Source organism: Micromonospora sp. C31 (assembly GCF_018070575.1).
Lineage (GTDB): Bacteria > Actinomycetota > Actinomycetes > Mycobacteriales > Micromonosporaceae > Micromonospora.
This window is the reverse complement of the sequence record NZ_JAGPXN010000013.1, coordinates 57,672-114,571: the sequence shown is the minus strand read 5'-3', so window position 1 is coordinate 114,571 and position 56,900 is coordinate 57,672. Positions and strand designations below refer to the sequence as shown.

Here is a 56,900-nt window from a genome sequence, read left to right as displayed (position 1 = left end):
CCCGTCTTCCCCGGCGTCGCCACCGGCACCGAGATCCAGATGGCCCTCGACGCCGGGCTCGACACGGTCAAGTTCTTCCCCGCCGAGCAGCTCGGCGGCGTCGCGATGATCAGGGCGCTCGCCGCTCCGTTCCGCTCGGTGCGGTTCATCCCGACCGGCGGGGTCGACACCGGCAACCTCGCGGACTACCTTGCCCTGCCCGCCGTGCTGGCGGTCGGCGGCACCTGGATGGTCGCCCCCGACCTGATCGCCGCCGGACGGTGGGACGAGGTCGCCGCCCGCACCGCCGCGGCAGTCGAAGCCGCCCGACCCACCACGGAGGCCTGAGTCATGCTGTCGATCCGTCCGGCCGGCGAGTGCCGCTACGACCTGGTCTCCCTGGGCGAGATCATGCTGCGGCTCGACCCGGGCGAGGGCCGGGTGCGCACCGCCCGCACCTTCCGCGCCTGGGAGGGCGGCGGCGAGTACAACGTGGCACGCGGGCTGCGCCGCTGCTTCGGGCTGCGGACCGCCGTGGTCACCGCGTTCGCCGACAACGAGGTGGGCCGGTTGCTGGAGGACCTCGTGCTCCAGGGCGGAGTCGACACGTCCCTGGTCACCTGGCTGCCCTACGACGGGGTCGGCCGCGCCGTGCGCAACGGCCTCAACTTCACCGAGCGCGGCTTCGGCGTGCGGGGCGCGGTCGGCACGTCCGACCGCGGCCACAGCGCCGCCAGCCAGCTCCGGGCCGACCAGGTCGACTGGGACCACCTGTTCGGCACGCTGGGGGTGCGGTGGCTGCACACCGGCGGCATCTACGCCGCCCTGTCCGAGACCACCCCGGAGACGATGGAGGCGGCGATGGCCGCCGCCGCCCGGCACGGCACCGTCGTCTCGTACGACCTCAACTACCGGCCCAGCCTGTGGAAGGCGGTCGGCGGGCAGGACCGCGCGCGGGAGGTCAACCGCCGGCTCGCCCGCTACGTCGACGTGATGATCGGCAACGAGGAGGACTTCACCGCCTCGCTGGGCTTCGAGGTGCCCGACACCGACGCCTCCCTGTCCGAGCTGGAGGTGGCCAACTTCCAGCGGATGATCGAGGCGGCCACCAGCGAGTACGACAACTTCAAGGTCGTCGCCACCACCCTGCGTACGGTGCGCACCGCCACCGTCAACGACTGGGGCGCGATCGCCTGGGCCGACGGGAAGTTCGTCGAGGCGACCCACCGGCCCCGCCTGGAGATCATGGACCGGGTCGGCGGCGGCGACAGCTTCGCCTCCGGCCTGATCTACGGCCTGCTGGAGAAGGGCGACCTGGGCACGGCCGTCGAGTACGGCGCGGCGCACGGCGCGTTGGCGATGACCACGCCGGGCGACACCTCGATGGCCAGCCTCCGGGAGGTGGAGGCGCTCGTGCGGGGCACCGGCGCGCGCGTGCGGCGCTGACCCGCCGGGGCTGCGCCGCACCCGGGAGGCCGGCCGGGGCCGGTCGACGGCCCGACAGCCGCGGGACGGCCAGCTCCGGCGGCACAGCCGTCACCGGCCGGCCGGCCCGCTCACTCCCCGGTGAAGTGCGGCTCGCGCCGGTCGAGGAAGGCCCGGACCGCCTCCTCGTGGTCGCGGGTCTGGTGCGCCAGCGCCTGCATCGCGGCGGAGAGCTCCAGGATGCTGTCGAGGCTCTGGTGCTGGGACTCGCGCAGCAGCTTCTTGGCCATCCGTACGGCGTGCGGCGGGTTCGCGGCCACCCGGTCGGCCAGCCGGCGCGCCTCGGTGAGCAGTTCGTCGTGCGGCACGACCCGGGAGACCAGCCCCCACTCGAGGGCGGTCGCGGCGTCGACGCGGTCACCGGTCAGCGCCATCTCGGCGGCCCGGGCCGCCCCGACGGCCCGGGGCAGCAGCCAGGCGCCGCCGTCGCCGGGGATGATGCCGAGCTTGACGAAGCTCTCCGCGAAGAACGCCCGCTCCGAGGCGATCCGCAGGTCGCACATGAGCGCCAGGTCGCAGCCGGCGCCGACCGCCGCCCCGTTGACCGCCGCGATCAGCGGCACGTCGCACGCGTACATCGCCCGGGGGATCCGCTGGATGCCGCGGCGGTAGCCGTCGCGCAGCTCGTGCGGTGCGCCGCCGAAGAGGCCGACCCGCTCCGCCATGTCCTTGACGTTGCCGCCGGCGGAGAAGGCGCTGCCGGCGCCGGTGAGGATGACCGCCCGCACCGTCCGGTCGGCGTTGACCGCGTCGACCCGGGCGACCAACGCGTCGATCACGTCGTCGCCGGAGATGGGGTTGCGGGCCTCCGGCAGGTTGATCGTCCACGTCTGGACGGGGCCGTCCCGCTCGACGAGAACCGGGTCGTCCACGCGCGTCTCCTCGCTGTGCCGCTGATCTGGCTGCCCCCGAAACCAACCACACGCCCGTCGGCCCGGCAAGGCGGGGGCGCGTGCCGCCCGACCGTGCGGGACCTGGTACGCGTCGCCGGGCTGCCCCACCGCGTGATCCGGGGCTCGGGTGCCCGGACCTCTCCGCCCCGGGGCCGTCGGGCTCGGTCGGGTCAGCGCCGGGCCCGACGGTGCCCCTACGATGCGACGTATGGCGCTGCTGCACCGGGCGAGGATGCACCCCACGAAGTTCGCACTGCTGGCGGCGTGGCTGCCCGGCCGGCCGTGGTACCAGGGCCCGGCCAGCGGCGACGTCGAGCGCGTGGCGGCCTACCGGTTCGACGATCCGGCCGGTGCCGTCGGCGTCGAGACGCTGCTCGTCCGGGCCGGCGACGGGCCGATCCACCAGGTTCCCCTGACCTACCGCGGCGCACCCCTCGACGGTGGCGACGAGTGGCTCGTCGGCACCACCGAACACTCCGTGCTCGGTCGCCGCTGGGTCTACGACGCCTGTGCCGACCCCGTCTACGCCGCGACGCTGGCCGCTGCCGTGTTCGCCGACGCCGGGCAGGCGGAGGAGTTCTTCGAGACCGACGGCCGGCGGGAGTACCGCGAGCTGTCGATGGCCATCGCCGGCAGCGGCACCCGGGGTGCCGAGGTCCCGCCCGTCGGCGCCGTACGCAGCGTGCTGGACGACGACCTCACCGTCATCGTCACCGACGCCGTGGAGCTGGCAGTCGTCCGCCGCCTCGACGGCGGCACCGCGTCGGAGGGCGCCGTGCTGACCGGCACGTTCAGCGGCCAGTCGAGCCCGCTGCCGCTGGCGTACGCCCGCCGGCGCTGAGCCGAACCGCGCGGACCCGGGCGGGGGGCACCTCGCCGAGACCGCCCAGCACGCCGGGGGGCGGCGCGCGGCCGGTCCCGGAGCGGGGGGACCGGCCGCGACGTGGGGCGGGGGCGGATCAGCCCCAGATGGCGGTCGCCCACTCCGGGTGGTCGACGAACGGGTTCCGGTTGCCCTGCCAGCGCTCGTAGATCCGCTGGTTGCGGCGCTTCTCGAAGGCGTCCGGCGGATCGGCCTGGTTCCACTGGAGCAGCACCGACATCCGGCCGTGGTACGGCGCGGTGCCGTTGTTGACCGACTGGTTCAGCTCCAGGTCGGGCCAGCCGTCGGTGCCCTCGTACCGGATCGCCATATACATGATCATGCGTGCCACGTCGCCCTTGACCGCGTTGCGCGGCTCCCACGAGTCGGCGTCGGTGTAGCAGCCCGGCGCCTCGCCGACGGGGCTGCCGCCGTTGTCGAAGTCCTTGCTGCCGCGCGTCGAGTTCACCGAGGCGTCGGTCGGCCGTAGGTGGTGGACGTCGGTGCCCGGGCCGGTCGAGGTGCCGAAGTCGCCGTGCGACTTGGCCCAGACGTGCTCGCGGTTCCAGTCGTTGACGCCGCCGCCGTTGCTGGTCTTGCTCTGCGACCGCCCGGTGTAGAGCAGGATGACGTTGCTGCTGTTCGCCGGGTCCTGGTCAGTGTCCCGCAGCGCCTCCCACACCTGGTCGTAGGAGAGCTTCGTCTGCACCTTGATGATCGAGTGCAGCGAGCTGCGCAGCGCGGTGCCGGACTTGCCGACCGCGTTGGCGTAGTAGGTCGAGTCGTATCCGCCGCCGGGGGCGGTGGGGGTCGGACCCGGCGTCGGCGACTGGCTCGGCGAGGGAGCGGTGCCGCCGAGGGTCATCGCCGTCGGGTTCTTCAGGCCGCCGTGGCTGAAGTAGGCGGTGAGCGCCCCGGTGGCGGTGATCCGCTGGCCCCGCAGGCCCGGGTTGGTGAGCAGCCCGAACGTGCTGCGGTAGGCGGCGGTGACCTGGACGTAGAGCATCCGGCTCGGGCCGGTCTCGGCCGCCGTGTCGGCGATCGCGATCGCGGTGTCCGAGGTGAAGCCGGACCTGAGCACCGTCGTGCTGCTGGTCGGCTGGCCGATGACGTAGCCGGTCACGGCGGCCGTCCGACCGTCCTGCGCGGCGAGCGCCTGGGTCACGGTCAGGGTGGTGGCGGCCGACGCCGCCGCCGTCACCGCCACGGGCGCCACCAGCGCGACGGCGAGCGCGAACGCCGTCGCCAGCCTTCTGGGCCCTGAGCGGGCACTGCTCCTCATATTCATGAGCAGCGATGCTAGCGGTGCGGGGGTGAACGCCGGGAGATCGGGAGCGCAACTTTTCACCCACGCCCGGGGCAGGCCGCCGTGGCGACGCGCCGGGCGGTGCCGGACCGGGACGGTGCGGCATTCCGCCGGGGGTAGGCTGACCTGCGTGGATCACGAAGACCGCATCGCCCTCTTCCTCGACTACGAGAACCTCGCGCTGGGGGCCCGCGACCACCTCGGCGGCGCGGCCTTCGACTTCCGTCCCATCGCCGACGCCCTCGCCGAGCGCGGCCGGGTGGTGGTGCGTCGGGCGTACGCGGACTGGTCCTACTTCGACGAGGACCGGCGGATGCTCACCCGCTCGCACGTCGAGCTCATCGAGATTCCGCAGCGGATGGGTGCCTCCCGCAAGAACGCCGCCGACATCAAGATGGCCGTGGACGCGGTGGAGTTGGCCTTCGAGCGCGGCTACATCTCGACCTTCGTCATCTGCACCGGCGACAGCGACTTCACCCCGCTGGTCCACAAGCTCCGTGAGCTCAACAAGCGCGTGATCGGCGTGGGCGTGGAGAATTCGACCTCGGCGCTGCTGCCGCCCGCGTGCGACGAGTTCCTCTACTACGACCGGTTGGAGGGCGTCGACATCCCTCCCGCCCGGGTCCGGCGGGGCCGCCCGGCCCGCCTGCCCAACCCCGACGTGCCGCGGGTGGAGCAGGAGCCCGAGCCGCAGCCGGCGGCCGAGGAGGCCGCCCGGGACGTCGACACGCTCGCCGTGTTCGTGGCCCAGACCGTCGCCGGCCTCCAGGGCAGTTCGAGCGGCGAGGTGACGGCCTCGACGCTGAAGCGCACCCTGCTGCGCAAGGACCCGACGTTCAGCGAGTCCGACTACGGGTTCCGCACCTTCGGGGAGCTGATGCGCCACCTCGCCCAGCACAACGTGGTCGAGCTGGCGGAGGGGCCCGCCAAGGGCGACCCCGAGGTGTCCCTGCCCGAGCACGGCGACCGTGAGGTGGCGTTCGGGCTGCTCGGCTCGGTGGTGGCGGACCTCGCCGGCGACGAGGGCGCGGTGGCGCTCTCCGGCCTCAAGAACCAGCTGCGCCGGGCGCGGCCCGACTTCAGCGAGAAGAAGCTGGGTTACCGCAGCTTCCTCCAGTTCTGCAAGGCGGCGGCCACCAGTGGCGTGGTCGAGCTGAGGTGGAGCTCCGAGGCCGACGACTACCTCCTCACCCCGCCGGCCGTCTGACCCGTCCTCCCGGCCGTCGGCGTCGGGGCGGACGTCGCGCGGAAACTGATCCACTTCGGACGTTTAGAAGCGCTGCCGAGCGGAGAAGTGCGCCTCGCGCGGGCAGAGCCGCCCGCCGGGTCCGGAAGGAACGTCATGACACGGATGGTGCGTACGGCTGCGCTGGTCGGGGTGCTCGCCCTGGCGGTCAGCGGGTGTGGGGGCGTCGGCGGAGACGGCGACGAGGGCGGCGGTACCGCGACCGAGGGCACGCTGTCCACGATGGGTTTCGGGCTGTCGGACGAGATCGCGACCACGCGCGTCGACGCGTTCAGGCGCGACAACCCCGGCGTCGACCTGAAGATCACCGAGGGTGGGTTCGACGAGCAGCAGTTCCTCTCCGCCGTCGCCTCCGGCAACCCGCCGGACCTGGTGTACATGGACCGCAAGCTGATCGGCACCTACGCCAGACGTGGCTCCATCCAGCCGCTGACCGACTGCGTCGACAAGCAGGACATCGACATGGGGCAGTACCGGCCGGCCGCGAAGGAACAGGTCACCCTCGACGGCGCCGTCTACGGCGTCCCCGAGTTCTCCAGCGTCCGGGTGGTGTACCTCAACGAGGCGCTGCTGCGGCAGGAGGGCCTGACCCCCGCCGACGTCGACCTCGCGGACTGGGCCGGGCTGCCCGCGCTCAACGCCAGGCTGGCCACCGTCTCCGGCGGCCGGCTCTCCCGCATCGGCATCGACCCGAAGATCCCCGAGTTCCTGCCCATGTGGGCCAAGGCCAACGGCGTCGACATGCTCTCCGCCGACGGTACGAAGGCCAACCTCGACGACCCGAGGCTGGTCGAGGCGCTCACCACGGGGATCAAGCTGATCCAGGACCAGGCCGGCTGGGGCAGGTTCAAGTCCTTCCGCGACACGTTCGACTTCTTCGGCGCGCAGAACCCGCTCGCCAAGAACCAGATCGTCGCCTGGCCGATGGAGGAGTGGTTCCTCAACCAGGCCGCCAAGAACACCCCGAAGGCCGAACTGGTGGTCAGGCCGTTCGTCGACCGGCAGGGCAGGCCGGTGACCCTCTCCTCCGGGCTGGCCTGGGTGGTTCCCAAGGGCGCGAAGAACCCGGACGCCGCGTGCGCGTTCATGAAGAAGGTCACCGCCACCGACACCTGGGTCGCCGCCGCCAAGGCCCGCGCCGACGCGCGCAGGGCCGCCGGCCAGCCGTTCACCGGCGTCTACACGGGCAACGTCACCGCCGACCAGCGGATCTTCGACGAGCTCTACCAGCCCACCGGCAACAGGCGCTTCGACGACGCCGTGGCCACCATCCGCTCCGTGCAGGACGCCGCGTTCGCGATGCCGGCCTCGCCCGCCGGCGCCGAGTTCGACAAGGCGTGGACGGACGCGGTCAACCGGGTCCTCTCCGGCCAGGCACAGCCGGCGGAGGCGCTCGCCCGCGCCCAGCAGGAGGCGACCGCCGCCCTCGACAAGGCGTCGAAGTAGGCCTCGGGGGATGGCCACCACCACCGTCCCCGCTCCAGCCGGCCGGCGGCGTCGTACGCCGCTGGCCCGGCGGGAGGCGCGCTGGGCGTACCTCTTCCTGGCGCCGTGGATCGTCGGGTTCCTGGTCTTCAACGCCGGGCCGATGATCGCCAGCGCCTGGCTCAGCCTCACGGAGTACGACGCGATCAACGCCCCCCGCTACACCGGCCTGGACAACTACCGGGAGCTGATGGCCGACCCGATGGTGGCGCGCAGCCTGGGCAACACCGTCTACTACACCGTCCTGCACGTGCCGCTGGTGATGGCCATCTCGCTGGGGCTGGCGCTGCTGCTCAAGCGGGTGGGGCGGTTGCAGGGCTTCTTCCGTACCGTCTTCTACCTGCCGGTGATGACCCCGGCGGTGGCCGTGGGCATCCTGTTCCTGCTCCTGCTCAACACCCAGGACGGATTGCTCAACCGCGGCCTCGCCCTGGTCGGGATCGAGGGTCCGAGCTGGACCACCGACCCGGACTGGGTGATGCCCGGCATCGTCCTGATGGGCCTGTGGAGCCTCGGCTCCACCGTGATCATCTACCTGGCCGCGTTGCAGAACGTGCCGCGCGACCTGTACGAGGCGGCGAGCATCGACGGCGCCGGCGGCTGGGCGCGGTTCCGGCACGTGACGCTGCCGATGATCTCGGGCGCGCTGTTCTTCACGCTGATCGTCAACACCATCTCGTCGCTGCAGATGTTCACCGAGGTCTACACCATGTATTTCGGCAACCGGCAGACGCAGGGGGCGTTCAACAGCGACGCGGCGTCGTTCTATGTGATCCACCTGTTCCAGGAGGCGTTCCAGTTCCTGCACATGGGCTTCGCCTCCGCGATGGCCTGGCTGCTTTTCGTGATCATCCTGATCATCACGCTGGTGCAGGTGAAGCTCGGCAACCGGTTCGTGTACTACGAGGGGGACCAGCCGTGACGGGAGACAGCAGCCGGCGGGCCGAGGGGGACCGGTCGTGACGGCCACGGTCGAGCGGGCCGTCGCCGCCCCCGTACCCGCGACCGCGCCGGGCGGCGCCGACCGCCGGACGGCGGTTGAGCAGAGCAGGCGCCCGCTCTGGCAGCGGGTGCTGTTCGTGGTCGCCCTCGTCGGCGTCGCCGTGGTGTTCATGCTGCCGTTCGTCTGGCTGATCGGTGCCTCGCTGCGACCCCGCGAGTACGTCTTCTCCGGCGGGTTCCTGCCCACCCCGTTCGCGCCGGAGAACTACGCCGACGCGTGGCAGGCGGTGCCGATGGTCACCTGGCTGCTCAACAGCGTGGTGGTCGGCACGGCGGCGGCGCTCGCGGTGACGCTGTCCAGCGCATGGGTGGCGTTCGGCTTCGCGTACTTCCGGTTCCCGGGGCGCGACCTGCTGTTCGGCCTGGTGCTCGCGACGATGATGCTGCCGTTCGCGGTGACCATGATCCCGACGTACCTGATCTGGACGGAACTGCGGCTGACCGGCACCCAGGTGCCGCTGTGGGCGGGCAACCTGTTCGGCTCGGCGTTCTACATCTTCCTGCTGCGGCAGTTCCTGCTCTCGCTGCCCCGGGAGTACTTCGAGGCGGCCCGGGTCGACGGGGCGAGCTACCCGCAGCTGTTCTGGAAGCTGGCCTTCCCGCTGATCCGTCCCGCCCTGCTGGTGGCGTTCGTCTTCGAGTTCAAGGCGAGCTGGACCGACCTGATGAAGCCGCTGATCTACCTGCGCGACGAGGAGCTGTACACCCTTCCGCGCGGGCTCAAGGTGGTGCTGGACCGCTTCGGCTACGGCGGCGAGCAGCAGTGGGAGGTCGTGCTCGCGGGCAGCGTCATCGCGACCGTGCCGATGCTGGTGCTGTTCTTCCTCGCCCAGCGGCACTTCGTCGAGGGCATCGCCACCTCCGGCCGCAAGGGCTGAATCCGCCGTGCCCGGCCCGGCCCGTCGCGCGGGCCGGACCGGGCACGTGGTCGGCTCAGGGGATGGTCAGGCCGTACGCGGCCAGGATCTCGGTGATCGGCTGGTAGTAGGTGGTGCCGCCGGTGGTGCAGTTGCCACTGCCACCGGAGAGGATGCCGAGGACGACGCCGGTGCCGGGGACGTAGAGCGGCCCGCCGCTGTCGCCCGGCTCGGCGCAGATGTTGGTCCTGATCAGGCCGAATACGGCGCCGCCGGCGAAGTTCACGGTCACGTTGAGGCCGGTGACCGTGCCGCAGCGCACCCCGGTCGTGGAACCGCTGCGACAGACCGTCTGGCCGATGTGGGCGTTGCCGGCGCCGTTGATGGTGAGCAGGCCGGGGTAGGTGTACACGGCGCTGGGATGGGCGACCCGGCTCGTGTAGCGGACCAGCCCGTAGTCGTTGCCGGGGAAGCTGCTGCCCGCCCGGGTGCCGAGGACGATGGTCCGCCCGCTGTCGGCGTACCACGTGGCGGCTGCGGCGGTGCAGTGGCCGGCGGTGACGAAGTAGTAGGTTCTGCCGCTGCGGACGTTGGCGCCGAGGGAACACCGCGCGCCGCCGCCGTAGATCGGCTGCCCGCCGGCGATGAGCAGGCGCAGCTCACCCGGCTCGTGCCGGAGCACCGCGCCGGCCCGGGCGGCGGTCGCCCGCAGCGCGGCCACGTCACGGGCGGAGACGGTGTCGTCGACGGTCAGGGTCATCCGGCCGGTGGCGGGGTCGAGGCCCCAGGCGGTGCCGGCGGTACGGACCTGTGCCAGCGTGGCCGCCGCGTGGGCGGCATCGGCGTGGGCGGTGGCGGCGTGGGCGGTGGCGGCGTGGACGGGCGCCGGCAGGCCGAGCAGCAGCGCGGCGAGCAGGAGCAGAGCGGGCGGGAGACGACGCATCGAACCTCCATGGATTCGTCTCTGTCGATTCCCTACAGGATCCACCCCCGGGCATGACGCGGACAAGCGGCCGGTCGGTCCGGCCCGTGCGGGTGCCACCGACGGCGACGGCGTCGGCGGCATCGGGGCAACCCGGCTACGGCAGCGGGTGGGAGATGCCCCGGGCATGGTCGGTGAGGGCCGCGCCGACCACGGTCGCCTCCAGCGGCAGCACCTCCAGGCAGCGGCGTACGGCGGCGGCCATCAGGGCGTTCGGCACCCGCATCGACAGCGTGCAGTGCGGCACCCAACGCCCCGGCTGGTAGTGCTCGACCAGCGGAACGCCCGCCTCGGCCAGCCGGCCGTGCACCCGCGCGTGGTGCGCCAGCAGTTCGACGGTGGGGGTCGGGCCCAGCCACAGCACCCGGCCGACGAACTGCCCGGCGTGCGCGAAACTCAGCCGCAGCGGCGCGGCCACCACCGTCCCGCGCAGCGCCGCCGCGACCCGCTCCGGATCGAAGCGGGGCGCGACGGCGAGCGAGACGTGCGGCCGGTGGCGCTGCTCCAGCAGCGACCGCATGCTCTGCACGCCCTCGGACTCCAGCGCGTCCCAGAGCACCCGGATCCGCCGGGTGGCGTCGGTGTCCAGGTAGAGCTCCAGCGCCGCGACCACATGATCACTCTAGGGGCGCGGTGGTCACGGCACGACGACGGCCCGGCCCTCCAGCGTGCCGTCGGCCATCTTCCGGTACGCGACGACCGCCTCGTCCAGCGAGAAGGTGCTGGCCTTCGGCTTCACCAGACCCCGGGCGCCCAGTTCGAGCACCTCGATGAGTTCCGGCCGGCTGCCCCAGTACGTGGTCTGGATGCTCACCTCGTACGGCACCGAGAAGAAGCTCACCGGCAGGGTGCCGCCGCCGATGCCGACGATGGTGAGGTCGCCGAGGGTGCGGACGGCGGCGGCACCGAGCGCGAGGGTGGCGTCGGCGCCGACGAAGTCCAGGACCACGTCGGCGCCCCGGCCGCCGGTGGCCTGGCGGATCTCCTCGGCGGTGCCCTCGCCGGAGAGCATCGTGAGGTCGGCGCCGCACTCCTCGCCGAGCTTCAGCGCCTCCTCGCGGGTGTCCACCGCGATCACCCGGGCCGCCGTGGTGGCCTTGAGGATCTGTACGCCGACATGCCCGAGCCCGCCCACGCCGATCACCACGGCGGTGCTGGTCGGGCCGAGCTTCGCTGAGGAACGGCGGATCGCGTGGTACGGGGTGAGCCCCGCGTCGGTCAGCGGCGCGGCCAGCACCGGGTCGAGCCCGTCGGGCAGCGGCACGACCTGCCGGGCCTGCGGCACCAGCATGTGGTCGGCCATGCCGCCGTCCAGGCCGAGGCCACCGCCCCCGCCGGGCACCGGCGCCTCGGCGACGTTCTCGCAGTACGGGTCGACGCCCACCCGGCAGCGGGCACAGGTGCCGCAGCCCCATGGCCCGTACACGGCCACCGGCTGGCCCACCGTCAACCCGGTCACCCCGTCGCCGAGCGCGTGCACCCAGCCGGCGTTCTCGTGGCCGAGGGTGAACGGCGGGTTCCAGGGCACCGCGCCTGCCTCGAAGTCGTGCATCAGGTGCAGGTCGGAGTGGCACGCTCCGGCACCGCCGATCTTCACCACCACCTGACCCGGGCCGGGGGCCGGCTCGTCGACCTCGACCAGTTCGGGCTCCGACTTCCAGCCCGGCAACCGCAGTGCACGCATGGGACGCCTCCTGTTCTCCCGCTTCCGGTCCGACTTCCGGCTGCCCGTTCAGCGGTCGACCAAACGGCTCCCTGCGGCGGGCCGGTTCACCCCGTGCGGGTGAGCGGCGCCCCGGCGGCCCGGGCCCCGGTCGCCACGCGTCGAGCCGCGGACTCGGCGGGGCGAAGCTGCCAGCCACCCCGCGCCGAGGTCACCCGGGCGACGGCACGCGGCCGACGACGGGCTCGGGGCGGGCCGTTCGCGCGACCGCCTCCGACGGCGACACCGTGGGCGGCCCCGACCGCCGGCCGGTCGGCTCCGTACCCGGGCGGTTCGTCGGCTCGGCTGCCGGGCGGGCCGTGGGGTCGGCTCCCGGGCGGGCCGTGGGGCCGGCTCCCGGGCGGGCCGTCGGCTCCGCGCCCGGGCGGGTCGTCGGGTCGACTCCGGGTCGCCCGGTCGGTTCCGCTCCCGGCGGGCCGGACGGGTCGACGCCGGGCCGGCCGGACCGGCTGCCCCGCGGCGCGGGGCTCGGCGGCGCGTCGGCCAGCACCCGCTCGCAGTAGCCGGCCACCTCCCCGCGGCCACCGGCGGCGTGGACCAGGTCGGCGAAGGCGGCGGCGTCGAGCGAACCGCCGGCTGCGTCGGCCCGGTACGCCCGGCAGGACTCCCGCACGGCCGCGTCCGGTTCCGGTCCGCCGTCCACCCCGCGCGTCGGGGCGGAGGGCGGGTCGGGAATCGCCGTGGGGGAGGCGTCCCTGCCGGGGGCAGGCGCGGGAGCGGCGCTGGTGGGTGCCGGAGCCCGCAGCGGGTGGGGCAGCGACCCCCCGGTGGCGGCGAGGGCCACCCCGCCGGTCAGCGCGAGAGCGGCACCGGCCAGCGCGGCGCGGACGCCGAACCCCGCGAGGGCGCGGCGGCGCGGCTCCGGCAGACCCTGAGGGCTCCCCGCCCGGGCCAGCCGGTAGGCCCGTACGGCGGCCTCCTCCCCGGCCAGCTCGCGGGCGTGGGGCGCGGCGCGGACCGCGGTCAGCAGCGACGCGACGGGACGCGGCCCGTCCTGCGGGTCGAGGACCGGACCGCCGAGCAGCCGCTCGACGGTTTCCTGGTCCATCCGGTGTGCTTTCATCTCGTGTCCCTCAGCGCCACGGGCCGCCGGGTCGTCACACGGGGCGCAGTGTGACCTTCGACAAACGCGGAATGTGACCTTCGACAAACGCGGGGGTGGGGACCGGGTCGCGGCTCAGCCCATCGTCTTGGCGCCGTCGATCGCCTCGCGCAGGATGTCGGCGTGCCCGGCGTGCTGGGACGTCTCGGCGACGAGGTGCAGCAGGACGCGGCGGGTCGACCAGCTCGCGCCGGGCTCGAACCAGGGGGCCTGCGGCAGCGGGTGGGTGGCGTCCAGGTCGACGGTGCCGACCAGTTCGTCGGTCGCGGCGGCCACCCGGGCGTAGTCGGCGAGCAGCCCCTCCAGCGTCTCGCCCGCGTGCATGCGGAACTGGCCCGCCCAGTCGAGCGGCTCGCTGGTCATCGCCTCGGCGCCGCCGACGACGAACCGCATCCACCGCTGCTCCACCTGCGTGACGTGCTTGATCAGGCCACCGGGACACAGCTCGCTGACGGTGCTGCGGGCGGCGGCCTGCTCGTCGGTCAGCCCCGCGACGGTCTGCCGCAGGAAACCTCGATGCAGGCGCAGCGCCTCCACCAGGTCGGCTCGCTCGCCGGTCAACTGATCGGTCGTGGTCATCGCCACGCTCCCTTCTGGGCTCCTTCGGACGCGGCCCAGGGTAGAGCCGCCCACCGACAGCGAACCGGGTCCCGAACGCCGGGTTTCCGCCACCGGTTGCCGTTCCGTCCCGTCCGGGGTGCACTGATCACATGGGTGTGATCAAGGTTGGCACGTCGTCCTGGGCGGACCAGACGCTGCTGCGCTCGGGCTGGTATCCCCGCGCGGCCAACACCCCGGCCGGCCGCCTCGACTTCTACGCCGGGCGCTTCCCGCTGGTCGAGGTGGACACCTCCTACTACGCGGTCCCCGCGCCGGAGACGACGCAGGGCTGGGTCGACGCCACGCCCGAGGGCTTCACCTTCGACGTCAAGGCGTTCAGCCTCTTCACCGGCCACCCGACCCCGGTGACGGCGCTGCCCCGCGACCTGCGCCCGGCCGGCGGCCCGAGCCGGGTCCGCCGCCGGGACCTCCCGGCGGCCGCGTACGACGAGTTGTGGAACCGGTTCCGGGCGGCGCTGGACCCGATCGCGGCGGCCGACCGGCTCGGCGCGGTCCTGCTCCAGTTCCCGCCGTGGCTGGCCCGGGGGGCCGCCGCCGAGCGGCGCATCGCCGAACTGGCGGAGCGGTGCCGGCCCTGGCGGGTCGCCGTCGAGCTGCGCCACGGGTCCTGGTTCGAGGGCCCGGCGGCACCGGACACGCTCGCGTCCCTGCGGGAGCGTGGGCTGTCGTTCGTCTGCGTCGACATGCCGCAGGGGCACCCCTCCTCGGTGCCGCCCATCCTGTTCGCCACGGCGGAGCTGGCGGTCGTGCGGTTCCACGGGCACAGCACCGCCTGGGAGACCGGCGACAAGCAGGAGAAGTTCCGCTACGCGTACGGCGACGAGGAACTCCGTCGCTGGTCGGAGCTGCTCATCGAGCTGGCCGGGCAGGCGGGGGAGCTGCACGCCCTGTTCAACAACTGCTGCTCCGGCCAGGCCCAACGTGACGCCGCGCGGCTCGCCGGGCTGCTGGGCGTGCAGCCGGCGGGGCGGGGCCGCCCGGCGCGGGCGGGGGCCGGTACGCGCTCCTGACCACGCCGCGCCACGTGCCGCCCGGCACGGATCGCCCGGCCGCGAGTCCCGCCCGGCCGGCCGCCACCGGACGGGGATCGTCGGCGGGAGGTTTTCCCACCGGCCGGCCGGGTACCGGCGGGGCGAGAGCGACGGAAGGAGACGCAGTGATGGGTGAGCGGCGGCCGGAGCACACCGGGGACGCGACGCCGGACGTACCGCAGGACGCGGCGGCGCGCGAGACCCGGCAGGCGCAGGAGGCCCACGGCGGGAGCATGGCGCCCGGTCTGGTGGACGACACCGGTCACCCGGTGGCGGCCGACCCCGCCGAGACCGCCGGGGAGGACACCGCCGGCGGTTGACCCCTCCCGGTGCACGCCGACCGCCGGTGCCGGCGGTCGGCGTTATTGCGTCGACCGGGCCGCCGGCTCAGGGCATGATCGCGCGATGGCGGCAACCTCCCGTGCGCTCCTGCGCTGGCAGTTCGACCTGACCTGGTCGTTGTTCGAATACCACCTCGAACGCATCGAGGCGGCGGACTTCCTCTGGGCACCGACGGCGCACTGCTGGACGATGCGTCCCGGCGCCACCGGCGGGTGGACCCCCGACTGGGCCGACACCGAACCCGACCCCGTGCCGGTCCCGACGATCGGCTGGCTGTCGTGGCACATCGGCTGGTGGTGGACGGTGGCCATGGACCATCTCGGTGGACGCCCACCCCGGCAACGCACCGACGTCGGATGGCCGGGCCCGGGCGAGCCGACGACCGCCTGGCTGCGGGGCCTGCGCGCCGAGTGGCTCGGCCAACTCGACCGCCTCACCGACGCCGACCTCGACGGCATCGCGTCGTTCCCCTGGCAGGACGACGGCGGGCACACGGTGGCGCACATGCTCGCCTGGGTCAACACGGAGCTGATGAAGAACGCGGCCGAGATCGGTCAACTCCGGCTGCTGCGCGTCGCGGGACGCGGCTGACAGCCGGCGCACGCGACGGGCGACCCGGTCGAACCCGTCAGGTCACGAGCGTCGGCCCCGGGCCCGCGGCGTCTTCTCCGGTCCGCGGCCCGGCGTCGGCGTGCCCCCGCCCGCCGGAATTCCGGCGGGCGGCGGCACGCGGAGCGGCGCCCCGCCGCCGAGGAGTCGGCGGGACGCCCTCGGCGACACCCCGGTCAGCAGCGGCCGGACTTCGCCATCCGCTTCTGCCTGGTCGCGTTCATGGCCATGAGCGCGCCCATCCCCTTCGGCGCCTTGCGCATCCCGCCGACCCGCCCGAGCATCCCCCGGAACACCTCGCCGGGCTTCTGCTGCTCGCCCATGTAGGCGGTCATCACGATGAGCGCCCCGGTCAGCGCCGGGATCGCCCACTGCAGCGCCCGCATCTGTCGCTGACAGGACGCCACGTTCGACGGCGTGTGCGAGTTCGGCTCGGTGACCCCCTCGACCGCCGGCCCGCCGGCCTTCTCCAGCTTCATGCCGAGCAGCCGGCTGTAGCCGGTCACGGCCAACGCGCCGACCGTCAACGCCGTCTTCAGCGTGCTGGCCCGGCCTACCCCCGACTGGGCGACCACCCGGGGGCTCTCCGTCACCAGTTCCCCGACGGCCCCCGCCAGGTGGGCGCCGATCGCCGCGGCGTTCACCGGGGTCCACCGGGCCCAGCCGGCCGAGGCCATCGGCAACCGCTGGGTCGAGTCGTTCATCTGTGCCGCCGCGCCGTTGACGCCGAACGCTCCCATCAGGGAGCCTCCGAACCAGGCCGCCAGGCCCAGATCGTGCATCGAGCGCAGTGCGGTGTGCCGTTCGGACATCTGATCCCCTTCCACCGTGTCGGGCGGTGCGGCATACCCGCCGCCCGGTCGGCTAATCCCGCCCGTCACCTGCTGATATGCCCCGGCGGCGCAGATACCGGGCCGGGTCGTCAGCGGCTGGCCCGACGACCCGGCCCGGCCGGGAGGAGTCGGCGGGGCCGCTGGCGGGTAGATCGTCGGACGACCGACGTGAGGGGGAGCCGATGTCGCAGCCTGAGGAGAGCAGGGAGAAGACCGCGTCGACCGACGCCGTGCTGATGCATCCGGACAACGATCCGAGCAAGACCACGGCCCAGGTGCCACCGCCGGCCGAGCGGGGCGAGACCCGCGTGGAGCGCGACGGCGAGATGGTGCCCGTCGACACCGACGAGTGAGGGCCCGGTCCCGGGCGGCGGGAGGGTCGCCCGGGACGGGGCGTACGGGCAGTCGGCGAGGTCGGGAGCGAGGGTGCTGCTAGGCCGCGTTCCCGCCGCCGACGTGGCCACCACCCTCGTGATCGGCGACGTCACGTCACCGGGCAGGACCGCGCCGTTCCGGCGTTCAGCGGGCCGGCAGGTCCGCCGCGAAGCGGGCCACCCGGGCCGCCAGCGGCCCGCTCGCGCGTACCCAGGTGAAGTGGTCCATCCGGGCGCCCGCCTGCGCCGCCGTGTAGTGCTCGCGGGCGACGGGCGCGGCGGTCAGCTTCGCGCACAGGTGGTCGACCGTGGGGTGCGGGGTGTACTGGTCGTCGTCGACGCTGACCGCGAGGACGGGGGTGCGCAGCGCCCGCACCGCCGCCTCGGCGTCCACCCCGTCCAGGTGTGGGAAGCGCCCGGTCCGCGCCGTGTACGCCCAGTCCCGGATGACGCCGCGGGCCTGCCGGCCGCCGAAACCCCAACCCGGCCAGACGCCGAGCAGCCGGGCGGTCGCCGCGATCCCCTGGGTGTACGGCAGGACGCCGTACCCGCGCAGGCCCGGGAAGCTGCGCCACCACGGCACGCCGACGGCGACCAGCGCCAGCCCGTCGACGTCGCGGTCGCCGTGCACGGCGAGATGCAGCAGGGCCGCCTGCCCGCCCATTGAGTGCCCCAGCAGCAGCGTCCTGCGCCCGTCCCGCCGGGCCTTGAGAGCTCCCAGCGCGGCGCCCACGTCGGCGGCCAGTTCCGGGTAGCCGTATCGGCAGGCGCGGCTCGGCCTGGGCGTGCTCTGCCCGGTGCCGCGCAGGTCGGCCACCGCCACGGCCAGGCCCGCGGCCCGCAGCGCGGCGGCGAACGGGCGGTAGTAGCGCGCCCGGACGCCCATGGCGGGCGTGATCAGCACCAGCGGGGCGTCGGCGACGCCGTCCGGATCGGGATACACCTGTAGCCCGAGGCGGGCCCCGTCGACCTCGACGAACTCCTGCCGGTATTCCCCCGTCGCGTTCACCGCCCCAGGCTACGGCCCGAAGCTACCGACGGGTAACCGTGGGGTGGTGGGCGTCACGTGTCCCGGCGGCCGTCGCGCGTGCCGCCGTGGCGTCCGCGTCACGCCACCGCCGGAGCGGGCCGGGCGACGGTGCTGACCGTGGCGTACACCGCGCTCAACTGCTCGGCGCAGCGCTTCCACGAGTACCGGTTGCGGATGCGGTCCAGCGCCGCCGTCCCGTACGCGAAGCGACGGACCTTGTCGCCGAGCAGCCGGCGGACCGCGGAGCCGAGGGCCCGGGGATCCCGGGGTGGCACGAGCTCGCCGGTCAGACCGTCGACCACGCTGTCGGCGATCCCGCCGACGTTCGTGCCGACGACCGGCACCCCGCACGCCATGCCCTCCAGCGCGGTGAGCCCGAACGGCTCGTGCCAGGGGGCCGCCACCAGCAGGTCCGCCGAGCGGTACCACGGGGCCAGTTCCTCCCGGGGCAGCCCACCCAGCAGCTTCACCCGGTCGGCGACCCCGCAGGAATCGGCGAGCGCGCGGAGCCGGCGGGCGAAGCCGTCCGCGGGGAGCAGCTTCGCCGGCGGGCCGCCGACCACCACGCACTCGGCGTCCGGCACGGCCGGCAGGGCGCGTACGACGTCCTGGATGCCCTTGTGCTCGACCAACCGGCCCACGGTGATGATCCGGGGGCGGGTCGGGTCGCGTGGGGCGACGGGCCCGTCGGGACGGAACAGCTCCTGGTCGACCCCGGCGGGGACCAGCGTCATCCGGGACCGGGGCACACCGAGGCGGACCAGTTCGCCGACCTCGTCCTGGCACTGCACGACGACCCGGTCCGCGGCCCGGCCCAGCGCCCGCTCGTAGCCCACCCGGCCCGGTGGACTGGTGTCCCGGGCGCCCGGCAACCGTCGCTTCACGGAGCCGAGGCTGTGGTAGGTCAGCACCACCGGCACCCCGGTGCGCCGGCCGGCGTGCAGGGTGGCCAGCCCGCTCATCCAGAAGTGGGCGTGCGCCACGTCCGGCACCCAGTCGCCGTCGCGCCACTGACCGGCCAGCCAGCGACCGAACTCGCCCATGTGCGGCAGCAACTCGTCCCTCGGCACCCGCAGCGCCGGCCCCGCCGGCACGAGGCACACCTGGTAGCCGTCGGAGGTGAGCACGGAGTCGGGCGGGGCGCTGGAGTCGCGGCGGGTGTAGACGCGGACGTCGTGCCCCTCGTCGACCAGGGCGGTCGCGAGTTCCGCCACGTGCGTGTGCTGACCGCCGGACTCCCCCGCCTCCCCGACGGCGAGCGGACTGGCGTGCTCCGAGATCATCGCGATACGCATGTGCTTCCTCCATCGGCCGGCCCGTCGGCGGGGACCCGGTCGAGCCCCGGGGCGTCTCCTCGCCGCCTGGCGGACCCCGCCGCAGGAGTCCCTACCCTCGCCCTCCCCTCCTAACCGCCGCCTGCCCGGCTCGTCCGGACGGGCAGTGGTCGGATGCTCTTCGTCCAGACCTGGCGGCTCACGGCCGACCGCAGAGCCGGACGGGCGGTGGGGCGAACCGCCCCACCGCCCGTGACCGCCCGAGTGCGGTCCGTCAGGACCGGTCGTCGTGGAGCATGCCCGGCCCGAAGACCTCGTAGGCGATCCGCTCCACCGGCACCCCCCGGCGCAGCAGGCCGCCCCGGACGGTGTTCATGAACGGCAGCGGCCCGCAGAGGTGCACGTGGGCGTCGGGGGAGAGCGGGATCAGCGCCGGGTCGACCCGGCCGGCGATGACCTCGGCGGTCACCCCGGCCACCTCGCCGTCGGTGAGGTCCTCGTACCAGAGCGCGGTGCGCAGGTTGGGCAGCGCGGCGTGCAGGCGCGGCAGTTCGCCCCGGAACGCGTGCGCCGCGCCGGCCCGGTCGGCGTGCACCAGCACCACCGGGCGCTGCGGCGCGGTGGCGGCCAGGTGCTCCAGCGCGGCCATCGCCGGGGTCAGGCCGATGCCCGCGCTGACCAGCAGCAGCGGTCCCTCCCCGGCCACCGCGCTGACCTCGCCGAACGCGGGGCTGAGCCGCAGGGTGTCGCCGACGCCGACGTGCTCGTGCAGGAAGCTGGAGACCATGCCGTCGGGGGCGTCGCCGGTGCCGCGTACGCGCTTGACGGTGATCCGCCAGTGGTCCGCGCCGGGGCAGCCGGAGAGGCTGTACTGACGGATCTGCTGACCGCGTCCGCCGTCCAGGTCGACGGCGACCGAGGTGTACTGCCCCGGGACGAAGGTGGGTACGGGGCCGCCGTCGGCCGGGACCAGGCTGAACGACACGACGTCCAGTGCCTCGGTGGTCCGGGCGGTGACCCGCCAGTCCCGCCAGACGGGGGAGTTCTCCGCCACGCCGGCCTCGGTGTACAGACGGGCCTCCCGGGCGATCAGCTCGCAGGCCAGCAGCCAGTAGACCTCGTCCCAGGCCGCCGCGACCTCGGCGGTGACGGCCTCGCCGAGCACCTCGCCGACGGCGGCGAGCAGGTGCCGGCCGACGATCGTGTACTGGGTGGCGGTGATGCCCAGCGAGGCGTGCTTGTGCGCGATGCGGTCCAGGATCGGTCCCCACGGCGCGCTGCTGCCGCCGGTCAGGTGCTCCGCGTACGCGACCACGGCGGCCGCGAGCGCGGCCTTCTGGGTGCCCGTGGCCTGGTTGCTGCGGTTGAAGATGTCGAGCAGTTCGGGGTGCGCGTCGAACATCCGCTGGTAGAACCGGCCGGTGATCGCCTCGCCGTGCGCCTGCACGGCGGGCAGGGTCGCCGTCACCACTGCTGCTGAGGACTCCGAGAGCACGACTGTCTCCTTATGGGCTGAACCGCTCGGGCCCCGACAGCAGAACAGGTATCGCAGATACCTCTTCAGGGCCGAAAGTCCCGGGTCGCGGGTCGTCCGGATCACATCCCGGGCCCGGTCGGCCGTGGTGGGGGCTCGACGGCGGTGGCTAGGGTCGGGACGTGAAGCTCAACCGGTCCACCGACATGGCGCTGCGCATCGCCATGCTCGCCGCCGCGAACCCGCGACGGATGACCGTGGACGAGCTCTCCGACCAGCTCGACCTGCCCCGCAACCACGTCGCCAAGGTGGTGCAGCGGTTGCAGCGGCTCGGGGTGCTGGTCACCATCCGGGGCCGCTCCGGCGGGGTGGCCTTCGCCGAGGGCGGCGGGGACGCCACGGTCGGGCACGTGGTGCGGGCCTTCGAGGGCGACGACGAGGTGGTGTCGTGCGACGAGCCGGCCTGCTCGCTGCGCGCGGCCTGCCGGCTACGCGGTGAACTGCGCCGGGCCCGCGACGCCTTCCTCGCCGTGCTGGACGGCGTGACCCTCGGCGGGCTCGTCGACGGGCCGACGGGGCCGGTGCTGCTCGCCCTCGGCCTGCCCCACCCCCGGCCGGCGCCCGACGCGTCGCCGTCGGGGGAGCCGCCGTCGTCGGGCGCGTCGCCGTCGGGTGTGCCGGGCCCGCCGCGGCCTGCCGCGCCGCCGTCGGCCGTCGGCCGGCTGGCCCGGCCCGGTCCGGTCTGAGGAGTGACGATGTCCCGTGGTGTGGTCTCCCACCCGGTGTTCGCCCGGGTGTTCGAGCGGGCGAGCGTGGCGATGGACCGCGCCGGCGCGGCCGTCCACCGGCGGCGGCTCGTCGCCGGCCTCGCCGGCCGGGTGGTCGAGGTCGGCGCCGGCAACGGCCGCACCTTCGCGCACTACCCGGGCACCGTCACGCGGGTGCTGGCGGTGGAACCGGAACCCCGGCTCCGGGCGGCGGCGCGGGCGGCGGCGTCCGCAGCGCCCGTACCCGTGGAGGTGGTCGACGGCCTCGCCGAGGCGCTGCCGGCGCCCGACGGCGACGCCGACGCGGTGGTGCTGTCCCTGGTGCTCTGCTCGGTGGCCGACCCGGCCGCCGCGTTGCGCGAGGCCCGCCGGGTGCTGCGGCCCGGCGGGCAGGTGCGCTTCTTCGAGCACGTACGCGCGCAGACCCCCGGCCTGCGCCGCGTGCAGCGGCTGGTCGACGCGACCGTCTGGCCGCTGCTCTGCGGTGGCTGCCACACGGGCCGCGACACGGTGGCCGCGATCCGGGCCGCGGGCTTCACCGTCACCGAGCTGGACGCGTTCCGCTTCCCCGACAGCCGGCTCCCGGCCCCGGCCGCCCCGCACGTGCTCGGCGCGGCCAGCCGCGACTGACCCCGCCCCGGCCCCGCGACGGACGGAACCCCGTGCCGGGTGGCACGGGGTTCCGGGACGCGGTCGCGGTCAGGAGACCGTGATGGAGCCGTTCCCGGCGCGGACGCAGGCCACGGAACGCGCACCGGTGGTGGCCGCGCCCGTCAGGCACTGCCCGAGCACCTGGTGGCCGGCGGCGTTCGGGTGCCACGACTCCTGGCAGGTCTGGAAGTAGCTCACGCAGGTGTTCGCGATCCGCTGGATGGCGAGCTTGTCCTTGCCCGAGAGGCTGGTGACGAAGACGCCGTTCGGCGGGCTGTCCTGGAGCCGGATCGGGGTGGCCAGGGTGCCGGCCGGGCTGGTGCCGGATTCGCAGAGCCGGGCGCCGTCGAAGGCGCGCTGCACGTTGAGGTAGACCAGGTCCGCGCCGGGGAACTCGGCCGCCAGGGTGTCCCTGGTGGACTTCACCATCGTGCCCAGCCCCTGGGAGAAGCGGTGCCCCGGCAGCAGGCTGGCCCGGTGGATCGGGCAGCCGGCCGCGTACCGCTCGGCGCCCAGCGCGCGGAACTTGTCCCGGGTGTCGCTGCGGTTGTCCTCCTCGTGGAAGCGCGCCTCCAGGTCGACCGGCAGCGGGTTGGTGTAGTCCTGCAGGACGATGCGGTGCTGGCCGTCGGCGTCGATCTCCCGCAGCGTGGTGAGGAGCTGGCGTACGGCCGAGGTGGTCTCCGCGGTCGCGGCGCTCCACTGGGCGGCGGTGGCCAGGTCGGCGTCGGTGCACGGCTTCTGCTCCACCGGCCCGCCCAGGTAGGCCCAGAACTCCCACCAGCCGGTCCAGGCGTCGGCGATGAACCGGTTGGCGCACTTCTCCGCGACGCTGCCGAAGGTGAACGAGCTGTTGTTCGAGCCGAGCCCGAGCAGCACCAGGTCGATGTCGTGGGTCCGGCCGACCGCGCGGAGCTGGTCGAGCTGCGCGGCCACCTGGCGGCCGTTGGTCCGGGCCGAGGAGGCGGCGGCGATGTCGTGCGGCTGGCCGCCGGAGCAGGCGAGGTTGAACCGGTCCTGGATGCCCGGCAGGCTGGCCCGGTGCAGCGAGGCGTTCGCCGAGCGGTGGCAGAAGAACGCGTTGCTGTTCGCCGCGGTCCAACCCGGGAAGCCCTGGGCGACCCCGTTGGCGTCGGCCACCGGGGTGTACGCCCCGGCGCCCTCGCCGCTGATGAAGCTGTCGCCGAGCGCCACCGCGGCGGTGGGTAGGGCTGCCGAGGCCGGGGCGGAGAGCCCGACGGCGGTCGACAGCGTGGCGGTGGCGACGGCGAGCGCCGTCGCGAGTGCGGTACGACGGAACCTGGACATGGCGTCCCCCATCTGTCCATCGAAATATGAAAGATCCTCTGAGAGCGAGATCACATCATCCCGACGGGACGGACGTCAATGACCCGTAACAGAATCTTTCGACGGAGGACACGCCCGGGTGGGGCGTGGGCGGCCCGACCGCCGCCGTCCGGACGAGGTCCGGCCACGAGCCGAACGATCGGAACCACCGGGTTGCCCGTGCCGGGTGCCGGCCCCGACGTCGGGCGGCTCTGGCGCACGCGCCACCGCCACGACCGGGCGCCCGGCCCGGGAAGGCCGGCCACGGCACGGTTGTTGTCCAGGTGGACCCACCCGCCGCCGGCTCGCTCGCGAACCGGTCACGGTGGTGCCGAAAGGCCGGAACCGGACGGTACGCGCGCCCGCGCCGCCCGGGCCCGCCCCGCGAGGAGGCGCGTGCCTCGCTGCGGGGCGCCGTCGTCCTGTCGCATCTCCCGGTTAGGCTCGCTGCGGCGCGCCGGCCGACCCACGACGTCGGACGCGGCACCACCTCGCCGAGACCTGGGAGTACGACCAGTTGACCGCAGAGCCTGAGACCCTGTACGGGGCCGACGACCTCACCCACCTCGAGGGGCTGGACGCCGTCCGCAAGCGGCCCGGCATGTACATCGGCTCCACCGACAGCCGTGGCGTGGGTCACCTCGTCAACGAGATCCTCGACAACTCCACGGACGAGGGCGTCGCCGGCCACGCCACGAAGGTGGAGGTGACGCTGCACGCCGACGGCTCGGTCCAGGTCGACGACGACGGGCGGGGCATCCCCACCGACGTGCACGCCAAGTCCGGCATCTCCGGCGTCGAGCTGGTGCTCACCCGGCTGCACGCGGGCGGCAAGTTCGGCGGCTCCGGCTACAAGACCTCCGGCGGCCTGCACGGCGTGGGCGCCTCGGCGGTCAACGCGCTGTCCCGCCGGTTCGACGTCACGGTCCGTCGGGGCGGCAAGGTCCACGCGATGTCCTTCCGGCACGGCGTGCCGGGGATCTTCGACGGCGACGGGTCCGACGCCGCGTTCACCCCGGGCCCCGGGCTCCAGATCGTCGGCGCGATGAAGCGCGGCCAGCGCACCGGCACCTCGATCCGCTGGTGGCACGACGCGCGCTACTTCGAGACCGGCGCCACCCTGGACGCCGACGCCGTGCGGACGAAGCTGCGCAACACGGCGTTCCTGGTGCCGGGCGTCAACTACACGCTGCGCGACCACACCGGCGAGGAGCCGACCGAGGAGAGCTTCCACTACCCCAACGGCCTGACCGACATGGTGGAGTTCCTCGCCCCGGCCGGCGACCGGCCCGTCTCCGGCATGCTGATGGTCACCGGCGAGGGCACCTACCGGGAGAACGCCGCCGACGCCAACGGGGTCATGCGGTCCAACGTGCAGCGTCGGGCCGAGGTCGAGGTGGCCCTCCGCTGGGGCACCGGCTACGAGCGCACCGTCGAGTGCTTCACCAACACCATCCGCAACGCGCACGGCGGCACCCACCGCAAGGGCTTCGAGCGGGGCCTGGCGCGTACCCTCGCCGATGCCGTCCGCAACACCCGTGGCCTGCTGAAGGCCAAGGAGGACCCGCCCACCCTGGACGACGTCCTGGAGGGCATGACCGCCGTCGTGCACGTCCGGATCCCGGAGCCGCAGTTCACCTCGCAGACCAAGGACGAGCTCTCCACCGCCGGCATCACCAAGGTGATCCAGACGCTGGTGGAGCAGCACCTGAAGGCCTGGCTGGAGGACCGCAGGACCAAGGCCGAGGCGCGTACGGTCCTGCAGAAGATCGTCGACGCGGCCCGGGTGCGGCTGACCCAGAAGCAGCAGAAGGACGCCGCCCGGCGCAAGACCGCCCTGGAGGGCGCGTCGATGCCGCCCAAGCTGGTCGACTGCCGGGCGGCCGGCATCGAGCGCAGCGAGCTGTTCATCGTGGAGGGCGACAGCGCCCTCGGGACAGGGCGACTTGCCCGATCTGCCGAATATCAGGCGCTTCTTCCGATTCGCGGCAAGATCCTGAACGTGCAGAAGGCCAACCTCCAGCAGGTGCTGGACAACGCCGAGTGCGCCGCCATCGTGCAGGTGCTCGGCGCCGGCTCCGGCCGCACGTTCGACCTCTCCGCGATGCGCTACGGCCGAGTGCTGATCATGGCGGACGCCGACGTGGACGGCGCGCACATCCGCACCCTGCTGATCACGCTCTTCGCCCGCTACATGCGGCCGCTGATCGAGGCTGGCCGGCTCTACGCGGCCATGCCGCCCCTGCACAAGATCACCACCAGGGGGCGCAACCCGCAGACGATCTACACCTACACGCAGGCGGAGATGGAGGCGACGGTCCGCAAGCTGGAGAAGGCCGGCAAGCAGATCGTCACCCCGATCCCGCGGTTCAAGGGTCTGGGCGAGATGGACGCCGACGAGTTGTGGGAGACCACGATGAACCCGGCCACCCGGGCGGTCCGCCGGATCACCCTCGACGACGTCGACGCCGCCGAGCGGATCCTCGAACTGCTGATGGGGGAGAAGGTCGAGCCGCGCCGCAACTGGCTGATCGACTCCGCCGACCGGGTCGACCGCGAGGCGATCGACGCATGAGCACCGCCCGCCGAGAGGGAAGCTGAACGATGGCACGCCGTAAGGACGACCGCGCCAAGGTGGACCTGTCCGCCTTCGACCAGGCCGGCGCGCGGGTCTTCGACAACCCGCTGGTCACCGAGGTCTCCGACTCCTACCTGGAGTACGCCTTCTCGGTGATCCACTCCCGGGCGCTGCCCGACGCCCGCGACGGCCTCAAGCCGGTGCACCGGCGCATCCTCTGGTCGATGTACGAGCAGGGGCACCGCCCCGACCGGGGGCACGTGAAGTCCGCCCGCATCGTCGGCGACGTGATGGGCAAGTACCATCCGCACGGCGACACCGCGATCTACGACGCGATGGTCCGCCTGGCCCAGGGCTTCTCCCTGAACGCCCCCCTCATCGACGGGCATGGAAATTTTGGCAGCCCGGACGATGGACCGGCGGCCTCGAGATACACCGAGGCCCGGATGTCGCGGGAGGCGATGCTGCTGGTCGGCGAGCTGGGCGAGGACACGGTCGACGTCGAGCCCAACTACGACGGCTCGCTGACCCAGCCCACCGTGCTGCCCGCCGCGTTCCCCAACCTGCTGGTCAACGGCGCGTCGGGGATCGCGGTCGGCATGGCGACCAACATGATCCCGCACAACCTCGGCGAGGTCGTCTCCGCCGCCCGCTGGCTGATCAACCACCCGGACGCCACGCTCGACAGGCTCATGGAGTTCGTCCCCGGTCCGGATCTGCCCACCGGCGGCCTGCTGCTGGGGCTCGACGAGGTGCGGCGCGCCTACGAGACCGGGCGTGGGGTCGTCCGCATGCGGGGCAAGGTCGAGATCGGCCCGCTGGAGGGCAGCCGGGGCCGGCAGGCGATCACCGTCGTGGAGCTGCCGTACGGCATCGGCGCGGAGAAGGTCATCGCGGCCATCACCAACGAGGTCAACAAGACCAAGCGGCTCACCGGCATCGCCGACGTCAAGGACCTCACCGACCGGGAGAGCGGCACCCGCCTGGTGATCGAGTGCAAGGTCGGGGTCAACCCGCAGGCGCTGCTCGCCGACCTCTACCGGCTCACCCCGTTGGAGCAGTCGTTCGGCGTCAACAACCTGGTGCTGGTCGACGGGCAGCCGCAGACCCTCGGGCTGAAGGCGCTGCTGGAGGTCTTCCTGGCCCACCGCTACGAGGTCGTGACCCGGCGCAGCGCCTACCGTCGCCGCAAGCGCGAGGAGCGGCTGCACCTGGTCGACGGCCTGCTGATCGCCCTGCTCGACATCGACAAGGTGGTCAAGCTGATCCGGGGCAGCGACGACGCGCAGGCCGCCAAGGACGGCCTGATGCGCCAGTTCGGCCTGTCGGACATCCAGGCCACCTACATCCTGGACACTCCGCTGCGCCGGTTGACCAAGTACGACCGGATCGAGCTGGCGGCCGAGCAGGAGAAGCTCCGCAAGGAGATCGCCGAGCTCTCCACGATCCTCGACGACCCGAAGGTGCTGAAGAAGGTCGTCTCCGACGAGCTGGCGGCGGTGGTCAAGCAGTTCGGTGCGCCGCGGCGCACGACGCTGGTCGACGGGGACCTCAAGGAGGTGCTGGCCGCGTCCGTGCCGGCCGGTCCGCTGGAGGTCGCCGACGATCCCTGCCAGGTGATCCTCTCCGCGACCGGGTTGGTCGCCCGGACGGCGGCCGAGTCGGAGGAGGCGTCCGAGGGGCGCCGGCGGCACGGCCGGGTCAAGCACGACGCCGTACGCGCCGTGGTGCACTCCACCGCCCGGGGCCGGGTGCTGCTGGTGACCAGCGCCGGCCGGGCGTTCAAGGTCGACGTGCTGCCGCTGCCGGTCCTGCCCGAACAGGCGGGGACGGTGTCGCTGCGCGGCGGGATGGCCGCCGCCGAGGTGGTGCCGCTGGAACCGGGGGAGACCGTGGTCGGGCTGGCGCCCCTCGGTGCGACGGCCGAGGGCTCCCCGGGCCTGGCCCTGGGCACCCGGCAGGGCGTGGTCAAGGTCTGCGCGCCGGAGTGGCCCGTGCGCTCCGACGAGTTCGAGGTAATCGCTCTGCGCGACGGCGACGAGGTGGTCGGGGCGGCCTGGCTCACCGACGGCGCGGAGAACCTCACCTTCGTCACCTCGGAGGCGTCGCTGCTGCGCTTCGCCGCCGGACTGGTCCGCCCACAGGGGATCAAGGGCGGCGGCATGTCGGGCGTCAACCTGCCCGCCGGTGCCCGGGTGGTGTTCTTCGGCGCGGTGCGCACCGACGACCCGGGCCACGGCGAGCCGATGGTGGTCACCTCCACGGGCGCCACGGTCAAGGTCACGCCGTTCGAGGCGTACCCGGCGAAGGGGCGGGCGACCGGCGGGGTGCGCGCCCATCGCTTCCTCAAGGGTGAGACCGACGTGGCCGTCGCCTGGGTCGGGCCGCGGCCGGTGGGCGCCACCGGCACCGGCGAGCCGGTGGAACTGCCGGCGGCGGACCCGCGCCGGGACGGATCCGGCTTCGCCGTGATGCTGGGCCCCACCGTCGTCGGCCACCAGATCGAACGCGACTGACCCATCGACAGGAAGGGCCGGTTGCACACGCAGCCGGCCCTTCCTGTTTTCCGCCCCGGTCCTCCTGCCCTGCCGGCCTCGGCCCCGCCCGGCCCGCCTGGCCCGGCTCCCGCCGCGGTCGATCATGAGGTTGACTGGCCGGAACCGGACATATTGCACCGCTAGCCTCATGACCGACGCTGCCGAGGGCGAGGGCCGGCGAGGGCCGGAGGCGGGAGCCGAGGAGGCCGAGGGGCGGGGAGGCGGGGACGGGGCCGGTCAGCGGGTGGGGTCGGGGGCAGGGTCCGGGTCGGGGGTGTGGCGCGGGGTGGGGGTGGTGCCGCGCAGGCGGGCCACCAGACGCATGCCGTGGTAGACGGCGAGGGCGGCGGCGGTGCCCAGGGCGATGCCGTTGAACGAGAGGTCGCCCGCGGTGAGGGTGTAGTTGGCCGCGCCGACGATCACCGCGACGGCGGCGGTCATCAGGTTCACCGGGTCGTGGAAGTCCACCCGGTTGTCGATCCAGATGCGTGCGCCGAGGACGGCGATCAGGCCGTACAGGGCGGTGGTGGCGCCGCCGAGCACGCCGGCCGGCACGGTGAGGATCAGCGCGCCGAACTTCGGGCTCAGCCCCAGCAGCACCGCCGTCAGGCCGGCCACCCAGTACGCGGCGGTGGAATAGACGCGGGTCGCCGCCATCACGCCGATGTTCTCCGCGTAGGTGGTGGTGCCGGATCCACCGCCGGAACCGGCGAGCACCGTGGCCAACCCGTCGCCCATGAACGCCCGGCCCATGTCCCGGTCCAGGTTCCGGCCGGTCATCGCGGCGACCGCCTTGACGTGCCCGGCGTTCTCGGCGATCAGCACCAGGATCACCGGGATCACCAGCACGACCGCCCGCAGGCTGAAGCTCGGCGTGTGGAACTGCGGCAGGCCGATCCAGGCGGCGTCGCGCAGCCCGTCCACCGCCTTCGGATCCAGGTCGCCGAGCGCGGCGGCGAGGGCCCAGCCGACCCCCACCCCCAGCAGGATGGACAGTCGGGCCAGGAAGCCCCGGAACGCCACCGTGGCGAGCAGGATGGCGGCCAGGGTCACCACCGCGATCAGCGGCTGCGCCTGCACCCCGGTGCCGCTGCCGTCGCCGTCCCAGGCCACCGGGGCGAGGTTCAGGCCGATCAGCGCGACGATCGCCCCGGTGACCACGGGCGGCATCAGCGCGTCGATCCAACGCGACCCGGCGAGCTGGACGACGAGCCCGACGACGGCCAGCGCCGCGCCGGCGACGACGATGCCGCCGAGCGCCGGGCCGATGTCCCCGCCGGCCTTGGCCGCCAGCACCGGTGCGATGAAGGCGAAGGACGAGCCGAGGTACGAGGGCAGCCGGTTGCCGGTGATCAGCAGGAACAACAAGGTGCCGAGCCCGGAGAAGAAGAGCGTGGTCGCCGGCGGGAAACCGGTGATCAGCGGCACCGTGAACGTGGCGCCGAACATCGCCACGACGTGCTGCACGCCGACGCCGAGGGTGCGCGGCCAGGAGAGGCGTTCGCCGGGGTGGACGACGTCACCGGGGCGGACGGAGCGGCCGTCGCCGTGGACCGCCCACGCGGACCAACGGGAACGCGGCTCGGTGGAGGACTGGGTCATGGCACGCCCTTCGCGTCGTCGAGGTGACGGGGGCGCAGGTGAAACCCAGGAGTCGTTTCTAGCAGAGGCCCGGCACGGCCCGGCCGGCGGCCCGCTCGGAGCCGCTGCGGCCTCGCGATCGGCCACCGCCCCTGCGGGCGGGTCAGGCGACGCCGGCGGGGCGGAACTGGACGCTGACCCGGGGCCCGACGGGGCGGCTCGTCTTGGGCACGGCGTGCTCCCAGGTGCGCTGGCAGGAGCCCCCCATCACCACGAGGTCGCCGTGGCCGAGCGGGAAGCGCAGACTGTCGCCGCCTCCGCGGGGCCGCAGCAGCAGCGGGCGGGGCGAGCCGAACGAGACGATGGCGACCAGGGTGTCGGTGTGCGCGGAGCGGCCCTGCGTGTCGCCGTGCCAGGCGACGCTGTCCCGGCCGGAGCGGTAGAGGCACATGCCGGCGGTGACGAAGGGCTCGCCGAGCTCCGGGGCGTAGTGTCGGGTCAGGGCGGCGCGCGCCTCGGTGAGCAGCGGATGCGGCAGCGGGCGGTGCCCGGCGTACCAGCAGAGCAGCCGGGGCACGTCGACCTCGGCGTCGTACATCGTGCGGCGCTCGGCCCGCCAGGGTACGTCGCGCAGCAGGACGTCGAAGACCTCGTCGGAGCCGGTGACCCAGCCGGGCAGATGGTCGACCCACGCGTCGTGGCTGAGCGGGTGCCGGCGCAGCCGGCCGGCCAGCGGGCTGAGCGACGGCCCGGCGGCGGTGAGGTCGAGCATCGACGGCTGGTAGGCGGCCCCGGTCATCGGCCCAGCGTACCCGCCATGTTGGCACAGGTGTACGGACGCGGGGCGGTCGCCCACCGCCTCAGCGGTTCAGTATCCGGCGCACCCGGCCGCCGATGACCTGCTTGACCCGGGTCTGGAGGCGTTGCCCGCGCAGGGCCTCCGCCTCCTTGCGCAGCTCGACGTTGCGGTCGCGCAGCCACTGGACCCGTTCCCGCAACGCGTCGGGGGCGGTCGCGGCGACGGGGCGTACGGCGGGCGGGAAGGCGGTGGAGCGCACCTGCGCGTCGAACCGGGCCGCGCTGTCGCCGTCGGCGAAGGAGTTGCCCAGGTCGTGCCTGGCGAGGAAGGCGAGCATCGTGTCGTAGCGCGACTTGTGGCCCTCGTTCAGCGCCGTGTAGTCCGCCTCCTCGTAGAGTTGGGCGGCGTCGACGTCGACCGGCACGTCCTTCATCACCCGGTGCGGGATGTCGAAGTACCGGGCGAGTTCCAGGGTCCGCGAGTCGTGGGCGAAGAGGTAGCCGGGCGTGCCGGCGACCAGCGCGGTGATGGTGCCGTGGATCCGGGTGCCGAACGCGAACTCGAACCCGGCGAGGTAGTCCATCCAGGTCCAGGGATCGACGAACATTCGCACCTTGTCCTCGGTGAACAGCGGGTGCGAGGTGTGGATCGGGATCTTGCTGGACCTGCCCCGGTCCCCGGGGGCGTCGCCGTAGAGCAGCGTGCCGAGCGTCTTGAGGTCCTGCGGCAGGTAGCGCAGGTTCGGGTACCGGGCGTGGTGCCGGGCGATGATCTCCGCCATCGACGTGACGTACGGCGAGACGGTGAGCGCGAGCCGGTCCTCCGGCGCCAGCGCCGCCTTGCGCTTCTCCACCCGCAGGCCGTCGCCGTGCAGGAACATCGACGGACAGCCGATCACGTCGACGGCCGAGAAGCCCAGGGTGCGCAGGTAGTCGTGGGTGATCTCGCCCCGGACGCCGATGCTGTGCGAGCGGTCGAGGACCGCCCGTACGAAGCGGGTCACGACGTCGTCGATCGGGCGCAGGTACTCCCGGTCGCCGTGGATGTCGGTCTGCACGCCCACCCCGAGCACCACCACCGGGATCTTGAGCTGCTCGATGAGCTTCGTCATGGCCTCGACGCGGTGGGCGTAGCTGCGTCGGAAGGCGTTGGCGAGCGGTACGACGTAGACGTCGTAGCGCTCGTTGATCATGTCCGCCTCGCGCGGGTCGATCCTGAACTCGGTCGAGGTGATCTCGGCGGTGGCGGTGCGCAACAGCTTGTGGGCGGCGTGGCTGAAGACGAGATTGCCGTTGTTGTCGCCGATCCAGTTCCGTTCGTGCGTCTCCTCCGGCGAGTAGACGTCGAAGGGGCCCTTCTTCGCCCGCATCAGGATCCGCTGGTGCATCCGCCCCGCCTCTCGTGGCCTCCAGGTCCCGGAATACTAGCCATCGATCGGCCCGGCCCCGAACGGTTGTCGCCGCCGTCACGGATCGGGACACGCCGGTCACGCAGGGGCGGGCGGAGCGGGCGCCGCCCGACGGGACAGAACGGACACTCGCGGACGGGACGGAACAGAGTCTCAGGGCCGGCGGGTAGGGTGCCGGCGGGCGGCGCCGACCGGGTGGGCCGCCACCGGGCCCCCTCGGGGCGCCCGACGACGGGGCCGAGGAGGAGACGTACGTGCTGGTGACCCTGCGGATCGTCGGGATGCCGGCGTGACGGGTGCCGCGACCGACGCGCCGGCCGCCCGAACCGCCTCCACGGCCAGCCGCCTGCCGTCGCTGACCGGGTTGCGCTGGGTCGCCGCCCTGCTCGTCTTCGGGTTCCACGCCGCGACGATGGGCATCATCGCCGAGCCCGGCCACAAGGCCGTCGTGGACTGGGCCTTCGCCCTCGGCCTGTCCGGCGTGCAGTTCTTCTTCATCCTCAGCGGCTTCGTGCTGGTCTGGTCGGCCCGGCCCAGCGACACCCGTCGGGCGTTCTGGCGCCGTCGGGTGGCCAAGATCTGGCCGAGCCACGTGGTGCTGTGGGTGGCGGCCCTGGCGGTCGCGGCCTGGTTCGCGGACCCGGTGGACCGGTTCGTCGCGGTGGAGAACCTGTTCCTCCTCCAGGCGTGGGACCCCCGGCCGGGCCACTTCTACAGCGTCAACACGGTCAGCTGGTCGCTGTCCTGCGAGTTCTTCTTCTATCTCTGCCTGCCGTTGGCGCTGCCGTTCATCCGCCGGGCCCGGCCGTGGGCGCTGTGGGCGGTCGTGGTCGCGGTGCCGCTGCTGATCCTGGCGCTCTGGCCGGCGCAGGCCCTGGTGCCGGAGGAGAGCCGCTGGTGGTTCACCCAGATCTTCCCGCCCGTGCGGTCGCTGGAGTTCTGGATGGGCGTGGCCGCCGCCGAGCTGATGCGGCGCGGCCGGTGGCGCGGCCCGAACCTGCTGGTGGCCAGCCTGCTCTTCGTGGCGACCTGGGTGCTCGCCGCGCAGTGGGTCCGCGCCGAGTTGTGGGCGGCGCTGCTCTCGGTGGCGTACATCCTGGTGATCGCCGCGGCGGCGGACGCCGACGTGCGCGGGCGGCGCTCGCCGTGGCGGTCGCGTCCGATGCTCTGGCTCGGGGAGGTCTCCTTCGCCTTCTACCTGGTGCACGTCCTGGTGATGATCACCGTGCTGCGGCTGACCGGCGACTGGGGGGTCGGCTTCCCCGGCTGGTGGGGGCTGGCGGTCGTGCTCGGCTTCCTGCTGGTGAACCTGGCCCTGGCCGGCCTGCTGCACCGCTTCGTCGAGACGCCGATGATGCGGCTGCTCACTCCGCGCGGGCCGGCCCGGGCGACGCGGCGGGGCGGGGACGCCGCCGGCGCCACCGGGCCGTCGGCGGCACCGGGGAAGGGGGCCGGCGCCGTACCACGCCCCCGAACCGGCGACCGAGCGGCGGACGACCGGCCGGCGTACGTCGACTCGCGCTGACGCCCCCGACTGCGGGCACGGACCCACGCCACCGGTCGGCGTGGCCATCCGAGGCGGAGCGCGCCCGCCAGCGGGCCGCCGAACGGGAACGGACGGCGTGGCGCGACGCCGAGCGGGCCGCCGAGGCGGCGCGGGCGCTGGCCGTCGAGGCGTACGCCGCGACGGCCCGGCTCCGGCCGGCCCGGCTTCCCGCGCCGCGGGCGGCGACCGTCGCGGGTCGTCCCGCGCCCGCCGCGCGCCGGCGGCCCGCCCGGGTGGGCTGACCGCCGCCCACCTGCCGGAAAGTCCCGCCCGTTGCGGTGACACCGCTCACCACGGCGGCCAACCGGCCATCCGGCGCGACGGGGCGGATAAGCGCCGGCGTTTCGGCGCCGATGTCCGCCACTCGTCCCGTTGTCTCCCGAAGGCGCTCGCACGAACGGTCGTCCCATTGAGTCACATCAGTGCCTAGCTGCCCGCAAAAATTGTCGCCCGGTAGGGGTTTAGGCAGGTGGGGCGGGGTTGGCAGGGCGTGGACCGGCCAGTAATGTCGGCGCGTCCGGTGCGGTAACCGATCGCCAGAGGCGACGCCGCACTGACCCGCCTAATCGTGAACGACGAGCCGGGGACCCAGTGCTTCATGGGGTGAATCCGTGGGCCGTAGGCCCGTGGTAGGGCGTTCTTCCCGCCCGAATCCGTCAGCTAACCCGGTCGGCGGCGTCGGAAGGAGTTCCATCCTCGTGCAGCACCCACCCACCTCCCGGTTGTTCCGCCGTCTCCACGGCACCGCGGTGCCCGCGCTCGCCCCTGCACAGGTCGCGAGCTGACCGACCCGGTCACCGCCCGTCGCCCGGCATCCCGGGCGCATTTCCTGAGTGGCCCACCACCCGCACGGACGCCCGTCCGCGCGGTCGGTCCGCCCTGCCCTCGGACCGCCGGCCGCTCACCCCCGAGCCCGTGGAGGAAACCGTGAAGCACCACCTCAAGCGACAGCTCCGTCGCCTCACCTCCGAGCGTCCCTACCAGTTGGCCGTCGCGTCGGCCGTGGCGCTCGTGCTGGCGTCGGGCACGGGCGCGGCGCTGGCCGGAGCCGACGAGGCTCCCGCCGCCGCACCGGCCCCGGTCGCCGCGACCGAGCTGCGCGACGACACCGCGGCCTCGCGCGGCGGGGCCCGGATCGCGCCGGCCCCGTCCAGCGCCGCCCCGGCCGCCACCAGCGCCGCCCCCTCGGCCAACGCCACCAGCACCGCGAGCAGCACCGCCCCGGACCCGGACCTGACCCGCAAGCCGGAGCCACCGAAGCCCCCGCCCGCCAAGAGCCTGGACTACGACTACCAGGCCCAGACGACCTTCTACAACTGCGGCCCGGCGGCCGTCCGGCACGCCCTCAGCGCCGCCGGCATCGCGCGCAGCCAGGACGCCCTCGGCACCCAGCTGGGCACCGACCAACTGGGTACCGACTCGGCCCAGGACACCACCCGCGTGCTCAACGCGACGGTCGAGGGTGACCCGTACCGGACCCGGACGATCCCCGGTGGCGCGGCCACCCCGGCAGAGATGGACCGGCTCCAGGCCGACGTCGTCGCGGCCGTCGGTGACGGGCGGGGCGTCGTGGTGAACGTCGCCGGCAGCGCCACGGACACCACCGGCGGCTGGCACTCGTTCCCCGGCGGCCACTACGTCGCCGTGGTCGGCTACCGGGACGAGGGACGGCTGGTGAAGATCGTCGACTCGGCGGATCCGGCGACCGCGTCGTACTGGATGAGCACCATCGCCCTGGCGAACTGGGCCGCCACCCGCGGCTACTCCGCCTGAGCGACGCCGTCGGGCGTCGGCTCCCCACCCGGGGCCGGCGCCCGCTGTCGTGTCCGGGGCACGGCCCTCGCCCGGGGCCCCGGTGGGTGACACACTGCGCGGCATGGTCGATGGTTCGGGTGCGCGGGACGGCCGGCGGGTGCTCCTGCTGCTGCACGGCATGGGTGCGACCGGCGACGTGTGGCTGCCCTGGGCGCCGCTGCTGGAGCGTCGCTGGGCGGGGCGGTGGCTGGCCCCGGACCTCGCCGGCCACGGCTGGTCGCCGCCGCTGCCGGAGTACTCGTTCGCGGGGCTGGCCGCGCGGGTCGCCGCCGGGTCGGCGGCGGGGGACCGGCTCGTGGTGCTGGGGCACTCCCTCGGCGGGGTGGTCGGGCTGGCGCTGGCCGCCCGCAGCGCCGGGCTGCCGGTCGACGCCGTGGTCGGGGTCGGCATCAAGGCGGTCTGGTCGCCGGCGGAGCTGGCGAAGGCAGATGAGTTGGCGGCCCGGCCGGTGACCTGGTTCGCGAGCCGGGACGAGGCGGCGCGCCGCTACCTGCGGGTGGCCGGCCTGACCGGGCTCTTCGCCCCGGACCATCCCGTCGTGACGGCCGGGCTGCGGCAGGTCGACGGCCGCTGGCGGTTGGCGATGGACCCCGCCGCGTTCGGCGTGGGCGAGCCGGACCTGCCCGCCCTGCTGGCGGCGACCGACGCACCGGTGCTGCTGGCCCGTGGCGAGCACGACCCCATGGTCACCGACGCCCAGCTCAAGGAGTTGGGCGTGCCGGTCGCCACCCTGCAAGGCCTCGGGCACAACGCCCACGTCGAGGCCCCCGAGGCGGTCCTGGACCTCGTCGACCCCTACCGCTGATTCCCGGTCCGTACGCGGCACGCGACGGGGGCCGGGTGGGGGTCGGCCCACCCGGCCCGTCGCCGTGTCAGTAGGTGCAGCCGGTGGCGGGCAGGGAGGACGGGGCGGGAACCGAGCTGCCGTCGTAGAGGGCCAGCAGCATCTGCTGCGGGCAGCGGTTGCCGCCGTTGACCCGGATCTCCAGGTGCAGGTGCGGCCCGGTGCTGTTGCCGGTGTTGCCGGTGTAGCCGATGATCTGTCCGGCGCTGACCCGGGCCCCGGAGGAGACCGACCGGGACGACAGGTGGCAGTACTGGTAGTAGGCGCCGTCGTCGCCGCTGATGCCGATGCCGTAGCCACAGCCGCCGCCGACGTGGGTGACGGTGCCGGCGGTGATGGCGTACGTGGTCACGCCGGTCCACGTGGGCAGATCGATCGCCGGGTAGCTGTGGTGCGGGTCGTCGTACTCGCTGCGGGGCAGGACGGACCTGCCGATGACCAGGCTGTAGTTGCCACCGCCCCCACCACCGCCGATCAGCCACTGCCAGGTGGTCGCGCCGACGGTGGTGCCGCCGGTGAGGCCCCGGCCGGACTTGAAGCTGTTCACGGCGTTGGTGGTGGCGGCGCCCCAGGCGCCGTCGACGGTGAGGCCGTAGCCGTACTTGTTGAGCGCGGTCTGCAACGCCCGCACGGCGTTGTTGTTGGCGCCGACGTCCAGGGTGACCACCAGCTTGCCCCAGGTCAGCGGGCCGACCATACCGTCGGCGGCCAGCCCGTTCGCGGACTGGAAGGAACTTACCGCCGAGGCCGTGCCGGAGCCGTAGTACCCGTCCACGCTCAGCGTCCGTCCGTGGTGGCGGAGCAGGAACTGGGCGGAGGTGACATTGGCGCCTGAGGTGCCGGTGCTCAGGGTGGGCCAGGCGGGGGTGGCGGCCTGGGCGGCGGTCGGACCGACCAGCACGGCGACGGCGGTGAGCGCCGCCGCGCCGAGCCAGGTGAGCATCAGGCGGACTCTTCCGGGCATGCACACTCCTTGGGGACGAGGGGGTGCGAGCGGCGGTCGGGGCGTGCCGCGTCGTCGGCGCCCGGGCGTACGGCGGGTGGGTCCGCCGGTCATCCGTGCACCCGCCGCCAGTATGGTGATGAAGATAAATATTTACAACACCGCCTACGTGTAAAAGACATCCTCGCCTGAGGGGGCGGGAGCGGGACGTGCGCTGACCGGCCCGGGTGCGACGGTGTCCGTCAGGGGGTGGGGGAGAGCGACCCGGCGTCGGGCTCGACCGCAGGCCTCCGGTCGGCGTCGCCACGCGGGGTCGGCGCCTTCCACTCCCCGTCGAGCTCCCGCCTCGCCGCCTCCAGGAACGCGTCGGCGTACGCCTCGGCGGGGAAGTCGCCCAGGTAGCGGCTGCGGGTGACCCAGCGCGCCGAGGCCAGCGGATCGGTGTCCAGCAGCGCGGTCAGCACGTCGTCCACGTTGGACATGTCACGCCGCAGCACGTAGCCCGATCCGGCGAGGGGGAACTGCTCGGCGAACCGGTCGCCGGAGCCCACCATGTCGGTCACCGCGTACGGCTTGCCGGAGTAGAGGTAGTCGGAGATCACCCCGGACACGTCGGAGACCAGCGCGTCCGAGCGGTTCACGCACTCGGTCAGGGTCAGCGCCCGGCTGGCGGCGCCGAAGACGTGCTGGCGGCCGCTGCGGGCCCGGTCCGCGGCCAGCAGTTCGGTGAGCCGGCCCAGCTGCCGGGCGGAGGCCGGATTCTGCGAGGTGTACGGGTGGGCCCGCAGGATCACCGTCGCGCCCCGGTCGAGCAGCCGGCGCAGCAGGGTCTCGGCCACCGGCAGGGAGCAGTAGTTCGCGTCGGCGTTGTGCCCGGTCCAGGTCGGCGTGTAGAGCACGGTCGGGTCGGTTCGGCCGGGCACCGGCTCCGGGCGTACCTCGATCGACTCGACCTGCGGGCGGCCGACCACGACGAACTTCTCCGCCGGGATGTCCACCCCGGCGCGGGCGTAGCGGTCGACGGCGGCCTGGCCGGCGACGAAGATCCGGTCGAAGATCGCCGAGACGGGGTTGGCGCTGGGGGCCTTGTCGCTGTCGCCGTGGTGCAGCTGGACGTGGGTCAGCCGGGTGAAGCGGATGCAGTGGCTGTTCTTCGCGCCGTGGTTGACGTAGAAGGCCACCCGCAGGCTGGGCACCAACGCCTCGTCCATCGCCCTGGTGGTGGGGCAGTAGACCACGGGCGCGCTGGTGGCCGCCGCGATCAACGGCAGGAACTCCGGCTCGCGCACCATCACCAGGAACGGCCGGCCGATCCGCTCCAGGTACGGCAGCCACATGGTGACCTGGTACTCCGAGCCGGGCGGCGCGGAGAAGTGCAGCAGGAACTCGGGCTCGTGCCGGCGCAGCGCGCGGGACACCGCAGAGCCGCCGGCCCCCGGGCGGAACCGGCGCCGGGCCAGGTCCAGCCCGACCGCCCCGGCGCCGGCGGCCACCAGGGCGACGGCCGCCAGCGCGACGCCGGCCGGCAGGCCCGCGACGGCCGCCAGCGCCAGCAGGGCCAGCAGCCCCGACAGCGCGTCGCCGAGGCGGGCGGTGACCAGCGGCGTCCAGGAGCGCACCGGCAGGTTCGCGGCGCGCACCTCCAGGCCGCCGGCGTCGGAGAGCGGATTGACCAGCAGCACCAGCCCCAGCAGGAGCAGCGCGGTCGCGGCCAGCGCGGGATCGAACCCGGCGTCGAGGCGGCGGGCGTAGCCGACCAGGATCGCCGCCGCGACCAGCGCGGTCTCCGCCGCGTTGTCGGCGCCCGGCCGCACCCGGCGCTCCCAGGTGGCCGCCGCGAGGGCGGCCACGGCCAGCCCCAGCCCCCAGCCGGTCGCGCCGGTCAGCGCGACGACGAGGAACGCCAGCACCGCCAGGCCGGTGGCCAGCGCGCGGGCGAGCAGCTTCCGAACCAGGTCACCACGCATGTCGGCTCCGTTTCCCGCCGTGGCCCGAGATCCGCCGTCAGCCGGCGTCGGTGAGGCTGGCGTCCCGCTCGACCCGCGCGGGCCCGGGCTGGGCCGGCACCTCGCCCGGCGCGCGACGCACGTCGATGACCTGACCGGTCAGGTCCGAGATCAGCACGTCCAGCGACGACCGGGCGACGGTCTCGGCGGCGAGCAGGGTGTGCTCCGGCTCCTCGCCGAACGCCTTGGTGCGCATCGGGGTCGCGGTCCGCTCGGGGTTGACGCAGTTGACCCGTACGCCGAACTCCGCCCACTCGTCCGACAGCGCCTGGGTGAGGTTGACCAGGGCCGCCTTGGTGGAGGAGTAGAGCGCGTAGCGGGCCCGGCCCCGGGTGTAGGAGCTGGAGGTGTAGAGCAGCAGCTGGCCCTTGGTCTGCTGGAGGTAGGGCAGCGACTGGCGGGCGACGATGACCGGCCCCACGAAGTTGACCTGGAGCACCCGGTCCATGGTGTCCTGGTCCATCTCGGCGAGGGCGCCCTTCTCCAGGATGCCGGCGGTGACCACCACGTGGTCGATCCGACCGGTGGCCTCGAAGGCGGTCTTCAGCGCCGCCTCGACGTCCTCGGCGCGTTCGACGTGGGTGCCGGTGCTGGAGCGGCTGAACGGGAAGACCTGCGCGCCGTAGCGGCGGGCCAGCTCGGCGAGGTCGTGGCCGATGCCGTAGCTGCCGCCGAAGACGACGATGGTCCGGCCGGTCAGCTCCTCGGTGTAGCTGCGCTCGTCGGTCAGCCGGGGCGCCTGCGCGGCGGCTAGCTGGAACAGCTTGTCCGCCAGGTGCACGTCGACCGGGTGGGTGACCTTGATGTTCTCGTCGGAGCCGTCGATGACCTTGATCGGCGTGCCGGGCAGGTAGCGCAGCACCACCCCGCAGTCGTCGGTCGCGGCGAAGTGCGGGTCGCCCTCGGCGAGCCGGTAGGCCTCGCGGATGGTGCCCGAGCGGAACGCCTGCGGGGTCTGGCCCCGGCGCAGCGAGGAGCGCACCGGGATGTCGGTGATGCAGTCGTCCTCGTCGACCTGGACGATCGTGTCGGCCGACGGGATCGCCACGTCGACCGCCGAGTACGTCCAGAGCGCGTTCACGCACTCCCGGACGATCCGGCCGCTGACCAGGGGCCGTACCGCGTCGTGGAAGAGGATGTTGCAGTCGCCCTCGCCGACGGCGTCGAGCGCGATCCGGGTGGTGGCGTTGCGGGTGTCACCGCCCTCGACCACCTTGCTGACCTTGCGGAAGCCGGCCTTGTCGACGATCTGCTGGGCGTCGGCGACGTGGCCGGTGGCCATCAGCACGACGATCTCGTCGATCTCGGGCGCCGCCTCGAAGACCGCCAGGGTGTGCTCGATGATCGGCTTTCCGGCGATCTTGAGCAGCTGCTTCGGGATGCCGAGGCCCAGCCGCGTCCCGGTGCCCCCGGCCAGCACCACCGCCACTGTCCGCGAGGGCCGCCACGGTGCCGGGGTCTCCGGTGCGGCGGTCGGGCCAGCGGTGTGGTCCTGCGTCATTGCCGAAGCCTCACTCTCGGGGTGCGTGAACAGAAGGTTCCGCCCGCGCGGCGGCCGGATGAACCTTAACGCGCGGACCGCGCCGCCCCCACGGGGCGACGCGGTCGGCCGGCACCGGGCGGATGCCGTACGTGCGCCGGGGCGCTACTTGCCGCTGAACGCCTCGTACTCCCGGACGACCTCGTCGGTCGGGCCGTCCATGCGCAGCACGCCCGATTCCAGCCAGATCGTCCGCTCGCAGGTGTCCCGGATCGAGGAGAGCTGGTGGCTGACGAGGAACACCGTGCCGGCGCCCTCCCGCAGCTCCCGCACCCGCCGCTCGCTGCGCTTGCGGAAGATCTTGTCGCCGGTGGCGAGGGCCTCGTCGATGAGCAGCACGTCGTGCTTCTTGGCCGCGGCGATGGAGAAGCGCAGCCGGGCCCCCATACCGGAGGAGTAGGTGCGCATCGGCAGCGAGGCGAAGTCGCCCCGCTGGTTGATGCCGGAGAAGTCGATGATCTCCGGGGTCCGCCGCTGCACCTCGTCGGGCGACATGCCCATGGCCAGGCAGCCCAGCACGACGTTGCGCTCGCCGGAGAGGTCGTTGAGCAGGGCCGCGTTGACGCCGAGCAGCGACGGCTGCCCCTGCGTGTAGACCGCGCCGCGGTTGACCGGCAGCAGGCCGGCGATGGCGCGCAGCATGGTCGACTTGCCGGAGCCGTTGCTGCCGATCAGCCCGATGGCCTCGCCCCGGTACGCGGTGAAGCTGACCCCCTTGACCGCGTGCACCTCCCGGATGTTCGGCGCCGAGGTGCGGCTCATGATCCGCTTGAGCGCGCCGACCGGGCCGCCGCCCCCACCGGCGCCCTTGTGGATCCGGTAGATGACGTGTGCGTCGTCCACCACCACGGTGGGGATGCGCTCCTGCACCCTGGGCAGGGTCACCGTCACGTCGTTGGACGACTCGAACTGCTCAACCACGGCCGTACTCCTGTTCGCCCCGCCAGAAGTAGATGAAACCCCCGACGCCCATCACGATCGCCCAACCCACCGCGGTCACCCAGAGCTGCAGCAGGGAGGAGCTGAGTAGTGGCGTGTTCTCCAGCAGCGAGACCCGGGCCAGCTCGATGTAGACCAGCGCCGGGTTGAGCTCGACCAGCCCGGAGGCCCAGGAGGGCAGCTGCTCGCTGAAGAGCTCCACGCTGTAGAGCACCCCGGAGCCGTACATCCAGGTGCGCATGACGAAGGGCATGACCTGCTTGAGGTCCGCCAGCTTCGAGCCCATCCGGGCCACCGCCATGGTGAGCCCGGCGTTGAAGACCGTCTGGAGCAGGATCGCCGGCACCAGCATCAGCCAGGCCAGGGTTATCGGCTCGCCGGTCACCAGCACGATGACGGCGAGCACCACCATCGAGCCGAGGAGCTGCTGGAACTGGGTGACGGTCACGGCCAGCGGCAGGCAGGCCCGGGGGAAGTGCAGCGCCCGGATCAGGCCCAGGTTGCTGGTGATCGACTGCGTGCCGGTCTGCACCGCGGTCTGGGTGAAGTTGAAGATGAAGAGACCGGTGCAGAGGTAGGCGATGAAGTTCGGGGTCCGGTTCTGTGCCAGCACCACGCCGAAGATCAGGTAGTAGACCGCCGCGTTGGTCAGCGGGGTGAGCACCTGCCAGAGCTGCCCCAGCCGGGCGTTGCTGAACGACGCCACCAGCTTGGCGTTGGCGTACGCGGCGATGAAGTGCCGGTAGTGCCAGAGCTGCCCCGCGTACTCGCCGAGGGTCGGCCGTTCGCCGGCGAACCGGAGCCCGTACCGCTGGGCGAGCTGGGCCCCGGTGAGCCCGGAATCCGGGTCGGCCACCGTGGTGTTGGCCATGGTTAGGCGCTCCGATCTCTTTCGTGCCAACGGGTTGCGCGCGACGACGGGAGAGCGTGGCCAGTGCGGAGCGCCGCCTCGTCGCCGGGCGAACCGTAGTGGAAAACACGTCGGGACGCAACCGTACCGTCGCTGCGCTACATTGTTGCACGTGAAGACCGACAAGAGGCGGGTGCCGGCGGGTGCGGCGGTGCTCCGTGACGACATCACCACGGCCATCCGCCGCGCGGTCACGCAGGAGTTGGCGGAGGTCGGCTACGGCCGGTTGTCGATAGAGGCGGTGGCCCGGCGGGCCGGGGTCAGCAAGACGGCGATCTACCGCCGGTGGCGCTCCAAGCTGGAACTGGTGCTGGACATGGTCTCCGCGGTCGCCGGCCGCAAGCTGCCCATGGTCGACGCCGGGAGCCTGCACGGGGACGTGGAGCTGCTGCTGCTCGTCGCCGCCGGGGCGCTTCGCCACCCGCTGGCCTCGCAGATCATCCCGGACCTGCTCGCCGAGGCGGCGCGCAACCCACAGATCGCCGAGACCCTCCAGCGCGCGCTGGCCGACTACCAGGACCGCATCGGTGAGCTCGTCATCGGCCGGGCGGTCGAGCGGGGCGAGCTGCCGGCGGGAGCCGACCGGCGCGGCGTGGCGGATCTGATCGTCGGGCCGGTCTACTGGCGGCTGGCAATTTCGCGGACACCTCTTGACACGCCGGAGATCGCCCGCATGGCCGCCGCGATCGTCGCGGCCCTGCGGGTAACATGTACCGGTCCGTCCCGCGACGAGCCAGCGGTGTGGGACACCCGGTCCCTGACCGCTTCTGAATCCCACCGGGCTGGTGCGTGAACGTTGACCTCATGGGTCTCGGCCCGATTCGCAACGGGCTAGTATCGCACCCCGAGCCCCCATCCGATACACCATCTGACACAGGAGGATGCCCCATGGCTGGGCCGCACCCCGAGTTCATTCCCCCAGCGCGGCCGATCATCGGCGATGCCGAGATCGAGGCGGCTGTCCGGGTGCTCCGCAGCGGCCGGGTGGTGCAGGGGCCGGAGGTCGCGGCCTTCGAGGAGGAGTTCGGCGAGCTGGTCGCCGGCCGGCACTGCGTCGCGGTGAACTCGGGCACCTCCGCCCTGCAGCTCACCCTCATGGCCCTCGGCTTCGGTCCGGGTGACGAGGTCATCGTGCCGTCGTTCTCCTTCGCGGCCAGCGCGAACGCCGTCCGGCTGGTCGGCGCCGTGCCCGTCTTCGTGGACATCGAGCCGGGCAGCTTCTGCCTCGACCCGGAGGCGGTCGCCGCCGCGGTCACCCCGCGCACCGTGGCGATCATGCCGGTCCACCTCTACGGCCACCCCGCCGCGATGGACCGGATCATGGCGATCGCCGAGCAGCACGGCCTGGCCGTCGTCGAGGACGCCGCCCAGGCCCACGGCGCGGCGCTGAACGGCACCCCGGTGGGCGCCTTCGGCACCGCCGGCTGCTTCAGCTTCTATCCCACGAAGAACATGCACGCCCTGGAGGGCGGCATGGTCAGCACCGCCGACGCCGGGCTGGCCCGCACCCTGCGGCTGTTGCGCAACCAGGGCATGGAGCAGCGGTACGCCAACGAGATCGTCGGCGCGAACATGCGGATGACCGACGTCGCCGCGGCCATCGGCCGGGTCCAGCTGGGCCAGCTCGGCCAGTGGACCGAGCAGCGCCGCGCCAACGCCAAGTTCCTCGACTCGAAGATCACCGGCATGGTCACCCCGCCGGTCGCCGACGCCGCCCGGCACGTCTACCACCAGTACACGGTGCGGGTGCGGGGCGACCGGGACGCCGCCCAGCAGCGTCTCACCGAGCTGGGCATCGGCAACGCCGTCTACTACCCGACCCCGATCCACCGGCTCAAGCCCTACCTGACCGAGGACGGCAGGCCCGGCCCCTGGGACCTGCCGGAGACCGAGCGCGCCGCCGCCGAGGTCGTCTCCCTGCCCGTGCACCCCTCGCTGACCGAGGCCGAGCTGGAGCGCATCGCCGAGGGCGCGAACCTGGCCGGGGGTGCCCGATGAGCGCCGGCCGCAAGCTGCGCGCCGGCCTGATCGGCCTCGGCGCGATGGGCCGCAACCACGCCCGCGTCCTGGCCGGCCTGGACGGCGTCGAACTGGTCGGCATCGTCGACCCGGCCGGCGACACCACCGGCACGCTGCGGGCGCCGGTCGTGCCCGAGCTCGGCGACCTGCTCGCCCTCGGCATCGACTACGCGGTGGTGGCCTGCCCGACGGCGCTGCACGAGCAGGTCGGCCTGGAGTTGGCCGCCAACGGCGTCAGCGCCCTGATCGAGAAGCCCCTCGCGCAGAGCGTGGACGCGGCGCTGCGGCTCGTCGAGGCGTTCGAGGCCGCCGGCCTGGTGGCCGGGGTGGGGCACATCGAGCGTTACAACCCCGCCCTGCAGAACCTGCGCACCCGGCTGGAGGCGGGCGAACTGGGCGAGGTCTACCAGGTCGTCACCCGCCGGCAGGGCCCGTTCCCGCACCGCATCGCCGACGTCGGCGTCGTGATGGACCTGGCCACCCACGACATCGACCTGACCAGCTGGGTGACCGGCCAGGAATACACCTCGGTGTCGGCCCGGACGGTCTCCCGCAGCGGCCGGCTGCACGAGGACATGGTCGCCGTGGTGGGGCAGCTCGCCGACGGCACCATGGTCAACCACCTGGTCAACTGGCTGAGCCCGCTCAAGGAGCGGTCCACGGTGATCACCGGTGACCGGGGCTGCTTCGTCGCCGACACCCTCACCGCCGACCTCACCTTCTACGCCAACGGCGCCATCGACACCGAGTGGGAGGCGCTGCGCGCGTTCCGGGGCGTCGCCGAGGGCGACATGGTGCGCTACGCGATCCCCAAGCGGGAGCCGCTGCTGGTCGAGCACGAGCGCTTCCGGGACGCGGTCGAGGGCAAGGAGAGCGACATCGTGACCCTGCGCCAGGGCCTGCGTACGGTCGAGGTGGCCGGCGCCGTCCTGCGTTCCGCGACCGACGGCAGCACGATCGCCGTGGGCACGGGCACGCCGTCCCCGGCGGGGGACACCCTCTCCACCCGCTGACCCCGGGCGACCGCGGTCCGCGTCCGGCGGACCGCGGTCGGGCATCCCTCCACCGCCAGCCCTCCTCCACGAAGGACAGCGCATGTCAACGCCCCGCCGAGCGCCGCGGCTCGTCGTACTCGTCGCCAACGGCATCACTGGCGACTCCCGCGTACAGAAGACCGCCATCGCCGCCGCCCGGGACGGGTGGGACGTGTTCCTGGTGGGCCGGAGCAGCCGCAAGAAGGGCGAGGCGGAGCGGTCCGCCATGGGGCCGATCCAGGTCATCCGGGTTCCGGTGCCGCAGACCCTGTCCCGACGGCCCGCCCGGGAGCACCGCGTCCGCCGTACGCTGACGCAGTTCGGCATCCCGGACAAGTCCGCGCTGGCCCGCTACCGCGCCTCGCACCAGGCCTGGCTCCGGTCGCAGACGGCGAAGCGCAACCCGCCGCCGCGCGCCTGGCTGCGGGCGCACGAGGCGGTCCACCAGTTCCGGCTGCGGGCCTGGGGTTGGGAACAGTTCCACAGCACCCAGCCGCTGCCGCCGACCGGCGACTGGCGGACCGACTGGCCGACGCTGCTCGACATCGACCTGGCGTTCGGGCCGGTGCTGGAGGAGTTGGAACCGGACGTCATCCACGCCAACGACATCAACACGATCCCGACCGCCGCGATGAGCGCCGCGCGGCTGCGGGCGCGCGGGCGTGGCTGCGTCTGGCTCTACGACGCCCACGAGTACGTGCAGGGCGTCGCCTGGCCGAAGCCGCAGCAGGCCAGCGGCGTGCGGGCCGCCGAACGGGAGTTCATCGGCCGGGCCGACGCGGTGGTCACCGTCTCCGAGCAGATCGCGGAGAAGCTCCAGACGGAGTACGGGCTGCCGAAGACCCCGCTGGTGGTGGGGAACTCGCCGGTGCGGGAGGGCATCCGCAGCGGCACCGTGACCGCCTCCGTACGGGAGCGGGCCGGCGTCGCCGAGGGCGTGCCGCTGATGGTGTACGCGGGCTGGATCGGCAAGGAACGCGGGCTGGACACCGTCATCGCGGCGCTGCCGCAGCTGCCCGAGCATCACCTGGCCCTGGTCAGCGGCCGGATGACCCCGCTGCTGGAGGAGCTGCTCGCCCGGGCCGAGGCGACCGGAACGCGGGACCGGGTGCACGTGGTCCCCTACGTCGCCCCGTACGAGGTCGCCGACTACCTCAGCTCCGCCGACCTCGGCCTGATCCCGTTCCAGCGGACCCCGAACTGCGAGCTGTCCCTGCCGACGAAGGTCTCCGAGTACCTGCACGCCGGCCTTCCCCTGGTCACCAGCGACGTGCAGGTGGTCCGGGCGTTCGTCGAGGGGAACGACATCGGGGAGACCTTCACCTCCGGTGACGTGGCGGGGTTCGTGGCGGCGGTACGGCGGGCCACCGCCCGCCGGGCCGAGCTGGCCGCGCACATCAGCGAGCCGATCCTCGACGACCTGTCCTGGGAGCGGCAGAGCGGCAAACTGCTCCAGCTCTACCGGGATCTCTCCGGCGTCGTGCCGGCCGGCCCGTGCGAGGTGCCGTGGACGGTGCAGGAGCGACCGGTCACCACGCCGTCGACGGGCACCGCCGAGCCGCGGCCACTGGGCGGCTGGCGCGAACTCGGCGAGACGCCGATCCGCCTCGGCCTGGGCCCGGCCAACTACGCCGGTCAGGGCGCGGCCTTCGCCCGGGCCATCTGCCGGGACAACGCCGACGTGTCGGTGCAGGTGGTGATGAACAAGCTCCCCGGCTCGTTCGACTACCCGGCCGACATCTACCTCGACTCGCTGCGGCAGCCGGAACTCGACTTCCAGATGGAGCAGCTGAACCGGGTGCTCAGCCAGTACACCCACGTGCTGGTGGACGCGTTCATGCCGCTGTTCGGCCAGCTCAACGGCGACAACATCGAGGGTGACCTGCCGGCGTTGCGCAAGGCCGGGATCAAGGTCGCCCTGCTGGCGCACGGCAGCGAGATCCGGCACCCGGACCGGCACCAGCAGCGGCACGAGTTCTCCCTGTTCCGGGACGCTCCGGACGGGGTCGCGGCGAAGCTGCGCAAGAAGGCCGAGCGCAACCGCCGGGTGGCCGAGGAGTCCGGGCTGCCGGCCTTCGTGACCACGCCGGACCTGCTCGAGGACCTGCCCTGGGCGACGTGGGCCCCGCTGGTGGTGGACGTCGACGCCTGGGCCTGCGACCGGCCGGTGATGCAGCGGCCCCGACCGCTGGTGCTGCACGCGCCGTCCAAGCGGTGGACCAAGGGCACCGACCGGATCCTGCCGGCGATGCAGGCCCTGCACGACCGGGGCGTCATCGAGCTGCGGCTGGCCGAGGGGGTGGCCTGGGCGGAGATGCGCGAGCTGGTCCGCGACTGCGACCTGGTGCTCGACCAGTTCACCACGGGCAGCTTCGGCACCTTCGCGGTCGAGGCGATGGCCGCCGGCAAGCCGGTGGTGGCCTACCTCAGCGAGCAGGTCACGAAGACCGTCGGTGGCGACCTGCCGATCGTCCACGCCACGCCGACCGACCTCACCGCGGTCGTCGAGTCCCTGCTCGACGACCGGGAGGCGACCGCCAAGATCGGCCTCGCCTCCGCCGAGTACGCCCGCACCTACCACGACGGCACCTGGACGGCCCGCCAGCTCACCTCGTTCCTCGGCTGAGACGACGCGGTCCGACGGCCGCCCGTCCCCCCGCCCACGCGGGAGGGTGGGCGGCCGTCGGCCGTCGCCGCCGGCACCGACCAGCAGGCCCACCGCCGCCGGACGACGGTGGCCCGGACGGTGCCGGGCGTCCGGGCCACCACCAGCGGCGGTCGGTCAGAAGACCGCCCGGACGTACGGGATCCGGGCCGCCACCATGGCGACGGCGAAGGAGACCACCAGCACGGCCGGGTAGGTCAACCCGATGACCTCCAGCGAACGCCCGGCCTTCACCTCGGGGATCAGCTGCCGGAAGACCTCGAAGACCAGCAGGTGGACCAGGAACACCCCGAACGAGGCGTCGGAGAGACGGGTCACCAGGCGGGCCACCGCCGGCCGCCAGGTGACCCGGGAACCGATGCTCACCGAGGCCATGAAGATCAACAGGGTGGCCGCGGCGACCAGCGTGCCGGTCGCCATCACCGGGAAGGTGGCCTGGAGCAGGCGGTGCTCGGGCGCCACCCCGAACTGCCAGATCGCCTCGGCCAGCAGCAGGCCGGCGCCGACGAGGGCGAGCACCGTCCAGAGCCGGTTGAGCACCACCTTGCGCAGGGCCCAGCCCGCGATGAAGAAGCCGACGTACGGCCACCACCGGTTCCAACTGGTCAGGATGTTCGGCCGGGAGTCGCCGAGCATCAGGGCGATGCCCGGGATCATGTAGGCGACCATGGTCCAGCCCAGCGCGACGCCGGCGGTGACCAGCGCCCGGTGCCGCCCGCCCGCGTGCAGGAACGGTGCGAGGACGGGCGCGAGCACGTAGAGCCCGGCGATCAGCCAGAGGAAATACAGTGCGGTGAAGACCTTGCCGTCGATCAGCAGCCGGGTCAGCAGGGTCAGGCTCACGTCCTCGCCTCGCATCGCCATCCGCACCACGACCACGTACACGACGTGCCAGACGATCATGGCGGGGAGGATCCGCGCGAACCGCTTGCGGTAGAACGCGGCCGGACCGGCCCGGTGCGCCCGCGGGTCGAGCACGAACGCCCCGCTGAGCATGATGAACGCGGGCACGGTCCAGATCGCCCCGATGTCGATCGCGGTGGCGACCCACCAGCCGAGATTGCCGCGCAGGTCGTCCTGGCCGACGATGACGCCGAAGACGTGGATCGCCACCACGCCGCAGATCGCCACGACCCGCAGCGCGTCCAGCCCGTACTCGCGGGGCGGTGGCCCGCCGGCCCGGCTCTGCGGGGCCGGGCCCGTGGTGGCGGCGGCTGCGTCCGGTCGGTGCGGGGCCGGCGAGGCAGCGGGGCCGGCCCCGGCGGCCGGCGCGACGTTGACAGGGTGGGAGGCGGTCACCGGGCCATGCTAGTGCCCCGACTGGTCCCGTCCGCCGACGATGCTGCGGTCGGTGGGTCGACAGCCGTCGGCCGCCTCCGGCGCACCGGGAGCGTGGCGTCCGGGCGGCTGCCGCTGCCGTACACTCGCCGGGGCCCGACGGGGCCGCACAGACGGAGGAGGCACCATGACCGACGGCGCCGCCGGACCGGCCGCCCCCGCCACCCGGGGCCGGGTGGTCATGCTCGTGGACAACGGCGTCGAGGGCGACTCCCGGGTGCAGAAGACCGCCGCGTCGGCCGCCGAGGCCGGCTGGGAGGTGGTTCTGCTGGGCCGCTCCGCCACCGGCAAGGCGCAGACCTGGCAGCTCGGCGGGGCCGAGGTCCGGCTGCTGCCGATGACCACCTCGCTCGCCCGGGCGCCGCACGAGTTCCGCCGCCACTGGGTGCGCGGCCCGCTCGCCTACCCGCCCACCGGGATCGCCGCCCGGCGCGAGCAGGAGGTGCGCGCCCGCCGCGCCGACCTGGAGGCGCGCCTCGGTGCGCTGAGCCAGGCCCGCGGGGAGGGACGTTCCTCCGCCGGGCTGACGTTGAGCCGGCAGCTGCTGCGGGGTGAGCTGCTGGCGACGAAGGTGTCGCGCCGCTGGGTGTCGCTGCGGCGACGCCAACTCAGCCGGGCCCAGGAGGCACGCAAGGGCCTGGCCACCCCCGTGGACAAGCTCTACACGCGGTTCTGGCAGACGGTGGCCGGCGACCGCGCCTGGCGGCGGCTCGACCCGGCGCTGTGGGACTTCGAGCTGGCCTACGGGCCGGTGGTCGACAAGCTGCGGCCGGACCTGATCCACGCCAACGACTTCCGGATGCTCGGGGTCGGTGCCCGGGCCAAGCTGCGGGCCGCCGCCCGGGGCCGGCGCGTCGCGCTGGTCTGGGACGCCCACGAGTTCCTGCCCGGCATCCGGCGCTGGAACGACAGCCCCCGGTGGCTGCCGGCCAACACGGCGCACGAGCGGGAGTACGCCCCGTACGCCGACGCGGTGCTCACCGTCTCCGACGGGCTGGCCGACCTGCTGCGCGAGCGGCACCACCTGCCCGAGCAGCCCACCGTCGTGCTGAACACCCCGAGCAGCGCGGACGCGGCGGGCGGCGACGGGGCGCCGGACATCCGCCAGCGGTGCGGGATCGGGCCGGACGTGCCGCTGCTGGTCTACAGCGGTGCCGCCGCGGAACAGCGGGGACTCGGCATCATGGTCGAGGCGCTCGCCGAACTGCCCGACGCCCACGTCGCGCTGGTGGTGCCCCGTCCGGCCGCCCCGTACGTGAAGGGGTTGGTGGTCCGGGCGGGGGAGTTGGGTGTGGCGGGGCGGGTGCACGTGTTGTCGTACGTGCCGCACCATCAGGTGGTGCCGTTCTTGTCGGGGGCTTCGGTGGGGGTCATTCCGATTCATCATTGGCCGAATCATGAGATCGCGTTGATCACGAAGTTCTTCGAGTATTCGCATGCGCGGTTGCCGTTGGTGGTCTCTGATGTGCGGACGATGGCGGAGACGGTGCGGTCGACGGGTCAGGGTGAGGTGTTCCGGGCGGAGGATGTGGGGGACTTCGTGCGGGTGGTGCGGTCGGTGTTGGGGGATCCGGGGCGTTATCGGGAGGCGTACGGGCGTCCGGGGTTGTTGGAGTCGTGGACGTGGGAGGCGCAGGCGCGGGTGCTCGACGGGGTCTACTCCCGGCTGCTGCCCGACCACCCGCCCGCGCCGACCGCCGGCTGCGCTCCCGACTCGCCACAGCCCGTCCCGGCCTGACCGGCGGGCCCCGGGCGCGGCGGTGACGGGGCCCGGCCCCGGTCCGGGCCCCGGGCGCGGCGGTGACGAGAGCCCGTCCGGTCCGACTCGGCGGGACCCGGGCGCGACGGTGACGCGCGCCCGAGCGGGGGCACTGTGGAGCGTGTCGCCATGAGTAGGATCGGGCACCGTGACCGCAGCGCACCCCCGGGCGAGTGGCCCGTCCACCGACACAGCCGAGGAGCGCGCAACGGCCGATCCGCCCCGGGAGCGCCGCCGGCGCCGGCCGGATGTCGTCGCCGTGCTCGTCCTCCTCGCCGGCGCGCTCTGGGTGACCGGCCGGGGCTGGCGCGACGTGCGCGGCCGGGTGCTCGGCGCGCAGCCGGCGGACCAGGACTTCAACGAGTGGATGCTGGCCCACGCGGCGCACGCGGTGGCCAATCTGGAGAACCCCTTCTTCACCACTCTGCAGAACGCGCCCGACGGCGTGAACCTGATGACCAACGTCGGCATCCAGCTGCCCGGCGTGCTGCTCGCGCCGGTCACCCTGCTCGGCGGCGCCGCACTGTCGTATCTGGTGCTGATGACCCTCAACCTGGCCGGCACCGGTCTCGCCTGGTACTGGGTGCTCTCCCGGCACGTGGTCGGCAACCGTGCGGCGGCGCTGGTCGGCGCCGCCTGCTGCGCCTTCGCGCCGGCACTGGTCTCGCACAGCAACGGCCACCCGCACATCACCGCGCAGTGGCTGATCCCCTTCATCCTGTGGCGGGTGGCCCGGCTGACCCGTGGCGGGCGTCCGCTGCGCGACGGGCTCATCCTCGGCGGGCTGGTCTCCGCGCAGTTCTTCGTCAGCGTCGAGATGCTCTTCATCCTCGCCCTGGCCTGCGTGACGGCGCTGCTGGGGCACGTGCTGTTCCGGCCCCGGGCGGCGCTGGCGGCGGCTCCCCGGGCGCTGGCGGTGCTGGGCGTGGCGGGCGCACTGACGCTGCTGGTGACGGCGTACCCGCTCTGGATGCAGTTCCTCGGCCCGCAGCACCGCAGCGGCCACCCCACAGACCCGGACAAGTACGCGCTGCGGCTCGCCTCCTACTTCAGCTACGCGACGGAGTCGCTCGGCGGTGGCCCGCAGGGTGGCCGCCGGCTGGCCGCCAACGTGACCGAGGAGGCCAGCTTCTACGGTTGGCCGCTGGTGCTGGTGGCCGTCGCCGCGGTGGCCTGGCTGCGCCGGGAGCACCTGGTCCGGGTGTCGGGTTTCACGGCGGTGCTGGCCGCGCTCTTCTCGCTGGGCAACACGATCAACTGGGCGGTCCGCGGGCCCGGGGTCCCCGGCCCGTTCCGCCTGTTGAACGGCCTGCCGGTGGTCGACGCGATGGTGGTGGCCCGCTTCGCGCTGATCACCACGGCCGCTCTCGGGGTGCTGGTCGCGGTGGTGGTGGACCGGTTGCTCTCCGGCCGGGTCCCGGCCCGGATGGGCGTCGTTCCGCTCCGGCCGCTGGTCGCGGTGGCGCTGGCCGTGGCCCTGGTGCCGCTGCTGCCGACGCCGCTGCCGGCCGTGGGACGCCCGGAGGTGCCCCGGTTCGTAACCGCCGGCGGATGGCGGGACCACGTCGCCCCCGGGCGGACGCTCGTGCCGGTGCCGGTGGAGAACATGACCTCGGTGCGCTGGGGTGCCGCCGCCGGCGTCGGTTTCGCCGTACCGCAGGGCTACTTCCTCGGGCCGACCTCCCCCACCGACGACACCGGGCGGTGGGGGGTGGACCCCCGGCCCACCGCGGCCCTGCTGACGGAGGTGGCCACCGGCCGGCGCCCGGCGCCGGTCACCGTCAGCCCCGCGGAACGCGCGCAGGCGGAGCTGGACGTCCGGCACTGGCGGGCGGACGCCGTGGCGCTGCCCCGGCACCCCCGCGCCGAGGCGCTCCGTTCGACGCTGGACGCGTGCTTCGGTCCGGGCCGGCGCGTCGACGACGTCTGGCTCTGGGACGTCCGTCCGCTGACCCGCTGACGCCTGGGCGGTTCCTACGCCGGGGGCTGACCCGGTTCGCCGGGGGTGTCCGGGGCGGGCCGGGCGGGTCTGCCCAGGAGCATGGCGAGGCCGACCACCACCGGCAGCCAGATGACCAGGACCAGCCGGTCGGCCTCGGAATCCTTCGGGTGGGCCACCAGCGTGAGCAGACCGGTGGCTCCGGTCGTGGCGAAGAGCAGCGCGGCCCGACCGGGCAGCGCCCGGAACAGGGCGGCGAAGCCGACCAGCAGCAGGGCGAGCAACGGCGAGGCGGCCAGCGGCGCACCCCCGTTCCACCAGGCGTCGAGCTGCGTGGGCCAGAAGTCCCGATTCAGCTCCACCAGGCGCGGCCACGGGTCGGGCACGTCCGGCCGGGTGAAGTGCACGGTGAACTTGTCCTGGAGTGTCTCCTCCGCGCCAGGAATGTCCAGCGCGGCGCTGAGGCCGAGCCAGACCGCCGTGGCCACGCCGCAGGCGGCGGTGAGCACGACCAACCCCGCCTCCCAGCCGGCCCGGTGGCGGCGGACCAGGGTCAGCGCGCCGAGCACCGCGGTCAGCGCGGCCGACAGCAGCAGGCCGGTGGCCGGCCGGGTGACGGTCGAGGCGAGCAGCCCCGCCGCCACCGCCCCGCCGAGCAGCAGCCGGCTTCGGGCCGTACCGCCCCGCCGTAGCAGGGGCACGGCGGCGCAGAGCGCGGCCAGCGCGAACGCGATCGCGCCGGCCTCGGCCAGCAGCCGGCTCAGCCAGAAACCGGTGGGCAGCAGGAAGAGCAGCGCGGTGGCCGCGAGCGCGGCGACCAGGCCGCCGCCGAGCAGCCGGACCGCCAGGGCCGCCAGCACGCCGGCCAGGACGGCGAGCGCGGCGGTGGCCAGCACCATGCCCCGTTCCCCGAAGGCCAGCACGAACGGCGCCACGGTCAGCGGGTAGCCGGGTCGGGTGGTGAAGATCCGTCGGTAGCGCGGGGGCAGGTCGGCCGCCCACTGCCGGGTTGCGGTGACGCAGGAGGCCCCCGGCTGCGGGCTCGGCATGCCCTGGCGGCAGGCCAGTCGAGCCGCGAACCGGTCCGCCTCGGCAGGCGGCGTGCCCGTCATGGTGGCCGCCTGCCGCGCGTACCAGTAGGTGTCCGGGTAGGCGTGCTGGGGCGCGGTCTCCCAGCGGCCCCACCACAACAGGCTGCCGAGCGCGGCGGCGGCGAGCAGACCGAGCACCAGCCGCACACGGGCCTGTCGGGCGTCCGGCGCGGCACCGACGGTCTGGCTACCCGACATCTCGCCTCACTTCCGGCGGAACGTATCCAGCTGACAGTTTCCTCGCGCGCAGCGCGCAACGACGCGGTCCGCGCCGAGACGGACAGCGGGGAGGGTACGCTCCCGGGGCGCGCGGAGGCGATGCCGACCCGCGCTTTCCCACATCCAGGGTGCGAGGGCGCCGGCCGGCGGTCTCGTACAATCGCTCGGGATCCGGGCCGGGTGACCCGGCCGGACGGCACCGGGCAGAGGCGGAGAAGCAGACGATGGGGCTGAACGGCGGCGCCGGCGCCCGGGGGCGTGTTGTCATGCTGGTCGACAACGGGGTCACGGGTGACTCCCGGGTACAGAAGGCCGCCCGCTCGGCCGCCGACGCCGGCTGGGAGGTCGTCCTGCTCGGCCGCACCGCCGCCGGGCGCTCGCAGAGCTGGCGCCTCGGCGACGCCGAGGTGCGCCTGCTGCCGATGCCCGAGCCGCTCGCCAAGCGCCGGCACGAGTTCCGCCGGCCCTGGCTGCGCTTCCCGTTGGCGTACCCGCCCACCGGCATCGCCGCGCACCGCAGCCAGGCCATGAAGGCCTGGCGGGCGGACCTGGCCGTCCGGCGGGCGGCGCTGACGGTGGCCGCCCGCGACGGCGGCGCCCGCCGCCCGTCGCCGCTGCGGTGGCACGCGCTGCGCGCGGAGGAGTTGCTGGTCCGGGCGAACCACCGCTGGGTCTCGTTCCGGCACCGGCAGCTCACCCGTTCCCGGCGCGGCCGGAAGCTGGACGGGCCGCTGGACCGGGCGTACACGAAGTTCTGGCAGACCGTGCAGGGTGACGGCGCCTGGCGCCGGCTGGAGCCGGGGCTGTGGGACTACGAGCTGGCCTACGGCCCGACGGTGGACGAGCTGCGCCCGGACCTGATCCACGCCAACGACTTCCGGATGCTCGGCGTGGCCGCCCGCGCCAAGCTGCGGGCCGCCGCCCAGGGCCGCCGGATCGCGGTCGTCTGGGACGCCCACGAGTACCTGCCCGGCGTGCAGGCGTGGCGCGACAACGCCCGGTGGCTGCCCGGCAACATCGCGCACGAGCGGGAGTTCGTGCCGTACGCCGACGCGGCGACGACCGTCTCCGGCGGGCTGGCCGACCTGTTGCAGCAGGAGCACCGCCTGGCCGAACGGCCCGAGGTGGTGCTCAACGCCCCGGCGCTGGCCGAGCTGCCCGGCCCCGGCGACGAGCCGGCGCCGGACATCCGCGAGCTGTGCGGGATCGGGCCGGACGTGCCGCTGCTGGTCTACAGCGGCGTGGCCGCCGCGCGGCGGGGCCTCGACGTCATGGTCGAGGCGTTGCCGCAGCTGCCCGACGCGCACGTCGCCTTCGTGGTCAACAAGCCCGACTCCGCCTACGTGAAGGGGTTGGTGGTCCGGGCGGGGGAGTTGGGTGTGGCGGGGCGGGTGCACGTGTTGTCGTACGTGCCGCACCATCAGGTGGTGCCGTTCTTGTCGGGGGCTTCGGTGGGGGTCATTCCGATTCATCATTGGCCGAATCATGAGATCGCGTTGATCACGAAGTTCTTCGAGTATTCGCATGCGCGGTTGCCGTTGGTGGTCTCTGATGTGCGGACGATGGCGGAGACGGTGCGGTCGACGGGTCAGGGTGAGGTGTTCCGGGCGGAGGATGTGGGGGACTTCGTGCGGGTGGTGCGGTCGGTGTTGGGGGATCCGGGGCGTTATCGGGAGGCGTACGGGCGTCCGGGGTTGTTGGAGTCGTGGACGTGGGAGGCGCAGGCGCGGGTGCTCGACGGGGTCTACTCCCGGCTGCTGCCCGCCGGTCGCGGCGCCGGCGGTGACGACACCAACCCGGGCGCCGAGCCGCCGGCGCTGCGGGTCGGCGCGTGACCACGCCCGACATGAGGACGCCCGACGTGACGGTGGTGACGGCCGTCTACAACACGATGCCGGACCTGACCCGGTGCCTGACCTCCCTGGTGGAGCAGACCATCGGGCTGGACCGGCTGGAGGTCGTGGCGGTCGACGACGGCTCCACCGACGGCGGCGGCGCCGAGCTGGACCGCTTCGCGGCGGCGTACCCGGGCACCGTCAAGGTGCTGCACCAGGCGAACTCGGGTGGCCCTGCGGCCCCCAGCAACCGCGCGCTCGACCACGCCACCGGCCGCTACGTGCTGTTCATCGGCGCCGA

General features: G+C 73.6%; 48 protein-coding genes and 1 riboswitch (2 of these 49 cut by a window edge). Of the genes, 26 read left to right on the top strand and 22 right to left on the bottom strand.

Features of this window, described 5'->3' with window-relative positions:
* Together eda and KBX06_RS18460 are read left to right on the top strand one after the other, a co-directional pair.
* Positions 1-327, top strand: partial view of a bifunctional 4-hydroxy-2-oxoglutarate aldolase/2-dehydro-3-deoxy-phosphogluconate aldolase gene (gene eda / locus KBX06_RS18465; protein ID WP_210836513.1) — the end only. It extends 339 nt beyond the left edge of the window; only the last 327 of its 666 coding nucleotides appear in the window; its start codon lies off the left edge, out of view; its stop codon occupies positions 325-327.
* Positions 328-330: 3 nt separating this feature from the next.
* Positions 331-1,425, top strand: a complete 1,095-nt coding sequence (locus tag KBX06_RS18460) for a sugar kinase (RefSeq protein ID WP_210836512.1) — start codon at positions 331-333, stop codon at positions 1,423-1,425.
* Positions 1,426-1,535: 110 nt separating this feature from the next.
* Here the strand turns inward: KBX06_RS18460 and KBX06_RS18455 are convergent, their stop codons facing one another.
* Positions 1,536-2,336 (bottom strand): crotonase/enoyl-CoA hydratase family protein, encoded by an 801-nt coding sequence (locus KBX06_RS18455; RefSeq protein ID WP_210836510.1) that lies wholly within the window; start codon positions 2,334-2,336, stop codon positions 1,536-1,538.
* 229 nt (positions 2,337-2,565) lie between these two features.
* On the opposite strand from KBX06_RS18455, the gene KBX06_RS18450 reads away from it, so the two are divergent.
* Positions 2,566-3,198 (top strand): hypothetical protein, encoded by a 633-nt coding sequence (locus KBX06_RS18450; RefSeq protein WP_210836508.1) that lies wholly within the window; start codon positions 2,566-2,568, stop codon positions 3,196-3,198.
* A gap of 118 nt (positions 3,199-3,316) precedes the next feature.
* Here the strand turns inward: KBX06_RS18450 and KBX06_RS18445 are convergent, their stop codons facing one another.
* The gene (locus tag KBX06_RS18445; protein WP_247686169.1) at positions 3,317-4,501 is read right to left on the bottom strand and encodes an endonuclease; all 1,185 of its coding nucleotides are present in this window, start codon (positions 4,499-4,501) and stop codon (positions 3,317-3,319) included.
* Positions 4,502-4,655: 154 nt separating this feature from the next.
* On the opposite strand from KBX06_RS18445, the gene KBX06_RS18440 reads away from it, so the two are divergent.
* The 4 genes from KBX06_RS18440 (at position 4,656) to KBX06_RS18425 (ending at position 9,136) form a co-directional block, all read left to right on the top strand.
* Entirely contained in the window at positions 4,656-5,732 is a 1,077-nt protein-coding gene (locus tag KBX06_RS18440; protein ID WP_210836503.1) for a PIN domain-containing protein, read from the top strand.
* A 135-nt stretch (positions 5,733-5,867) separates the two neighbouring features.
* Complete coding sequence (locus tag KBX06_RS18435) at positions 5,868-7,217, top strand: extracellular solute-binding protein (protein WP_210836496.1); 1,350 nt, start codon at positions 5,868-5,870, stop codon at positions 7,215-7,217.
* Positions 7,218-7,227: 10 nt separating this feature from the next.
* Positions 7,228-8,178 carry a carbohydrate ABC transporter permease gene (locus KBX06_RS18430; protein ID WP_210836494.1) on the top strand — a complete coding sequence of 317 codons (951 nt, stop codon included), beginning with the start codon at positions 7,228-7,230 and terminating at the stop codon, positions 8,176-8,178.
* A gap of 37 nt (positions 8,179-8,215) precedes the next feature.
* Positions 8,216-9,136 carry a carbohydrate ABC transporter permease gene (locus KBX06_RS18425; RefSeq protein ID WP_210836492.1) on the top strand — a complete coding sequence of 307 codons (921 nt, stop codon included), beginning with the start codon at positions 8,216-8,218 and terminating at the stop codon, positions 9,134-9,136.
* A 55-nt stretch (positions 9,137-9,191) separates the two neighbouring features.
* Here KBX06_RS18425 and KBX06_RS18420 read toward each other — a convergent pair whose 3' ends face one another.
* The 5 genes from KBX06_RS18420 to KBX06_RS18400 all read right to left on the bottom strand — a co-directional run bounded on the left by KBX06_RS18420 (position 9,192) and on the right by KBX06_RS18400 (position 13,501).
* Positions 9,192-10,058: a S1 family peptidase gene (locus KBX06_RS18420; RefSeq protein ID WP_210836490.1), complete on the bottom strand. Its 867-nt coding sequence runs from the start codon at positions 10,056-10,058 to the stop codon at positions 9,192-9,194.
* A 136-nt stretch (positions 10,059-10,194) separates the two neighbouring features.
* On the bottom strand, positions 10,195-10,710 hold the full coding sequence (locus KBX06_RS18415) for a 2'-5' RNA ligase family protein (RefSeq protein WP_210836488.1): 516 nt from the start codon (positions 10,708-10,710) through the stop codon (positions 10,195-10,197).
* Between the two features lie 24 nt (positions 10,711-10,734).
* Entirely contained in the window at positions 10,735-11,781 is a 1,047-nt protein-coding gene (locus KBX06_RS18410) for an NAD(P)-dependent alcohol dehydrogenase (RefSeq protein WP_210836487.1), read from the bottom strand.
* 190 nt (positions 11,782-11,971) lie between these two features.
* The gene (locus tag KBX06_RS18405; protein WP_210836482.1) at positions 11,972-12,868 is read right to left on the bottom strand and encodes a hypothetical protein; all 897 of its coding nucleotides are present in this window, start codon (positions 12,866-12,868) and stop codon (positions 11,972-11,974) included.
* A gap of 129 nt (positions 12,869-12,997) precedes the next feature.
* Complete coding sequence (locus tag KBX06_RS18400; RefSeq protein ID WP_210836481.1) at positions 12,998-13,501, bottom strand: DinB family protein; 504 nt, start codon at positions 13,499-13,501, stop codon at positions 12,998-13,000.
* 131 nt (positions 13,502-13,632) lie between these two features.
* Between KBX06_RS18400 and KBX06_RS18395 the strand changes: the two genes are divergently transcribed.
* The 3 genes from KBX06_RS18395 to KBX06_RS18385 all read left to right on the top strand — a co-directional run bounded on the left by KBX06_RS18395 (position 13,633) and on the right by KBX06_RS18385 (position 15,507).
* Positions 13,633-14,553, top strand: a complete 921-nt coding sequence (locus KBX06_RS18395) for a DUF72 domain-containing protein (RefSeq protein WP_210836478.1) — start codon at positions 13,633-13,635, stop codon at positions 14,551-14,553.
* A gap of 149 nt (positions 14,554-14,702) precedes the next feature.
* On the top strand, positions 14,703-14,894 hold the full coding sequence (locus KBX06_RS18390; protein ID WP_247686168.1) for a hypothetical protein: 192 nt from the start codon (positions 14,703-14,705) through the stop codon (positions 14,892-14,894).
* Positions 14,895-14,979: 85 nt separating this feature from the next.
* Positions 14,980-15,507 (top strand): DinB family protein, encoded by a 528-nt coding sequence (locus KBX06_RS18385; RefSeq protein WP_210836476.1) that lies wholly within the window; start codon positions 14,980-14,982, stop codon positions 15,505-15,507.
* Between the two features lie 194 nt (positions 15,508-15,701).
* Here KBX06_RS18385 and KBX06_RS18380 read toward each other — a convergent pair whose 3' ends face one another.
* On the bottom strand, positions 15,702-16,337 hold the full coding sequence (locus KBX06_RS18380) for a hypothetical protein (RefSeq protein WP_210836474.1): 636 nt from the start codon (positions 16,335-16,337) through the stop codon (positions 15,702-15,704).
* A gap of 203 nt (positions 16,338-16,540) precedes the next feature.
* Here KBX06_RS18380 and KBX06_RS18375 point away from each other — a divergent pair, with 203 nt between their 5' ends.
* Positions 16,541-16,711: a hypothetical protein gene (locus KBX06_RS18375; protein ID WP_210836472.1), complete on the top strand. Its 171-nt coding sequence runs from the start codon at positions 16,541-16,543 to the stop codon at positions 16,709-16,711.
* A 166-nt stretch (positions 16,712-16,877) separates the two neighbouring features.
* On the opposite strand, the gene KBX06_RS18370 is transcribed toward KBX06_RS18375, so the two are convergent.
* The 3 genes from KBX06_RS18370 to KBX06_RS18360 all read right to left on the bottom strand — a co-directional run bounded on the left by KBX06_RS18370 (position 16,878) and on the right by KBX06_RS18360 (position 20,531).
* Positions 16,878-17,741, bottom strand: coding sequence for an alpha/beta fold hydrolase (locus KBX06_RS18370; RefSeq protein WP_210836470.1), 864 nt, complete (start codon positions 17,739-17,741; stop codon positions 16,878-16,880).
* Between the two features lie 98 nt (positions 17,742-17,839).
* Entirely contained in the window at positions 17,840-19,057 is a 1,218-nt protein-coding gene (locus KBX06_RS18365) for a glycosyltransferase (RefSeq protein ID WP_210836467.1), read from the bottom strand.
* Positions 19,058-19,310: 253 nt separating this feature from the next.
* The gene (locus KBX06_RS18360) at positions 19,311-20,531 is read right to left on the bottom strand and encodes a globin domain-containing protein (RefSeq protein WP_307854675.1); all 1,221 of its coding nucleotides are present in this window, start codon (positions 20,529-20,531) and stop codon (positions 19,311-19,313) included.
* Between the two features lie 161 nt (positions 20,532-20,692).
* Here KBX06_RS18360 and KBX06_RS18355 point away from each other — a divergent pair, with 161 nt between their 5' ends.
* Entirely contained in the window at positions 20,693-21,256 is a 564-nt protein-coding gene (locus KBX06_RS18355) for an Rrf2 family transcriptional regulator (protein ID WP_210836465.1), read from the top strand.
* Positions 21,257-21,265: 9 nt separating this feature from the next.
* Complete coding sequence (locus tag KBX06_RS18350) at positions 21,266-21,907, top strand: class I SAM-dependent methyltransferase (RefSeq protein WP_210836463.1); 642 nt, start codon at positions 21,266-21,268, stop codon at positions 21,905-21,907.
* Positions 21,908-21,976: 69 nt separating this feature from the next.
* Here the strand turns inward: KBX06_RS18350 and KBX06_RS18345 are convergent, their stop codons facing one another.
* Complete coding sequence (locus KBX06_RS18345; protein WP_210836461.1) at positions 21,977-23,236, bottom strand: hypothetical protein; 1,260 nt, start codon at positions 23,234-23,236, stop codon at positions 21,977-21,979.
* 535 nt (positions 23,237-23,771) lie between these two features.
* Here KBX06_RS18345 and KBX06_RS18340 point away from each other — a divergent pair.
* Entirely contained in the window at positions 23,772-25,829 is a 2,058-nt protein-coding gene (locus KBX06_RS18340; protein WP_210836460.1) for a type IIA DNA topoisomerase subunit B, read from the top strand.
* A 29-nt stretch (positions 25,830-25,858) separates the two neighbouring features.
* On the top strand, positions 25,859-28,348 hold the full coding sequence (locus KBX06_RS18335; RefSeq protein WP_210836458.1) for a DNA topoisomerase (ATP-hydrolyzing) subunit A: 2,490 nt from the start codon (positions 25,859-25,861) through the stop codon (positions 28,346-28,348).
* Between the two features lie 258 nt (positions 28,349-28,606).
* Here KBX06_RS18335 and KBX06_RS18330 read toward each other — a convergent pair whose 3' ends face one another.
* From KBX06_RS18330 to KBX06_RS18320, 3 genes are all read right to left on the bottom strand, one after another.
* The gene (locus KBX06_RS18330) at positions 28,607-29,971 is read right to left on the bottom strand and encodes a uracil-xanthine permease family protein (protein WP_210836455.1); all 1,365 of its coding nucleotides are present in this window, start codon (positions 29,969-29,971) and stop codon (positions 28,607-28,609) included.
* Between the two features lie 142 nt (positions 29,972-30,113).
* Positions 30,114-30,749: an alpha-ketoglutarate-dependent dioxygenase AlkB gene (locus KBX06_RS18325; RefSeq protein ID WP_210836454.1), complete on the bottom strand. Its 636-nt coding sequence runs from the start codon at positions 30,747-30,749 to the stop codon at positions 30,114-30,116.
* A gap of 61 nt (positions 30,750-30,810) precedes the next feature.
* Positions 30,811-32,136 (bottom strand): polysaccharide pyruvyl transferase family protein, encoded by a 1,326-nt coding sequence (locus tag KBX06_RS18320; protein ID WP_210836452.1) that lies wholly within the window; start codon positions 32,134-32,136, stop codon positions 30,811-30,813.
* A 310-nt stretch (positions 32,137-32,446) separates the two neighbouring features.
* Here KBX06_RS18320 and KBX06_RS18315 point away from each other — a divergent pair, with 310 nt between their 5' ends.
* The 3 genes from KBX06_RS18315 (at position 32,447) to KBX06_RS18305 (ending at position 36,323) form a co-directional block, all read left to right on the top strand.
* The gene (locus tag KBX06_RS18315) at positions 32,447-33,682 is read left to right on the top strand and encodes an acyltransferase (RefSeq protein WP_210836450.1); all 1,236 of its coding nucleotides are present in this window, start codon (positions 32,447-32,449) and stop codon (positions 33,680-33,682) included.
* A 570-nt stretch (positions 33,683-34,252) separates the two neighbouring features.
* Positions 34,253-34,393, top strand: a riboswitch (cyclic di-AMP (ydaO/yuaA leader).
* Positions 34,394-34,618: 225 nt separating this feature from the next.
* The gene (locus KBX06_RS18310) at positions 34,619-35,476 is read left to right on the top strand and encodes a C39 family peptidase (RefSeq protein WP_210836448.1); all 858 of its coding nucleotides are present in this window, start codon (positions 34,619-34,621) and stop codon (positions 35,474-35,476) included.
* A 103-nt stretch (positions 35,477-35,579) separates the two neighbouring features.
* Positions 35,580-36,323: an alpha/beta fold hydrolase gene (locus KBX06_RS18305; RefSeq protein ID WP_210836446.1), complete on the top strand. Its 744-nt coding sequence runs from the start codon at positions 35,580-35,582 to the stop codon at positions 36,321-36,323.
* Between the two features lie 67 nt (positions 36,324-36,390).
* Here KBX06_RS18305 and KBX06_RS28380 read toward each other — a convergent pair whose 3' ends face one another.
* The 5 genes from KBX06_RS28380 to KBX06_RS18280 all read right to left on the bottom strand — a co-directional run bounded on the left by KBX06_RS28380 (position 36,391) and on the right by KBX06_RS18280 (position 42,661).
* Positions 36,391-37,326, bottom strand: a complete 936-nt coding sequence (locus tag KBX06_RS28380; RefSeq protein ID WP_210836444.1) for a peptidoglycan-binding protein — start codon at positions 37,324-37,326, stop codon at positions 36,391-36,393.
* Between the two features lie 221 nt (positions 37,327-37,547).
* Positions 37,548-39,272, bottom strand: a complete 1,725-nt coding sequence (locus KBX06_RS18295) for a CDP-glycerol glycerophosphotransferase family protein (protein WP_210836437.1) — start codon at positions 39,270-39,272, stop codon at positions 37,548-37,550.
* Between the two features lie 37 nt (positions 39,273-39,309).
* Positions 39,310-40,812, bottom strand: a complete 1,503-nt coding sequence (locus tag KBX06_RS18290; RefSeq protein ID WP_210836428.1) for a bifunctional cytidylyltransferase/SDR family oxidoreductase — start codon at positions 40,810-40,812, stop codon at positions 39,310-39,312.
* Positions 40,813-40,956: 144 nt separating this feature from the next.
* On the bottom strand, positions 40,957-41,772 hold the full coding sequence (locus KBX06_RS18285; RefSeq protein ID WP_210836426.1) for an ABC transporter ATP-binding protein: 816 nt from the start codon (positions 41,770-41,772) through the stop codon (positions 40,957-40,959).
* Positions 41,765-42,661: an ABC transporter permease gene (locus tag KBX06_RS18280; RefSeq protein ID WP_210836424.1), complete on the bottom strand. Its 897-nt coding sequence runs from the start codon at positions 42,659-42,661 to the stop codon at positions 41,765-41,767. Before KBX06_RS18280 ends, KBX06_RS18285 begins: the two co-directional genes overlap by 8 nt.
* A 151-nt stretch (positions 42,662-42,812) precedes the next feature.
* Between KBX06_RS18280 and KBX06_RS18275 the strand changes: the two genes are divergently transcribed.
* From KBX06_RS18275 to KBX06_RS18260, 4 genes are all read left to right on the top strand, one after another.
* On the top strand, positions 42,813-43,493 hold the full coding sequence (locus tag KBX06_RS18275) for a TetR/AcrR family transcriptional regulator (protein WP_210836422.1): 681 nt from the start codon (positions 42,813-42,815) through the stop codon (positions 43,491-43,493).
* Positions 43,494-43,588: 95 nt separating this feature from the next.
* On the top strand, positions 43,589-44,698 hold the full coding sequence (locus tag KBX06_RS18270) for a DegT/DnrJ/EryC1/StrS aminotransferase family protein (RefSeq protein WP_210836420.1): 1,110 nt from the start codon (positions 43,589-43,591) through the stop codon (positions 44,696-44,698).
* Entirely contained in the window at positions 44,695-45,732 is a 1,038-nt protein-coding gene (locus KBX06_RS18265; RefSeq protein ID WP_210836419.1) for a Gfo/Idh/MocA family protein, read from the top strand. The genes KBX06_RS18270 and KBX06_RS18265 overlap by 4 nt, the downstream gene beginning before the upstream one ends.
* A gap of 82 nt (positions 45,733-45,814) precedes the next feature.
* Complete coding sequence (locus KBX06_RS18260) at positions 45,815-48,379, top strand: glycosyltransferase (RefSeq protein ID WP_210836418.1); 2,565 nt, start codon at positions 45,815-45,817, stop codon at positions 48,377-48,379.
* Positions 48,380-48,535: 156 nt separating this feature from the next.
* Here the strand turns inward: KBX06_RS18260 and KBX06_RS18255 are convergent, their stop codons facing one another.
* A complete protein-coding gene (locus KBX06_RS18255) occupies positions 48,536-49,717 on the bottom strand; it encodes an acyltransferase (protein WP_210836416.1) in 1,182 nt (393 codons plus the stop codon).
* Between the two features lie 220 nt (positions 49,718-49,937).
* Here KBX06_RS18255 and KBX06_RS18250 point away from each other — a divergent pair, with 220 nt between their 5' ends.
* Positions 49,938-51,494, top strand: a complete 1,557-nt coding sequence (locus tag KBX06_RS18250; RefSeq protein WP_210836656.1) for a glycosyltransferase family 4 protein — start codon at positions 49,938-49,940, stop codon at positions 51,492-51,494.
* A gap of 169 nt (positions 51,495-51,663) precedes the next feature.
* Positions 51,664-53,475, top strand: a complete 1,812-nt coding sequence (locus KBX06_RS18245) for a hypothetical protein (RefSeq protein ID WP_210836414.1) — start codon at positions 51,664-51,666, stop codon at positions 53,473-53,475.
* 14 nt (positions 53,476-53,489) lie between these two features.
* On the opposite strand, the gene KBX06_RS18240 is transcribed toward KBX06_RS18245, so the two are convergent.
* Positions 53,490-54,743 (bottom strand): hypothetical protein, encoded by a 1,254-nt coding sequence (locus tag KBX06_RS18240; protein ID WP_210836412.1) that lies wholly within the window; start codon positions 54,741-54,743, stop codon positions 53,490-53,492.
* Positions 54,744-55,030: 287 nt separating this feature from the next.
* Between KBX06_RS18240 and KBX06_RS18235 the strand changes: the two genes are divergently transcribed.
* The gene (locus KBX06_RS18235; RefSeq protein WP_210836654.1) at positions 55,031-56,599 is read left to right on the top strand and encodes a glycosyltransferase family 4 protein; all 1,569 of its coding nucleotides are present in this window, start codon (positions 55,031-55,033) and stop codon (positions 56,597-56,599) included.
* 11 nt (positions 56,600-56,610) lie between these two features.
* A protein-coding gene (locus KBX06_RS18230) for a glycosyltransferase (protein ID WP_210836411.1) crosses the window boundary here: on the top strand, positions 56,611-56,900 show its beginning. 1,282 nt of this gene lie beyond the right edge of the window; only the first 290 of its 1,572 coding nucleotides appear in the window; it begins with the start codon at positions 56,611-56,613; the stop codon falls past the right edge of the window.

Coding starts and splice junctions, on each gene's coding strand:
- KBX06_RS18460 (WP_210836512.1), top strand. CDS start 331: ATGCTGTCGATCCGTCCGGCCGGCGAGTGCCGCTACGACCTGGTCTCC.
- KBX06_RS18450 (WP_210836508.1), top strand. CDS start 2,566: ATGGCGCTGCTGCACCGGGCGAGGATGCACCCCACGAAGTTCGCACTG.
- KBX06_RS18445 (WP_247686169.1), bottom strand. CDS start 4,501: ATGAGGAGCAGTGCCCGCTCAGGGCCCAGAAGGCTGGCGACGGCGTTC.
- KBX06_RS18435 (WP_210836496.1), top strand. CDS start 5,868: ATGACACGGATGGTGCGTACGGCTGCGCTGGTCGGGGTGCTCGCCCTG.
- KBX06_RS18430 (WP_210836494.1), top strand. CDS start 7,228: ATGGCCACCACCACCGTCCCCGCTCCAGCCGGCCGGCGGCGTCGTACG.
- KBX06_RS18420 (WP_210836490.1), bottom strand. CDS start 10,058: ATGCGTCGTCTCCCGCCCGCTCTGCTCCTGCTCGCCGCGCTGCTGCTC.
- KBX06_RS18410 (WP_210836487.1), bottom strand. CDS start 11,781: ATGCGTGCACTGCGGTTGCCGGGCTGGAAGTCGGAGCCCGAACTGGTC.
- KBX06_RS18405 (WP_210836482.1), bottom strand. CDS start 12,868: ATGGACCAGGAAACCGTCGAGCGGCTGCTCGGCGGTCCGGTCCTCGAC.
- KBX06_RS18400 (WP_210836481.1), bottom strand. CDS start 13,501: ATGACCACGACCGATCAGTTGACCGGCGAGCGAGCCGACCTGGTGGAG.
- KBX06_RS18395 (WP_210836478.1), top strand. CDS start 13,633: ATGGGTGTGATCAAGGTTGGCACGTCGTCCTGGGCGGACCAGACGCTG.
- KBX06_RS18390 (WP_247686168.1), top strand. CDS start 14,703: ATGGGTGAGCGGCGGCCGGAGCACACCGGGGACGCGACGCCGGACGTA.
- KBX06_RS18385 (WP_210836476.1), top strand. CDS start 14,980: ATGGCGGCAACCTCCCGTGCGCTCCTGCGCTGGCAGTTCGACCTGACC.
- KBX06_RS18380 (WP_210836474.1), bottom strand. CDS start 16,337: ATGTCCGAACGGCACACCGCACTGCGCTCGATGCACGATCTGGGCCTG.
- KBX06_RS18375 (WP_210836472.1), top strand. CDS start 16,541: ATGTCGCAGCCTGAGGAGAGCAGGGAGAAGACCGCGTCGACCGACGCC.
- KBX06_RS18365 (WP_210836467.1), bottom strand. CDS start 19,057: ATGCGTATCGCGATGATCTCGGAGCACGCCAGTCCGCTCGCCGTCGGG.
- KBX06_RS18350 (WP_210836463.1), top strand. CDS start 21,266: ATGTCCCGTGGTGTGGTCTCCCACCCGGTGTTCGCCCGGGTGTTCGAG.
- KBX06_RS18345 (WP_210836461.1), bottom strand. CDS start 23,236: ATGTCCAGGTTCCGTCGTACCGCACTCGCGACGGCGCTCGCCGTCGCC.
- KBX06_RS18335 (WP_210836458.1), top strand. CDS start 25,859: ATGGCACGCCGTAAGGACGACCGCGCCAAGGTGGACCTGTCCGCCTTC.
- KBX06_RS18330 (WP_210836455.1), bottom strand. CDS start 29,971: ATGACCCAGTCCTCCACCGAGCCGCGTTCCCGTTGGTCCGCGTGGGCG.
- KBX06_RS18325 (WP_210836454.1), bottom strand. CDS start 30,749: ATGACCGGGGCCGCCTACCAGCCGTCGATGCTCGACCTCACCGCCGCC.
- KBX06_RS18320 (WP_210836452.1), bottom strand. CDS start 32,136: ATGCACCAGCGGATCCTGATGCGGGCGAAGAAGGGCCCCTTCGACGTC.
- KBX06_RS18305 (WP_210836446.1), top strand. CDS start 35,580: ATGGTCGATGGTTCGGGTGCGCGGGACGGCCGGCGGGTGCTCCTGCTG.
- KBX06_RS28380 (WP_210836444.1), bottom strand. CDS start 37,326: ATGCCCGGAAGAGTCCGCCTGATGCTCACCTGGCTCGGCGCGGCGGCG.
- KBX06_RS18295 (WP_210836437.1), bottom strand. CDS start 39,272: ATGCGTGGTGACCTGGTTCGGAAGCTGCTCGCCCGCGCGCTGGCCACC.
- KBX06_RS18290 (WP_210836428.1), bottom strand. CDS start 40,812: ATGACGCAGGACCACACCGCTGGCCCGACCGCCGCACCGGAGACCCCG.
- KBX06_RS18280 (WP_210836424.1), bottom strand. CDS start 42,661: ATGGCCAACACCACGGTGGCCGACCCGGATTCCGGGCTCACCGGGGCC.
- KBX06_RS18270 (WP_210836420.1), top strand. CDS start 43,589: ATGGCTGGGCCGCACCCCGAGTTCATTCCCCCAGCGCGGCCGATCATC.
- KBX06_RS18265 (WP_210836419.1), top strand. CDS start 44,695: ATGAGCGCCGGCCGCAAGCTGCGCGCCGGCCTGATCGGCCTCGGCGCG.
- KBX06_RS18260 (WP_210836418.1), top strand. CDS start 45,815: ATGTCAACGCCCCGCCGAGCGCCGCGGCTCGTCGTACTCGTCGCCAAC.
- KBX06_RS18250 (WP_210836656.1), top strand. CDS start 49,938: ATGCTCGTGGACAACGGCGTCGAGGGCGACTCCCGGGTGCAGAAGACC.
- KBX06_RS18240 (WP_210836412.1), bottom strand. CDS start 54,743: ATGTCGGGTAGCCAGACCGTCGGTGCCGCGCCGGACGCCCGACAGGCC.
- KBX06_RS18235 (WP_210836654.1), top strand. CDS start 55,031: ATGCTGGTCGACAACGGGGTCACGGGTGACTCCCGGGTACAGAAGGCC.